This window comes from Streptomyces sp. NPDC053542 (genome assembly GCF_044544685.1).
Classification (GTDB): Bacteria; Actinomycetota; Actinomycetes; order Streptomycetales; family Streptomycetaceae; genus Streptomyces.
This window is the reverse complement of the sequence record NZ_JBITXL010000003.1, coordinates 545226-602259: the sequence shown is the minus strand read 5'-3', so window position 1 is coordinate 602259 and position 57034 is coordinate 545226. Positions and strand designations below refer to the sequence as shown.

Genomic DNA, 57034 nt, shown 5'->3' with positions numbered 1-57034 from the left:
CGCGCCGCACGGGACGGCCCGACTGGGGCGCGGCCGCCGGCTTCCTCGCCGAGTACCTCGACGTCCTGGACGCCCAGGGGGTGCTGGACTACGCCGAGCTGGTGCACCGCGCGGTGCTGCTCGCCGAGCGCCCCGAGGTGGCGGCCGAGCTGGCGCGCCGCTACGACGCGGTGTTCGTCGACGAGTACCAGGACACCGACGCCGCGCAGGTCAGGCTGTTGCACGCGCTGGCCGGGAACCGGGGGCTCGCGCGCCCCGAAGAAGGCCGCGGCGGCCGCACCCTGATCGCCTTCGGTGACCCGGACCAGTCGATCTACGCCTTCCGCGGCGCCGACGTCAACGGCATCCTCGACTTCCCGGAGACCTTCCGGCGCGCGGACGGCGCGCCGGCGCCCGTACAGGTGCTGCGCACCGCCCGGCGCTCCGGTGCCGCGCTGGTCGCGGCCACCCGGCTGCTCACCCGCCGGATGCCGCTCAACCGGCTGCCCGCCCGTCAGGTCCGGGAGCACCGCGAGCCGACACCCGTACGGGACGGCGGGCGGGTCGAGGTGTACACGTACCCGACGGCGGGCGCCGAGCTGGACAACATCGCCGACATCCTGCGCCGGGCCCACCTGGAGGACGGCGTCCCGTGGCAGGACATGGCCGTCCTCGTGCGCGCCGGCGGCCGTTCGATCCCGTCCGTACGCCGTGCGCTCACCTCCGCCGGCGTCCCCCTCGACATCGACGGCGACGACCTCCCGCTGCGCCACGAGCCCGCGGTCGCGCCGCTGCTGCTGGCCCTGCGGGTGGCGGCGACGGACGCGCCGGGGGCGGACGGGGAAGCGGTACTGGACGGGGAGCCGGGCGAGGATCTGGACGGAGAGCCGGCCGACGGGCCGGAGGGGGACGAGGAGCCGCTGGAAGCGCCGGAGAGCGCCGGGGAGCCCTGGACGGAGCCGGCGGACGGCGAGGAGGCCGCCGGGCGGCCCGACGGTCCCGTGGAGGCGCTGGAGGAGGAGCCGGACGGCTCCGCGGCGGCACCCGCGGAGCCCACGCGCATCGCGCCCGAGGTGGCCATGGAGCTGCTGACGTCGCCGCTCGGCGGGATGGACGCCGCCGACCTGCGGCGGCTCGGGCGCGCGCTCCGGGAGGAGGAGCGGGCCGCCGGGCGGACCGTGCCGCGCCCCTCGGACGTGCTCATCGCCGAGGCGCTGGACGAGCCGGAGCGCCTCGTGGCGCACGACCCGGCATACGCGCGCGGCGCCCAGCGGCTCGGCCTGCTGCTGCGCAAGGCGCGTGAGCTGCTCGCCGGCGGCGGCACCGCCGAGCAGGCGCTGTGGGAGCTGTGGGACGGCACACCGTGGCCGGGCCGGCTGGAGCGGACCGCCCGGCGCGGCGGCGCGGCGGGCCGCAACGCCGACCGCGACCTGGACGCCGTCGTCGCGCTGTTCGAGACCGCGGCCCGCGCCGAGGAGCGCACCGGCGGCCGCGGCGCCCTGAACTTCCTGGAGGAGCTGGACAACCAGGACATCGCCGCCGACACACTGACCCGCCGCACGGTGCGGCCCGACGCGGTCCGCCTGATGACCGCGCACCGCGCGAAGGGCCTGGAGTGGCGCCTCGTGGTGGTCGCCGGCGTACAGGAAGGGCTCTGGCCCGATCTGCGCCGCCGCGGCTCGCTCCTGGAGGCGGACCGGATCGGCCGGGACGGCCTCGCCGAACCGCTCACCCCGGGCGCGCTGCTCGCCGAGGAGCGCCGGCTGTTCTACGTGGCGGCGACCCGCGCCCGCGAGCGGCTGGTCGTCACCGCCGTGAAGGCCGCGGCCGACGACGGCGACCAGCCCTCCCGCTTCCTCACCGAGCTCGGCGTCGACCCGGTGGACGTCACCGGACGCCCGCGCCGCCCGCTCTCGGTGGCCGCGCTCGTCGCCGAGCTGCGTGCCACGACCGTCGACCCCGACGCCTCCGAAGCGCTGCGCGCGGCCGCCACCGAGCGGCTCGCCCGGCTGGCCGCGCTCCGGGACGACGAGGGCCGCCCCCTGGTGCCCGCCGCGCACCCGTACCGCTGGTGGGGCCTGTACGAGCCGACGCACAGTTCCGTACCGCTGCGCGACCGCGACACCCCCGTGGCGCTCTCGGGCAGCGCGCTCGACCAGCTCGCGAACGCCTGCGTGCTCCAGTGGTTCCTGGGCCGGGAGGTCAGGGCGGACGCGCCCGCGACCGCCGCGCAGGGCTTCGGCAACGTGGTCCACGTCCTGGCCGACGAGGTCGCCTCCGGACGCACGCCCGCCGACCTCGCCGTCCTGATGGAGCGGCTGGACTCCGTATGGGACGCGCTCGCCTTCGATGCGCCGTGGAAGTCGCGCCAGGAGAAGGACAGCGCGCGCGCCGCCCTGGAGCGCTTCCTGCGCTGGCACGTGATGGAGCGCGAGACGCTCGGCCGCACCACGGTCGCCACCGAGCACGGCTTCGACATCACGCTGCCGGCCGGCGAGGCCGGCGAGTACGCCGTCCGCATCCGCGGCAGCATGGACCGCGTCGAGGCCGACGCGGACGGCCGTGCGTACGTCGTGGACTTCAAGACGGGCAAGAGCAAGCCGACCGGGCCCGAGGTGGCCCGGCACCCGCAGCTCGCCGTGTACCAGCTCGCGGTGCGCGCGGGCGCGGTCGACGAGGTCTTCGAGGGGCGCACCCCGGAAGCCGGCGGCGCCGAGCTCGTCCACCTGCGCCAGGGCGCGCCCAAGAAGGACGGCGGTGACGCCCTCCCCGTGGTGCAGGCCCAGCAGCCGCTGGACGGCGACTGGGTGGGCGACCTGCTGGCCACCGCGGCCGGGCGGGTCCTGGAGGAGCGCTTCGTCCCCTCGACCGGCAAGCACTGCGCCCACTGCGCCTTCAAGAGCTCCTGCTCCGCCCGTCCCGAGGGACAGCACGTCGTCGAGTGACGGTCCGCGCCACCTGAGCTCTCTGCATGCTCTGACCGGCCGCTTTCCTCCGTTGTCAGTGCCGCCCGTTACCGTCTCGGACGTGTCCGCACGCATCACCGACCCCGAGCAGCTCAAAGAGCTGCTGGGCATCCCGTTCACCCCGGAGCAGACGGCCTGCATCACGGCGCCGCCCGCCCCGCAGGTCATCGTGGCCGGCGCCGGCTCCGGCAAGACGACGGTCATGGCCGCCCGGGTGGTCTGGCTGGTGGGCACGGGACAGGTCGCCCCCGAGCAGGTCCTCGGCCTGACGTTCACGAACAAGGCGGCGGGCGAGCTGGCCGAGCGCGTCCGCACGGCCCTGCTCGCGGCCGGCGTGACCGACCCCGATCCGGTGCCGGCCGACCGGGGCGGCGCCGACGACGCCCCCGGAGAGCCGCGCATCTCCACGTACCACGCCTTCGCCGGGCAGCTCCTGAAGGACCACGGACTGCGCATCGGTGTCGAGCCCAGCGCCCGGCTGCTCGCCGACGCCACCCGCTTCCAGCTCGCCGCCCGGGTGCTGCGCACGGCGCCGGGCCCGTATCCCGCGCTCACCACCTCGCTGCCCACCCTCGTCGAGGACCTCCTCGCCCTCGACGGCGAGCTTGCCGAGCACCTCGTCACCCCCGAGGAGCTGCGCGCGCACGACACCCGGCTGCTCGCCGAGCTGGACGCCGCCAAGCTCAGCAACGCCGAGCTGCGCCAGGTCCCCGAGGCGGTGCGCGGCCGCCTGGAGCTGCTCGAGCTGGTCGGCGCGTACCGCAGCGAGAAGCGCCGCCGCGACCTCCTCGACTTCGGCGACCAGATCGCCCTCTCCGCCACGCTCGCCACCACCCGCCCCGAAGTGGGCCGCCTGCTGCGCGAGGAGTTCGCCGTCGTCCTCCTGGACGAGTACCAGGACACCTCGGTGGCCCAGCGCCTGCTGCTCTCCGGGCTCTTCGGCGGGGGCACCGGCCACGCCGTCACCGCCGTCGGCGACCCCTGCCAGGCCATCTACGGCTGGCGCGGCGCCTCCGTGGCCAACCTCGACGACTTTCCCCGGCACTTCCCGTTCGCCGACGGCAGTCCGGCCCGCCGCTTCGCGCTCAGCGAGAACCGCCGCAGCGGCGGCCGCCTCCTGGACCTCGCCAACGGCCTGGCGGCCCCGCTGCGCGAGCGCCACGAAGGCGTCGAGGCGCTGCGCCCGGCGCCCGGCGCGGAGCGCGACGGCATCGTGCGCTGCGCCCTGCTGCCCACCCACGCCGACGAGATGCGCTGGCTCGCCGACTCCCTCGCGCACCTCGTCCGTACGGGCACGCCGCCCGGCGAGATCGCCGTCCTGTGCCGCACGGCCGGCGATTTCGCCCGCATCCAGGGCGAGCTGGTCGCCCGCGACATCCCGGTGGAGGTCGTCGGCCTCTCCGGGCTGCTGCACCTCCCGGAGGTCGCCGATCTGGTCGCCGTCTGCGAGGTGCTGCAGGACCCCACCGCCAACGCCGCGCTGGTCCGCCTCCTGATCGGGCCGCGCTGGCGGATCGGCCCCCGGGACCTCGCCCTGCTCGGCCGCCTCGCCCGTACGCTCGTGCACCGCGACGGCCCCTCCGACGACCCCGAGCGGCGCCTCGCCGAGGCCGTGGAGGGCACCGACCCGGCCGAGGTGATCTCCCTCGCCGACGCGCTGGACACGTTCCTCGGGACGGACGGGGCCGCTCCCGAGGGCGACGCGCCGGGCGCCGGGCTGCCCTTCTCGGCCGACGCCAGGGTCCGCTTCGCCCACCTCGCCGCCGAACTCCGCGACCTGCGCCGCTCCCTGGGCGACCCCCTGATGGACGTCCTGCACCGCGTCCTGGCCACCACGGGGCTCGACGTCGAGCTGTCCGCCTCCCCGCACGCCCTGGCCGCCCGCCGCCGGGAGACCCTGGGCTCCTTCCTCGACATCGCCGCCGGCTTCGCCGCCCTGGACGGCGAGGCCACGCTGCTCGCCTTCCTCGGCTTCCTCCGCACGGCCGTGCAGCACGAAAAGGGCCTGGACAGCTCCCTCCCGGGCGGCGAGAACACGGTCAAGGTCCTGACCGCCCACAAGTCCAAGGGCCTGGAGTGGGACGTGGTCGCGGTCCCCGGGCTGGTCGACAAGCAGTTCCCCAGCAGCCGGGCCCGCGAGTCCTGGACCAGCCAGGCCAAGGTGCTGCCGCACGGCCTGCGGGGCGACGCCGACACCCTGCCCGACGTGCAGCAGTGGGACAGCCGCGGCATGAAGGCGTTCAAGGAGGCGATGAAGGACCACCAGTCCACCGAGGAGCTGCGCCTCGGGTACGTCACGTTCACCCGCCCGCGCTCCCTGCTGCTCGGCTCCGGCCACTGGTGGGGCCCCGACCAGAAGAAGCCGCGCGGCCCTTCGGCCTTCCTGGACGCGCTGCGCGCACACTGCGAGGCGGGCCACGGCGAGATCGAGGAATGGGCCGAGCCTCCCGAGGAGGACGCGGAGAACCCGGCCCTCCTGGCGGCGGCCGATGACGGCACGGGGGAGTGGCCGCTCCCGCTGGACCCGGAGGCGATGACCCGGCGCCGAGCGGCGGCGGAAGCGGTACTGGAGCGCCTGCGGCACCTCGAAGCGGCCGCGGACGCCCCCGCCGACGGCGCCCCGGCAGGGATCGACGCCGCCGAGTCCGAGGCCGAGGTCCCCGCGCCCGCACCCGACCCCGCACACCCGGGCTCTCCCGAGTACTCCGGTGACACCGCCCCCACCGTCCCCGCGGCCCGGGACGGCGCCGCGGCCGACGCCGCGGCCGCGCTCGCCCCCGAGGAGCGGCGGGCGATCGCCTCCTGGGACCGGGACCTCGACGCGCTGGCGGGCGAGCTGCGCAGGTCCAGGGCGCGCGTCCAGGACGTGCCGCTGCCGGCCTCGCTCAGCGCCTCGCAGATGATGCGGCTGGCCGCCGACCCGGACGGCTTCGCGCGGGAGCTGGCCCGCCCGATGCCGCGTCCTCCGCAGCCCGCCGCCCGCCGCGGCACGCGTTTCCACGCCTGGGTCGAGTCCCGCTTCGAGGAGCTGACGCTGCCGATGCTCGGCCCCGAGGAGCTGCCCGGCGCGGCCGACGACGAGCCTGACGGGGACGGCATCGCCGACGAGCGGGACCTCGCCCTACTGAAGGAGGCGTTCGCGCGCACCCCGTATGCGCAGCGCACGCCCTACAGAGTGGAGGCACCGGTCCAGCTCACCCTCGCGGGCCGGCTCATCCGCGGCCGCATCGACGCGGTGTACCGCCAGGACCCCGACCCGGGGGCGGCGGACGGCTACACGGGCCCCACCTACGAGATCGTCGACTGGAAGACCGGCCGCGGGCAGGACGCCGACCCGCTCCAGCTGGCCCTGTACCGCCTGGGGTGGGCCGAGCAGCGCGGCGTCCCGCTGTCCGCTGTGCGCGCCGCCTTCGTGTACGTACGCAGCGGCGAGGTCGTCCGCCCCGCCCGGCTCCCCGGCCGCCGCGAGCTGGAGCGCATCCTGCTCGGCGAGGCCCCGGACGGCGCGGCGGAGGCGTACGGCGGCGACCGGGCGTACCCGGCCGGTCACGGGGGTGAGACCGGCGACCGTACGACCCACGGGGGCCGATAGGCTCAGGGGTATGAGCAGCACCCCGGACAGCGCTGTCCGCACGTACATCAGCAGCCGACGTGACGCCTTTCTCGACGACCTCGGCGCCTGGCTGCGCATCCCCTCCGTGTCGGCCGACCCCGGCCACGCCCCCGATGTACGCCGCAGCGCCGAATGGCTCGCCGCGAAGCTCACCGAGACCGGCTTCCCGACCGCCGAGGTCTGGGAGACCGAGGGCCTGCCCGCGGTGTTCGCCGAGTGGCCGTCCGGCGACCCGGAGGCCCCGACCGTGCTGGTCTACGGCCACCACGATGTGCAGCCCGCCGCCCGGGAGGACGGCTGGCACACGGAGCCCTTCGAGCCGCACACGGCCGACGGCAAGCTGTACGCACGCGGCGCCGCCGACGACAAGGGCCAGGTGTTCTTCCACACCCTCGGGGTGCGGGCGCACCTCGAAGCGACCGGCCGCACCGCCCCCGCCGTCAACCTCAAGCTGCTCATCGAGGGCGAGGAGGAGTCCGGCTCGCCGAACTTCCCCGCGCTGATCACGAAGCACGCGCACCGCCTCGCGTGCGACGCGGTGATCGTCTCCGACACCGGTATGTGGGCGAAGGACACCCCGACGGTGTGCACGGGCATGCGCGGCCTCACCGACTGCCAGATCGACCTGTACGGCCCCGACCAGGACATCCACTCCGGCTCCTTCGGCGGCGCCGTGCCGAACCCGGCCACCGAGGCGGCCCGGCTGGCCGCCGCGCTGCACGACGCGGACCGCAGGGTCGCCATCCCCGGCTTCTACGACGGCGTGATCGAGCTCACGGAGCGCGAGCGGGAGCTCTTCGCCGAGCTGCCCTTCGACGAGGACCAGTGGCTGCGTACGGCCCATTCGCACGCCGCCCTGGGCGAGGCGGGCTACTCGGTACTGGAGCGCGTCTGGGCCCGCCCCACGGCCGAGGTCAACGGCATCGGCGGCGGCTACCAGGGCCCCGGCGGCAAGACCATCGTGCCGTCCAGCGCGCAGCTGAAGCTGTCGTTCCGGCTGGTCGCGGGCCAGGACGCGGACGCCGTCCAGAAGGCCGTGCGCACCTGGGTCGCCGAGCGGCTGCCGGCCGGTATCCGGCACGACATCACCTTCTGGGGCGCCACCCGGCCCTGTCTGACCCCGCTGGACCACCCCGCTTTGCAGGCGGTCGCCCGCGCGATGGGCCGCGCCTTCGGGCAGCAGGTCCGCTTCACCCGGGAGGGCGGCTCCGGACCCGCCGCCGACCTCCAGGACGCGCTCGGCGCCCCCGTGCTCTTCCTCGGCATCTCCGTCCCCTCCGACGGCTGGCACGCGCCCAACGAGAAGGTCGAGCTGGACCTGCTCATGAAGGGCGTCGAGACCACGGCGTACCTGTGGGGCGACCTGGCGGAGAACTGGCGGCCGGCGTGACCAGCCCTTCGCGGCCGCGGCCCCTCGTAGTGCCGCCGCCGCACATCCGTACGCAGCCCGCACCTCTCGCATAGGGGGAGTTGGAAACACCCGTGACCACCCGGATCGATCACCACGCAGACCGGCCCATCACCTTCAGCGCCGACAGCGGCATCGACCGCAGCGCGCATCACCGACTCGACGAGGCATGGCTCGCCGCGGCGTGGAGCCACCCGACGACGCGCGTCTTCGTGGTCTCCGGCGGTCAGGCGCTGGTGGACGACACCCCGGACGGCCGCACGGAACTGGTCATGACGCCCTCCTTCGAGGCGCCGATGACCGAGACCCACCGTTACTACCTCGGCCAGGACGAGGACGGCGTCCGGTACTTCGCGCTGCAGAAGGACTCGCTGCCGGGGCGCATGGACCAGTCCGCGCGCCCCGCGGGGCTGCGGGAGGCGGGCCTGCTGCTGTCCGAGCGCGACGCCGGCCTTCTTGTGCACGCCGTGGCCCTGGAGAACTGGCAGCGGCTGCACCGCTTCTGCTCGCGCTGCGGCGAGCGCACGGTCATCGCGGCCGCCGGCCACATCCGCCGCTGCCCGGCCTGCGGGGCCGAGCACTACCCGCGTACCGACCCGGCCGTGATCATGCTCGTCACCGACGAGGAGGACCGCGCGCTGCTCGGCCGCCAGGTGCACTGGCCCGAAGGCCGGTTCTCCACGCTCGCCGGCTTCGTCGAGCCCGGCGAGTCCATCGAGCAGTCGGTGCGGCGCGAGGTCTTCGAAGAGGCCGGCGTGGTCGTCGGGGACGTCGAGTACGTCGCCAGCCAGCCCTGGCCCTTCCCCTCCAGCCTGATGCTCGGCTTCATGGCGCGCGCCACCTCGCCGGAGATCCAGGTGGACGGCGAGGAGATCGAGGAGGCCCGCTGGTTCTCCCGCGAGGACCTGCGCGAGGCGTTCGAATCGGGCGAGGTGCTGCCGCCGTACGGCATTTCCATCGCGGCCCGCCTGATCGAGCTCTGGTACGGCAAGCCGCTGCCGAAGCCGTAGCGGCCGCGGACATGCGTGAGGGCCGGAACCCATGGGGTTCCGGCCCTCAGCGTCGGGCCGCGGGCCTCAGGCGCCGAGCTTCTCCTTGATCCACGCCAGCGGCGGGTTGCCCATCGCGTGCTGCTCGCCGCCGCTCTCGGGGACCACGACGACCGTCGGTACGAGCTGGTTGCCGCCGTTCACCTTCTCGACGATCTTCGCCGACTCCGGGTCCTGCTCGATGTTGACCTCGGTGTACGCGATGCCCTCGCGGTCCATCTGGCTCTTGAGCCGACGGCAGTAACCACACCAGGTGGTGCTGTACATCGTGACAGTGCCCGCCATGAGTCCCGTACTCCTTCGTGCTGGTCAGCTGTGTGCTGTGATCAGCTGTGCTGCTGGGGACCGCGGCGACTGCCGCGGCCGGAAGGTTTAACGCGCCACCACCCCCGGCCATTCCCGGCCGTCCACGGGACGCGCGCATTCATATGACCGCACGGCCCGGCTGTGGACAACATTCCCGGCCGCCGCCGTGGACCTGGCAGCATGGCGGGGTGACAGCAGCAACGGACCCCACCCTCTTCCCGCAGGCACCGCAGGCGACGAACTTCCCCGCCGCCCCGGCGGACGCCGACGCGGTGCTGGAAGGGCTCGACCCCGAGCAGCGCGAGGTCGCCACCGCGCTGCACGGCCCCGTCTGCGTGCTGGCCGGTGCGGGCACGGGCAAGACCCGCGCGATCACCCACCGCATCGCCTACGGCGTCCGCGCGGGCATCCTCCAGCCGAACACCGTCCTGGCCGTCACGTTCACCAACCGCGCGGCGGGCGAGATGCGCGGCCGGCTGCGCCAGCTCGGCGCCGGCGGTGTCCAGGCCCGGACGTTCCACTCCGCCGCGCTGCGCCAGCTCCAGTACTTCTGGCCCAAGGCCGTCGGCGGCGAGGTCCCCCGGCTGCTGGACCGCAAGGTCCAGCTGGTCGCCGAGGCCGGGACCCGCTCCGGCATCCGGCTGGACCGCTCGGAGCTGCGCGATGTCACGAGCGAGATCGAGTGGTCCAAGGTCACCCAGACCGTGCCCGCCGACTATCCCGCCGCCGTGGCCAAGGCGACCCGCGAGGCCCCCCGCGACCCCGCCGAGATCGCCCAGATCTACCGCACGTACGAGGACCTCAAGCGGGACCGCGGCGTCATCGACTTCGAGGACGTGCTGCTGCTCACGGTCGGCGTGCTCCAGGAGCGCCCGGACATCGCCGAGCAGGTCCGCGCCCAGTACCAGCACTTCGTCGTCGACGAGTACCAGGACGTCAGCCCCCTCCAGCAGCGCCTCCTGGAGCTGTGGCTCGGCGACCGCGACAGCCTCTGCGTGGTCGGCGACGCCAGCCAGACGATCTACAGCTTCACCGGCGCCACCCCCGATCACCTGCTGAACTTCCGCACCCGCCACCCCGGCGCGACCGTCGTGAAGCTGGTCCGTGACTACCGCTCCAGCCCCCAGATCGTCCGTCTCGCCAACGGCCTCCTCGCCCAGGCCCGCGGCCGCGCCGCCGAGCACCGCCTGGAGCTGATCTCCCAGCGCGAGGCGGGCCCGGAGCCGGTGCACACCGAGTACGGCGACGAGCCCGCCGAGGCGGAGGGCACGGCCCGCCGGATCCGGGACCTCATCGCCTCGGGCGTGCCCGCGGGCGAGATAGCCGTCCTGTTCCGCATCAACGCCCAGTCCGAGGTGTACGAACAGGCGCTGGCCGACGCGGGCGTGCCGTACCAGCTCCGCGGGGCCGAGCGGTTCTTCGAGCGTCCGGAGGTCCGCGAGGCCGGGCACAAGCTGCGCGCGGCGGCCCGCTTCGGCGGGAACGACGCCCTGCTGGACGACGCCATGGACCTCCCCTCCGAGGTCCGGGCCGTGCTCAGCGAGATGGGCTGGGGCGACCGGCCGCCGGCCGGCTCCGGCGCAGTGCGAGACCGCTGGGAGTCGCTGGCGGCGCTGGTCCGGCTCGCCGAGGACTTCGCGCGGGCCCGCTCCGGGGCCACCCTCGCCGACCTGGTCGCCGAGCTCGACGAGCGGGCGAACGCGCAGCACGCCCCGACCGTCGACGGTGTGACGCTCGCCTCGCTGCACGCGGCCAAGGGCCTGGAGTGGGACGCGGTCTTCCTGGTCGGCCTCACCGACGGCATGCTGCCGATCACGTACGCCAAGACGGACGAGCAGCTGGAGGAGGAGCGCCGCCTGCTGTACGTCGGCATCACGCGCGCCCGGCGGCACCTGAGCCTCTCCTGGTCCCTCTCGCGGTCTCCTGGCGGCCGGGCCCACCGGAGTCCCAGCCGGTTCCTGAAGGGGCTGCGGCCGGGCTCAGGAGGGACGGGACACCGCTCGCCCGGCGGGGGCGGCGGTATCGAGCGCGGCGTCGGCGGCGGAGCGGCCGGTCCGGGTACGGAGCGGGAAGCGGTCCGCCGCAAGCGCCGCGGGCCGATCCGCTGCCGGGTGTGCGGCCGGGTGCTCACCGACGGCGGCGAGATGAAGCTGATGCGCTGCGAGGACTGCCCCTCCGACCTCGACGAGGGGCTGTACGAGCGGCTGCGGGAGTGGCGCGAGGCGCAGGCCGCCGCGCTGGGCCAGCCGGCATTCTGCGTCTTCACCGACAAGACACTCATGGCGATAGCCGAAGCCGTTCCGGGAACCGAACAGGAGCTGGCGAGCATCCCTGGAGTGGTAAGGCGCAAGCTCGGCAGATTCGGCGCCGACGTCCTGGCCCTGTGCGCGGGGGAGGAACTCCCCGGTGGAGAACTCGCGGCGGACCAGGCCGGAGGTGACGAGGACGCTACGGAATGAGGGCTTCCGGGGAACGGTTTCTGCGACGCGCAAAAGTCGTCGGAAAAATAGTTTGCGCGCGCGGAGCGCATCCCCATAGCCTTCGGAAGCACGGAGACAACGGGCCTTCCGAGAACCGTTGGATTCGTGCTGTACTGAACGACCCGGACCGGTCCGCATCGGTCCCCGAAGACGCCGAAAGGAGGCGAGACCAGTGATCAGCTTCATCGAGACCCAGAAAATGACCGATCTCTCGGTCGCCGCCACCTGCCCGCTCGGCTCTTCGCTCCATGGCACCGGTCTGTCCGGAGCCGGCCTGTCCGGTTCCGTCCGTCCGTCCGGCGTCGCGGCAGTGCGTCCCGTGTCCCTCGCGATTCTTCCGATTCGCGAGCGCAGCGAGCGACCGACCAAGGCACCTGAGGTAGCAGCAGCGGCAAACGCGCACGCCTTTGCCTTCGCGGCGGCCAATGGTGCCGAATCCCGGACTCAGTACGCCACGACTCAGTACTTCACGCAGCAGAACAGCATGTGGGCCTTCCGCGGGCTCGAACCCTGGAGTGATCCAGCCTGATCGGCGAGATCAGGTCGGCACCTTCCAGGGCCGCGGAACCCACACCGGGATCCGCGGCCCTTTTGTTTGCCCCTCCGCAGCCGGCAGAGGGGACCACACGACAGCCCAGCCACCAGCCGGGCCGAAAAGACGAGGAACACACCACCGTGCAACTCCAGACGCACACCCCGTCCGTCGCCACCGACCTGAATCCCCCGCCCGACCTCCAGGAGAACCCCTTGCTGCCCCTCACCGAGCTCGACGACGAGATCGACCGCCTCGGCGCCGCCGTCCCGTGCCGCACCTATGACCCGGAGGTCTTCTTCGCCGAGTCGCCGGCCGACGTCGAGTACGCCAAGTCGCTGTGTCAGACCTGCCCCGTGCGCGAAGCGTGCCTGGCCGGCGCCAAGGACCGCCGCGAGCCCTGGGGTGTCTGGGGCGGTGAGCTCTTCGTCCAGGGGGTCGTCGTCCCCCGGAAGCGCCCGCGTGGCCGTCCGCGCAAGAACCCGGTCGCGGCATGAACACCACCGGCACAGGAACGATCGACCGTCCCGCCACCCGGGACCCCCAGAAGCAGGACCCGACGATGAACCCCTCCTTCACCGACACCCCCGCCCCCGCGAACTCCGGCGCGAACGAGCGTCGCCAGAACAGGACCCGTGAAATGCAACTCATCCCAGAAGCCCTGGCGAGGGCCCATATCCATCAGCGCCTGCGCGAGGCCGAGACCGAACGCAGAGCCCTCCGGCTCGCCACGGCCCGGCGCATGCAGCGCCGCGCCGAACGCGTCTCCCTCCGCGCCCGCCGCGCCCTGGCCATGGCCGTCATGCAGTGACACCGGTGACGCGGTGACGCCGGTGACGCCCGCGCGTCGCCTGTCCAACCCGTAGCGCGCCCCACGCCCTTCCCGGGCAGTGCGGCGCGCTACGCGCTTTGGGGCGCCTGATGTTCAGTTCTTGGCGTTCGGTGCTCGGTGGTTGGTGTTCGGTGGTTGGTGGGGAAGTGGCTCGGAGAGGGAATCTGAGCGATGACGTCCGGGCGTGGATCGTGCCGGACCGTGCCGGATCGCGCGGTGTCATATCCCGATCAGATCGTGCGCCGTTGTGATGGAACGTGCACCCCGTGAGTGAACCGTGCGCCGGGGCGGCGGGCCCGTGCGCCGGATGCCGGAGTCGTGCTCCGACACGCACCGCCTTACTGGTGCGTTGTGCACGTATTGTCGGCCTTGGCGGAGATATCGTCGGGCAGTGGACCATGAGACGCATGAACGGGCGGAGTTGACCGACGAAACCGACCGGACCGAGTGGTCCGCCCCGACCGGCGGGCCCGGCGGGTCCAGCGGGTCCGGCGAGGGCACGGTGTGCGCCCGGTGCGGCGCGGTGGCCGACGGCACGCCCACGACCTGGACCTGTTCCGTCGAGAACGGCACTCGCCGCTACTTCTGCGAGTCCTGCGCCCGCACCCACCTCCGCGCCATCGAATCCCGCCTGGACTCCGCCTGGTGGTGATCACCGGTTCGTAGGGTGCTCGCCGGCCCCCTCCACGCCGAGATCGGCGAGCGCCGGCCCCCGCGCTTCAGGCGGAGGTTTCTTCCGCGTCCTCCTCGTCTGCGGTCACGTCGGAACAGGGCTCACGGACGGCTTGGGTGGGGATGGGAGCGGACTCGACGAAGCCCGGTAGCCACGTGGTGAGTTCGTCGCGGAGCCGGACCGTCGCGCCCAGCTGGCACAGGACGCCGATCGTGCTCAGCGTCACGCGGTGTATCAGGAGGTACGCCGGCGGCAGGTTCAGCTGCTTGCCCAGCTGGTGGGCCGGGGAGCGGGGATCCGCGACCCGGGCGGCCTGGTTGCGCATCCAGCCCCGGGTGAAGGTGAACTCCTCCGCCTGTGCCGGCTCGATGATCGGCAGGAGATAGTCCAGTACCGCGTCCGGCTCCAGGTCGACGGAGTCCTTGATGAAGCCCTCCTCGCACAGCAGCTCGTAGACCGCGTCCGCCCGGCCGTCCAGTGTCATCCGCAGCGAGGTGCCGATCGTGGGCGGCAGCCCGTCCGGCAGCCGGTCGACCGTACCGAAGTCCAGTACTCCCAGCCGCCATTCCTCCGGCGGCCCGTCCGGCGCGTGCCCGGTCAGCAGCCGGAAGTTGCCCGGGTGCGGGTCGGCGTGCAGCAGGCCCGTGCGCGAGGTCCCGGAGAAGAGGAAGCGGGCCAGCAGCTGTCCGGCGCGGTCCCGCTCCTCCGGGCTGCCGCCCGAGATCACCTCGGAGAGCGGCACGCCCTCCATCCACTCCGTGACCAGCACCTCGTCGCCCTGATGGACGACGGCCGGCACCACGACGTCCGGATCGTCGGCGAACTCCGCGGCATACGTACGCTGAGCCGCCGCCTCCAGGCCGTAGTCCAGCTCCTCCGAGACCCGGTCCCGCAGCTCGGTGATCAGCGGTTTGACGTCCATCCCGGGGATGAGCGGGCCCAGCAGGCGCGCGAACCGGCCCAGTTGGGCGAGGTCCGAGAGCAGCGCCTCGCCCGCGCCCGGGTACTGCACCTTCACCGCGACCTCGCGGCCGTCGTGCCACACCGCCCGGTGCACCTGCCCGATCGAGGCCGCGGCCGACGGCTTGTCGTCGAACTCCGCGAACAGCTCCCGCCAGTCCTCGCCCAGCCGCTGGGCGAGCACCGCGTGGACGGTGGCGGAGGGCAGCGGCGGCGCCGCCTCCTGCAGCTTGGTCAGCGCGGCGCGGTACGGCCCGGCGATCTCCTCCGGCAGCGCCGACTCGAAGACGGACAGCGCCTGCCCGAACTTCATCGCCCCGCCCTTGAGCTGGCCCAGCGTCGCGAACAGCTGCTCGGCGGTGCGCTGCTGGAGCTCCGTGGCGATCATCTCCGCCGGCCGCCCGCCGATGCGCTTGCCGAGTCCGAGCGCGGTGCGTCCGGCGAAGCCCAGAGGGAGGGCGGCGAGCTTGGCGGTCCGGACGACGGCCTTGCGCGGCAGATCAGACATGTGCGCGTCCTCCCAAGGTCCCGACTCGGCCGGGAGCGTTGTTCCCACAGGTCAGGTGAGTCAGAGCGGTCGGATCGATCAAAGCGGATGGAGCAGTTCGAGCGGTCAGTTCGGTGCGAACGCAGGGGTCGGTTGGCGCGGCCGGGACGCTGAGGGCGGTAGGGACGGCGCGGTCGGTGTTCGTGGGATCGGTGACCGCTGGGTGAGGTTGTGCCGGCATGCGCCCCTCCAACTCGCGCTGGCCCCGGGTGGGGTTACTCCGTCATTGTTGCGCGTCGGGGACGAGGATCCGAGGCGGCTGCGGTGGCGGAGGAGCGCGCCGCGCCACAAGGGCACTCGGGATGAGCCTCGATCTGATCGGTGTCCCAGCTCATACAGGGGAGCGCAAGCTCTGTCCGTGCGCCCGTACAGGGTGGCAGATGCCCGTCGAGGAACGTCAGGACCTGTGTCGCGGCGAGTCCCGCCACCGTCGTGGCCAGCGCCGCGTCGCACGCGGGCACGACCGGCGCGGCGCGGCCCGAACGCCACTGGGCCAGCAGCAGGGGCCAGGCCGGCTCGGCGTCCGTACGGCGCAGCTCCCAGCAGCGGGCGCAGGCCGAGTCGCCGGGGAGGACCAGCGGGCCCACCACTCCCGTGGCCTCGATCACGCCCACGTACAGATGGGGTATGCCGGAGGCGAGGTACGACTCGGCGAGCCCGGGGTCGGGGGCATAGGCGGCCAGGCCGTCCCGCGGGGCGAGCACCGTGAGGGAGTGCGGGAGCCCATCGGACGGGGCGGACGCGCCGCCGGTGGTCCGGGCGGGGCGGCCGGTTCGTCGTCTCCATGGAGAGGAGGCGCTGACCAGGCGCCGGGCGGTCACGTCCCGCCGCTCGCCGACGTGATCGGGGCGGAAGCCGGCGGGCAGCACGTCCCAGGGCTCGACCAGGCCCCTGTCCAGCACGTCCACCTGCCCGACGCCCGCCGCGGAGAGCAGCGCCGCGATCGACGCGCCCACCCGTCCCGTGCCGCGCACCAGTACTCGCGCGGAGCGGCGCGCCCACATCCGTTCGTCCGCGCCCGCCGAGTCCCGATGGCGTGCCGACAGGGCGGCGAGGTCGGGGCGTAACCGGTCGAAGACGGAGAGATCGGCCTGGAGGGCTTCGGCCGCCGGGGTGCCGCGGGCCGGAGCTTCCAGCAGCCCGGCGGCGTCCAGGCGGCCGACGATTTCGCGGGCGTGGCCCGGCGGCAGCTGCATCGCCTTGGCCTCGCGCTCCAGCTGCTCCACGCTGCGGGTGCCGTCGATCAGGCTCAGCAAGCTGCCGGTCGCGCTGTCCATGGGACCGATCACCACGGCGTGGGCCGGGGCGACGCCGAAGCGCACGGTGTCCCTGTCCGGCCAGCCACGCCGCAGAGCCGGCTTGAGCATCGGATGCGGGGAAGGGAGGGGAGCCGACGGGGGAGAGGGGAGAGGAGAGGGGCGGGGGAGGGAGGTGGATTTCGGCGATTCGGGTGGTGAGGGAGGCGCGGGTGGTGAGATGGTCGGGTGTGGGTGCGGCATGTCATCCCCCGTTGATGCGGTGCCGGTCGGTGGTGCCGTGGAGCGGGACGGGTGGTCACGGACTTCTGGTCGGTGATCATGGACTTCGCGGTGGTCTTCCGGCCGTTCGCGGAGGTCCGGATCTGTCGTACGGCTCGAGCATGCGGCAAAGGCCGGATCGGTGCCGGAAGTTATCCACAGAAGGCGCGATTAGTCGTACAAGCGTCGAGCGTCTCTGTACCCGTCGTGGAGGGTTTCGCCCGCAACCCGGCTCGGAGACGGGACTTCGCCCGGCGCCAGAAGGTAACGTCGGGGCGTGCCCGCCGACCCACCGCACCGTGCCGCCGACCCGCAGCGCAGGACCGTAGCGAGCCCACAGAGCCGCGCGTCCGCGACCAGCGCGGTCGAGGTGCGCAGAAGCTCGCGGCGGCGGCGCACGGTCTCCGCGTACCGGGAGGGCGACCGGACCGTCGTCCTGATCCCGGCCCGGATGTCCGAGGCCGAGGAGCGCCGCTGGGTGACGGTCATGCTGGACAAGCTGGCCGCCCAGGAGAGCAAGCGGATGCTGGGCGACGACGAGCTGGCCGAGCGCGCCGAGCGGCTGTCGGCGCAGTACCTGGGCGGCCGGGCCCGCCCCGCGTCCGTGCGCTGGGTCACCAACCAGAACACCCGATGGGGATCGTGCACGCCGGCCGAGGGCAGCATCCGGCTCTCGCACCGGCTGCAGGGCATGCCGGAGTACGTCATCGACTACGTACTCGTGCACGAGCTGGCCCATCTGCTCGTGCCCGGACACGGTCCCAGCTTCTGGGAGCTGTTGACGGCGTATCCCCGGACGGAGCGGGCGCGCGGCTACCTCGAAGGAGTGGTCGCCGCCGACCGGCTGCCGCACCTGCCCGCAGCGCGCAGCGAGTGACGGCGGTACCGCCACGGCCGCCGCTTTCGTGACAGAACCGTCGAGCCCCGGCATCGTGCCGCATACGTACCAGCCGTTAGCCTGACGCGCGACGCAATCAAGTTCGGATGGGGGACGGTCGTTACGTATGGCCAGGGAATTCCAACGGGGCCACAAGGCCAGGATCAGTGACCTGACCGCGGGGACGGATCTGTACGTGGGCGTGCGGATCGCCGGTCCCGGTCTGACCTTCGACATCAGCTGTTTCGGCCTCGACGCCGACGAAAAGCTGTCCGACGACCGGTACTTCATCTTCTTCAACCAGCCGAAGTCGCCCGAGGAGTCCCTCCAGCAGCTCGGTGCGCAGGCCGGTGACACCGAGTCCTTCCGGGTCACGCTCGACCGGATCCCGCAGCACGTACAGAAGCTGTCCTTCACGGCGGCGATCGACGGTGCGGGCCAGATGTCGCAGATCGGTCCGGGGTACATCCGGATCGTCGCAGGGGGCGAAGAAGTCGCGCGGTATTCCTTCACGGGGTCCGAGTTCAGTACCGAGCGTGCTGTCATGCTCGGCGACTTCTACATGAAGGACGTGTGGCGCTTCGCGGCTGTCGGGCAGGGGTTCGACGGTGGACTGGAGGCGCTGCTGAAGAACTTCGGTGGCGAGGTCGCCGAGGAGGCGGAGGCCGCGCCGCAGCCGGACGCCGTACCCGGCTTCGCACCGCCTGCCGCAGCGGAGCCCGCGCCCGGTTTCGCGCCGCCCGCCGCCGAGCCGGCCCCGGCGCCTGCCCCGACCCCGGAACCTGCCCCGGCGCCCGGCTTCGGTGCCCCGCAGCAGCCCACGGTCCCGGAGCCCGCGCAGCCGTACGCCCCGCAGCCCGGGCCCGCCCCCGCCCAGCAGCCGACGGCTCCGCAGCAGAACCAGCAGAACCAGCCTGACCAGCAGGCCCGGATGCACGCGGCGCCGACCATCGCCGCCCCCATGGCGCCGCCGGCGCCCGCGCCCCACCCGGGCCAGCCCGCGCCCCACCCGGGCCAGCCCGCGCCGCCGCCCGCCCAGCCCGGCCCGTACGGCCAACCCGGCCCGTACGCCCAGCCCGGTCCCTACGGTCAGCAGCCGCCCGCCTACGGGCAGCCCGCGCCGCAGGGCAGCGGGCAGTACGCCGTACCGCAGCAGGGCGGTCCCGGCGCGGGGCTGGAAGCCTCGCTGCAGAAGTACCGCGAGGCCCCCACAGGGCAGCGCTGGACGCCCCAGAGCGAGAAGCTGATCCGGGTCGACCTCGGCGTCGACGGACAGCCGGTGCTGGCCCGCCAGGGCAGCATGGTGCTCTACCAGGGCAAGGTCGACTTCAGCTACAAGGGCGCCGGCTTCCGCGGCCGCATCGTGGGCAACGCCACCGGCCAGGAGATGCAGCTGATGCGCTGCTCCGGCCAGGGGCAGGTCTTCTTCGCGGAGAACAGCGCCCATGTGCACCCCATCGAGCTGCAGGGCGACGCGATCTGCGTCAACGCCGAGAGCGTGCTGGCCTTCGACGAGTCGCTGCAGCACGAAGTGCGGCGCATCGAAGGGCACGGCATCCCCGGAGGCGCGCTGTTCACCATGCAGTTCCAGGGCACCGGCACGGTGGTCGTGAAGACCGCCGGAACTCCCGTCGTCCTGCCCGTCACGCCGACCACCTTCGCGGACGCCAACGCCATCGTCGCGTGGTCCGCCGCCTCCCAGGTGATCATCTCCAGCCAGGTGCGGCTGCGCCGCAGCGCGTACCCCGGCCACTCGGGGGAGACCGTGAACCTCCAGTTCCGGGGCGCTCCCGGCAATTTCATCGTCGTCCAGCCCTACGAGGTCTGAGGGAGCCCGTCATGACTCAGCAGCAGCTTTCGGGCTACGCCCCGACCGCACCCGCGGTCCGTATGGAGAACCACGGCAGTGCGATGGTGAAGATCGCCATGCAGAGCGGTCAGGACGTCCTCTGCCGCACCGGCTCGATGGTCGCCTACGAAGGCTTCGTCCAGTACGAGCCGAACCCGCCGGCCGTGCGCCAGATGGCCTCCCAGTGGCTGACCGGCGAGGGCGCGCCCCTCATGAAGGCCAGCGGCGACGGCCTGCTCTACCTCGCCGACTACGGCGCCGACGTCGTGTGCCTGAACCTCAACGACGACGCCATCTCCGTGAACGGCACCAACCTGCTCGCCTTCGACGCGCACCTCCAGTGGGGCGTGCAGCGCGTCAAGGGGATGGCGAAGTTCGCGGGCCAGGGATTGTTCAACGTGGGGATCGCGGGCACCGGATGGGTCGCGCTGACCTCGCGCGGCACTCCGATCGTCGTCGACTGCGGCCGTGGCGAGGACGAGACCTACGTGGACCCGGACGCGCTCGTGGCCTGGTCGACGAACCTGAACGTGAAGGGCAAGCGCAGCTTCAAGGCGTCCTCGATGATCGGGCGCGGCAGCGGCGAGGCGTACCAGCTCGGCTTCTCCGGCCAGGGCTTCGTGGTCGTACAGCCCAGCGAGGACAGCGCCGACCGGCTCCGGGCCCGGGGCTGAGGGGGAGGAATTACGTCACCATGCAGAGCCCGCTTTTCGCCTACACCGAGGCGCAGACCCAGGACCGGTACGCGCTGCAGAACCCGCAGTTGCTGCGGGTCGCGCTGACCGGCCACGAGGACCTGCTCGCCCGTAAGGGCACGATGGTCGCCTATCAGGGGCTGCTCGAATTCGACGGGGAGTACCAGACCCCGAACCAGCAGCGGCGGCGCGCCCGGGCCGGCGAGGGTCTGGACCTGATGCGCGTCTCCGGACAGGGCACGGTCTACCTGGCCAACCTCGCCCAGCACGTCCATCTCGTGGACGTCGACCACGACGGGCTGACCGTCGACAGCAACTACGTGCTCGCGCTGGACTCCACGCTCCACTGGGAGGTCATCTCCGTGGACAGCCAGTACGGCATCTCGGGCACCGGCAAGTACCAGCTCAACATCTCGGGCCGGGGCAAGGTCGCGCTGATGACCTCGGGCCAGCCCCTGATGATGCAGGTGACGCCCGACAAGTACGTCAACGCCGACGCGGACGCGGTGGTCGCCTGGTCGACCTCGCTGCGCGTCCAGATGCAGGCGCAGACGCATTCCTCGGGCGTGTGGCGGCGCCGCGGCAGCACGGGCGAGGGCTGGGAGCTCAGCTTCCTCGGACAGGGCTACGCGCTCGTCCAGCCCAGCGAGCTGCTGCCGCCGCAGAACGCCGTCATCGGGCAGGGCCTCGCCGCCCAGTACGGGATGGGGCAGCGCGGCGCCCACGGGCAGAACCAGGGCAACATCTTCACGAACTGAGCAGGGCGCCCTCAGGCGCCCCTCAGAGACGCGCGAGCGGGCCCGGCACTCCTGTGCCGGGCCCGCTCGCCGCGCGTCCTACAGCAGCGCCCTGGTCCGCTCCACGAGCCGTACCACCGACTCGTCGGCCACGTCCGGCACCTCGTCGTACGGGAACCAGCGCAGGTCCAGTGACTCGTCGCTGATCGCCTCCGTGGCGCCCTCCGGGGCCAGCGCGGCGTACTGCACGTCCAAGTGCCACGCGCAGGGCGTGTGATGGCGGTCCAGGCGCACCGGGCCGCCCGGCAGCAGCGTGAGCCCCCGGTCGATGCCGGACTCCTCGCGCGCCTCGCGCAGCGCCGCGTCCGCCAGCGTGGCGTCCCCGGGCTCGCAGTGGCCGCCCATCTGCAGCCACATCCGCAGCTTCTTGTGCAGCGTGAGCAGCACGCGGCCGCGCGACGGGTCGATCACCAGGGCGCTCGCCGTGAGGTGCCCGTCGCCGCAGGGCTTCCACATGCCGTCCGGGTGGGCGGCCAGGTGGTCCAGGTACGCCAGCCGAAGCTGCTCCTGGTCGGGAGCGGGCGCGGGCCACTCCTTGAGGACCCGCGCCGCGTTCTCATGAAGGCTCACGGTCACTTGGCGCCGTCGCCCTCGCCGCCGTCCTTGCCCTCGGAACCGTCGCCCTCGGGGCGCTCGCCCTCGGCACCCTCCCGCTTGGTCAGGTCCGGCTTGCCGCCCTCGGCAGTGCCCTTGCCCTTCGCGGCCTCGCCGAGCATCGCGTCCAGCTCGGAGAAGTCCAGCTGCTCGCGGTGCACGAAGCCGTCCGGGTCGTCCAGGTCCTGCGCCGTGGGGAGCATGTCCGGGTGCGACCACAGCGCGTCCCGGCCGTCCAGGCCGCGCGCGTCCGTGAGCGAGGCCCACAGCCGCGAGGCGTCCCGCAGGCGCCGCGGGCGCAGCTCCAGGCCGATCAGGGTGGCGAAGGTCTGCTCCGCCGGGCCGCCGGTCGCCCGGCGCCGCCGCAACGTTTCGCGCAGCGCGTCGGCCGACGGGAGGTGCGGGGCGGCGGCCGCGTGCACGACCGCGTCCACCCAGCCCTCTACGAGGGCCAGCGCCGTCTCCAGACGGGCCAGCGCGGCCTTCTGCTCCGGGGTGTCCTCGGGCTGGAACATGCCCTGCTGCAGCGCGTCCTGCAGCTGCTCGGGGTGGGCCGGGTCGAGCTGGCCGACCGCGTCCTCCAGCTTGCTGGTGTCGACCTTGATGCCGCGTGCGTAGCCCTCGACCGCACCGAAGAGGTGCGAGCGCAGCCACGGTACGTGGGCGAAGAGACGCTGGTGGGCGGCCTCGCGCAGGGCCAGGTACAGCCGCACCTCCTCGGGCGGCACCCCCAGGCCGGAGCCGAGCGCCTCGACGTTGCCCGGCAGCAGGGCGGCCTTGCCGGCCGGGCCCAGCGGCAGCCCGACGTCCGTGGAGCCGACGACCTCGCCGGCCAGCGTGCCGAGCGCCTGCCCGATCTGGGTACCGAACATCGCGCCGCCCATGGAGCGCATCATCCCGAGCAGCGGGCCCGCCATGGCCTGCATCTCCTCGGGGAGCACGTCGCCCATCGCGGCGCCGACGCGCTCGGCGACCGGGTCCACGAGCTCCTTCCACACCGGCAGGGTCTCCTCGACCCACTCGGCGCGGCTCCAGGCCACGACGGTGTTCGCGCCCGAGGGCAGCGACGTCACGCCGTCCAGCCACAGGTCCGCGAGGCGCACGGCCTCCTCGGCCGCGGCCCGCTCACCGGGCGCCACGCTGGCGTCCTTGCTGCCGTCCTGGGCGCCCTGCGCCACCGTCTGGCGCGCGATGTCCTTGGCCATCTCCCAGTTCACCGGGCCGCCCTCGTACGAGAGCATCTGGCCGAGCTTCTGGAAGGCGGCTCCGAGGTCGCCAGGGTTCATCTCGCCCCCTGGCCCGCCCATGCCGCCGAAGAGCGCCGCGAACGGATTGTCCGCGCCACCGCTCCCGCCGCCGAACCCGAACGGATTCGCGGGGCCCTGGTTACCTCCCTGGCCGCCCTTCTGCTTGCCGTTGTCGCCGTCCTCCGGCTCCTCCGGCGGAAGGCCGAATCCGAATGGGTTGTCACTCACGGGTTTCCTCGGCTCGTAGGGCCGCCGGCCCCGGGCCGACGGCGGCTGCCCGACATTCCCTTCCAGCCTAGAGGGTGTCCGGCCGTTCTCCGCGGCCGCGGAGAAGACGGTCCGGTACCCCCTGTGACACCCCGCGCCGCTCCGGGGCTCGGTGCTTGGCTGTCGGGGCGCCTGCGGCAGGATGGACGCACGCTGGTCCGTACGCGCCGGTGCGCATACGTACTGAAGACAACCGCTGGAGACGCCCGGTGAGTTCCCCAGATCCGACCGTTCGCGCAGCGCGAAACAGTGCTGCCAGGCCCGAGAAGACGTCCGAAACGACGCTCCCAGGGGCAGCCGCGCCACAGCACCGCCCCGTCGTGGCGGTCACCGGCGCCGCCTCCGGTGTCGGTGCGCTGCTGACCCGTGCCCTGCTGGAGTCCGACGAGGTCAAGCGGGTCGTGGCCATCGATGAGCGGCGCGGGGACGAGGAGGACGCCGACTGGCACGTACTGGATGTCCGCGACCCCGCCATCGCCGAGAAGCTCCGGGGCGCCGACGTCGTCGTCCACCTGGCGCTCGACCTCGACCTGGAGACCGACCCGGCCGCCCGCACCGCGTACAACGTGCGCGGCACCCAGACCGTCCTGACCGCGGCCGCCGCGGCCGGCGTGCACCGGGTCGTGCTGTGCACCTCCGCGATGGTCTACGGGGCGCTGCCCGACAACGACGTGCCGCTCTCCGAGGACGCCGAGCTGCGCGCGACCGCGGACGCCACCGGGGTCGGCGACCTCATGGAGATCGAACGGCTGGCCCACCGGGCGCCGCGCGCCCACCCCGGACTCAACGTCACCGTGCTGCGCCCCACCGTCCTCGTGGGCGGCACCGACACCGCGCTCACCCGGTACTTCGAGTCGCCGCGCCTCCTGGTCGTCGCGGGCTCCCGCCCCGCGTGGCAGTTCTGCCACGTGGAGGACCTGGTCAGCGCACTGGAGTACGCCGCCCTGGAGAAGGTCGAGGGCGAGCTCGCGGTGGGCTGCGACGGCTGGCTGGAGCAGGAGGAGGTCGAGGAGCTCACCGGTATCCGCAGGATGGAGCTGCCCTCCTCCGTGGCCCTCGGCGCCGCGGCCCGGCTGCACCGCATCGGACTCACGCCCTCGCCCGCCGGCGACCTGGCGTACACGATGCACCCGTGGGTGGTCAGCGGCAGCCGGCTGCACGACGCGGGCTGGCGGCCCCGCTGGACCAACGAGGAGGTGCTCGCCGAGCTCCTGGAGGAGGTCGCGGGGCGGCACACGGTGGCCGGGCGCCGGCTGGGCCGCAAGGACGCCACCGCCGCCGGTGCGGCGGGCGCGACCGTCGCGCTGCTGGGTACCGCCGCGCTCGTACGCCGCGCCCGTAAGGCCCGGCGGCGTATCTGAGGCAGCGCGGGTGGCGCCCCTCGGGGCACGCGCGCCACAGGAGTGCGGGGGACCGTACGGAAGCGGTGGCTCCCTCCGGACGGCGGGAATGCGTCGTCCGTACGCGGCGGCAGTCCCCCTACGGTCTGGTAGGACCCTCCATAAGGCGGTCGGTACACCAGGTGAAACAGCCATTCCCCCGCGCCGCGTCCGTGGGGCACGATAGGCGCATGTCTGGTACGAACCACCACCCGTCGCCGCGTCCCGATCACCCCGGTGAGCAGGGGACAGCGGATCCGATCCGGCTGCTGGGCATCCGGGACACGCCGCTGTCCGTGGACGAGGTGTTCGCGGCCGTCGGGGACGCCGCGTCCGGCGGGACCGCCCTGTTCGTCGGCACGGTCCGCTCGCACGACGGCGGCTCGGACGTCGACGGGCTCGGCTACTCCGCACACCCGACGGCCGAGGCGGAGCTCCGCCGGGTCGCGGAGAAGGTGGCCGCGGACTTCCCCGTCCGGGCGCTGGCCGCGGTCCACCGGGTGGGGGATCTGCGCATCGGTGACCTCGCGGTCGTCGTGGCGGTGTCCTGCGCGCACCGGGGCGAAGCGTTCGAGGCGTGCAGACGGCTCATCGACGACCTCAAGCACGAGGTCCCGATCTGGAAGCACCAGACGTTTTCGGACGGGACCGAAGAATGGGTCGGAGCGTAGCGCCGTCTTCTGGGGACAGCACCGTCCCCCGGGGCGCGCGACGTGATCGGTTCGCTCCCATGGCGTAAAGAAAGCGTGTAGGACGCATTCATGGGGCGTACGGGAGCGGTGAGCTGCCCGTAACTGGGTACGCGCCCTCTACGGGCGCCCCGCCGCAGACGCCCGGTGATCAGCCGGACAGCCGACATCATCCTCCGGTTGCGTAACCCGCCCCCGGGCCTGAGCGTTGAGCTGTCGGATGGTTAATCTGCTTATTCGTCGTTGCGGTTGTGTACAAGGGGTCGGGAGGCCGCTATGGGTGCGCTTCTCTGGTTGCTGATTCCGGTTCTCGCCGCACTGGCTGCCGTCGTGTGGAGTACGTGGACCACGAGGTACCGCAAGGCCGGGGATGTTGCCGAGCTCGCCGGGTACGCCCGTTTCCGGGAGGCCATGGAGCGCGAGGAACGGGAAGAGGTGCGCGCGGAGGTCCGCTCCGACGCCGCCTGAGCGTCACCGGGGGGCCGGGACCCGTACGGACGGCCCCGCGGGCCGCTTGTCATACCCGTCCCGTACTGTCGTTCCATGCCACGCCGGACCGCGACGCTCCTCGCCTCGACTCTCATGCTGATCGCGCTGTTGTGCGCCGGGGTGCTGATTCCCGTGCCGTACGCGCAGATGACGCCGGGGCCCACGGTCAACACCCTCGGCGACCACGCGGGCGAGCCGGTGCTGCAGATCGACGGCCGCAAGACGTATCCGACGACCGGTCATCTCAACATGACGACGGTCCGCGTCACCGGCCCCGACTACCGCATGAACCTCTTCGAGGCGGCGTACGGCTGGCTGGCGCACGACAGTGCCGTGGTGCCGCACAAGACGCTGTACCCGGACAACCAGACGGCCGAGCAGGCCGACCAGGAGAACGCCGAGGAGTTCAGCCAGTCGCAGGAGAGCGCCAAGGTGGCGGCCCTGGACGAGCTGCACATCCCGGTGAGCTCCCAGGTCGTGGTCGCCTCGGTCATGAAGGACACCCCGGCCGACGGCACGCTGCACGCCGGTGACGTCATCAAGGCGGTGGACGGTACGGCGGTGAAGCGGCCCGCGGACGTCGCCCGGCTGGTCACGAAGCACAAGGCGGGCGAGAAGGTCACCTTCACGCTGGTCCCGGCCAAGGAAGCGGCCGCGGCGGAGAAGAAGGGCGACAAGCCCTCCGGCGGCCGCCAGGTCTCGCTGACGACCAAGAAGGCCACGGACGGCCGGGCCATCGTCGGCATCCAGGCCGGCCTCGATCACACGTTCCCGTTCGAGATCGACATCAAGCTCGCCGATGTGGGCGGTCCGAGCGCGGGCCTGATGTTTGCTCTCGGGATCGTCGACAAGCTCACGCCCGAGGACCTGACCGGCGGCAACTTCGTCGCCGGTACGGGAACGATCGACGACAAGGGCAAGGTCGGGCCGATCGGCGGCATCTCCATGAAGATCGTCGCGGCCCGCGACAAGGGCGCCGAGTACTTCCTCACTCCGAAGGACAACTGCGCCACCGCGGCCAAGGACACCCCGGAAGGGCTCCGGCTCGTCAAGGTGAACACCATTCACGACGCGACGCAGGCCCTCACGAAGATCCGTAAGGGCGACACGGCGCACTTGCCGAGCTGCACGCCTGCCGCGCACTCCTGACGAAGGCTCGGGGCCGCACGGGCGCTCCTGCCGAGCGCCCGAGCCCCCCGGCGGGCGCGCGCGAACCCCCATGCGCGCGCCCGAGCTCCCAAGCCCCCACGGGCGTGCCCGAGACCCCCCACGGGCGCGCACGAGCACGAGCCCCCAAGCCAAGCCCCCCCACGAGCACGCCCTGAGCCGCCGAGCCCCCCGGGCGCCGGGCCCGTTACTCCTCGAAGGTCGCCGTCAGGGCCTCCGCCAGGCCCGGTACGAGGTCGGCGCCGGTGAGCACCTCGGCGGTGGAGTCCTTCTCGCGCAGCCGCAGCGCCGACTCGCGCCGGCCGTCGCGCAGTACCGCCACGGTCATCCGGACCTCCTGGCGGTCGGGGTGTTCGGCGACCCACTTGGCGAGCGCGTCCTCGTCCATGCCGGCCGGCACGGACTCCTCGGCGGACGGCGGCAGCATCAGCCGCTCCACGGTCATGGCGCAGCCGGCCACCGCGTCGGGCCAGGCGATGGTGCCGAGGAACTCGTCGAGCGGGACGCTCGGCGGGACCTCGTCCTGCTCCACGGGGGTCAGGGAGGCGTCGGCGCTCTCGTCGATGCCCAGCTGGGCGGCGAGCGCGGGCTCTTCGTCGCGCAGGCGCGCGGTGTCTACGAGGGCGAACAGGCGGGCGGGCTGGTCCCAGCCGATCCCGGCGGCGTACTCGTCGATTTCGAGTACGGCGCGGGTCAGTGGGTCGGCGGCGAGAGGGGTGCCGTCAACGGGGAGGTTGGTCATGTGGAATATCGTGCCCTGAACTTCCCGGAAAACGGGAACCGGGTAAAGCCTTAGTAAGTTGCAAGAGTGGGTCCTACTATCACCGGGCCCGCTTCATACGACAGCGAACTTCGAGGTGCGCACCTTGGCTTTCCAGATGCCGGACCGCGGCTCAGGCCCCGCCGGGCCACGGACGAGAGTGGGCCGCCCGTCCCGGCGGATGCGGACCGGGCTCCTGACCCTGGGCGTGCTGGCTGTGCTGGCCATGCTCTTCGTGATGTTCTCCGGGTTCTGGACCGACTGGCTGTGGTTCCGCTCGGTGAAGTACTCCTCGGTCTTCACCACGACGCTGTGGACCAAGGTCGGCCTGTTCTTCTTCTTCGGCGCGCTGATGGCCGCCGCCATCGGGGTCAACGTCTGGCTGGCCCACCGGCTCCGCCCGCCTCTCAGCGCCATGTCGCTGGAGCAGCAGAGCCTGGACCGCTACCGGATGAGCATCGCGCCGTACAAGAAGTGGGTGCTGGTCGCGGTCACCGCGCTGGTCGGCCTGATCGCCGGCGCGTCCGCCTCCAGCCAGTGGCGCACCTGGCTGCAGTGGGTCAACGGCGTGCCGTTCGGCCAGAAGGACCCGCAGTTCCACGAGGACATCTCCTTCTACGCCTTCGACCTGCCGTGGTTCCGCTTCCTGCTGAGCTTCGGCTTCGCCTGTGTGGTGCTGTGCCTGATCGCCGCGGCGCTCACGCACTACCTGTACGGCGGCCTGCGCGTCACGAGCCCCGGTTCCCGTGCCACCGCGGCGGCCACCGGCCACCTGTCGGTGCTGCTGGGCATCTTCGTGTCGCTCAAGGCGATGGCGTACTGGCTCGACCGGTACGGCCTCGCGGTGAAGTCCAGCGGCCTGAAGTCCGCGGAGGGCTGGACGGGCCTGCGGTACGTCGACGCGCATGCCTACCTGCCGGCGAAGACGATCCTGTTCTTCATCGCGGCCATCTGTGCCGTGCTCTTCTTCGCCACCCTGTGGCGGCGGACCTGGCAGCTGCCGGTCATCGGCTTCGGCCTGATGGTCCTCTCGGCCGTCCTCATCGGCGGGCTGTACCCGGCGATCGTGCAGAAGTTCCAGGTCCAGCCCAACGAGCAGGCCAAGGAAGCGCCGTTCATCAAGGAGAACATCAAGGCCACGCGGGACGCGTACGGCATCGACGGCTCCAAGGTCACCGGCTACAAGGGCGACTACAAGCCCAAGGACAAGGCGGACAACGAGCGGCTGCGGGACGCGGCGGACACCACGGCGAGCATGCGCCTGCTGGACCCGAACGTCGTCTCGCCCACCTTCCAGCAGCAGCAACAGGTCCGCGGGTACTACCAGTTCCCCGCCACGCTCGACGTCGACCGCTACAAGGGCAACGACGGCAAGGAGCAGGACACCGTCATCGGCCTGCGCGAGCTGAACATCGCCGGCATCCCCGAGCGCAACTGGATCAACGACCACTTCAAGTACACCCACGGCTTCGGCGCGGTCACCGCCAAGGGGACCAGCACGGTCAATGAGGGCGAGCCGGAGTACACCGAGAAGAACCTCCCCGCCAAGGGCCATCTCCCGAAGCACGAGCAGCGCATCTACTACGGCGAGAAGACCACGCAGTACTCCATCGTCGGCGGCCCGCAGCAGGAGCTGGACTACTCCGACGACAGCGGCGAGAAGAGCTACAGCTACAAGGGCAAGAGCGGGGTGAACCTCGCCAATCCGGTCAACCGCGCGGCGTATGCCGTGGCCTTCGGCGAGCCGCAGATCCTGTACTCGGGCGCCATCGGCGACGGCTCGCGCATCCTGTACAACCGCACTCCCAAGGAGCGCGTGGAGTCGGTCGCGCCGTGGCTCACCATCGACGGCGACGCCTATCCGGCGGTGGTCGACGGCCGCATCAAGTGGATCGTCGACGCGTACACCACGAGCAACGGTTACCCGTACTCCTCGCGGACCACGCTCGGGGACACCACGGCGGACTCGCTGACCGACGGCCAGCGCGCGGTGGTGGCCCAGCAGAACCAGGTCAACTACATCCGCAACTCCGTCAAGGCGACGGTCGACGCGTACGACGGCTCGGTCAAGCTCTACCAGTGGGACAAGCACGACCCGGTCCTGAAGACCTGGATGAAGGCGTTCCCCGGCACGGTCGAGCCCACGTCGAAGATCAGCAACGATCTGATGGAGCACCTGCGCTACCCGCAGGACCTCTTCAAGGTGCAGCGCCAGCTGCTCACCACGTACCACGTCACCGACGCGAACACCTTCTACACCGGCAGCGAGCGCTGGCAGATCCCGAACGACCCGACGACCAAGTCGGCGACCGCGGTTCCGCCGTACTACCTCAGCATGAAGATGCCGGACCAGAAGAACCAGACGTTCTCGCTGACGACGACGTTCACGCCGAACAAGCGGGACAACCTCGGGGCGTTCATGGCGGTCGACGCCAACGCCAAGAGTCCGGACTACGGGAAGATCAGAATCCTCAAACTCCCGTCCGAGACCACGGTCCCCGGACCGCAGCAGGTGCAGTCGAAGTTCAACTCCGACGACACGGTCGCCAAGACGCTGAACATCCTCAAGAAGGGTGACTCGGAGATCGAGTACGGCAACCTGCTCACCGTCCCCCTGGACGGCGGCCTGCTGTACGTCGAGCCGGTCTATCTGCGCGGCGCGGGCACCAACTACCCGCTGCTGAAGAAGGTGCTCGTCAGCTACGGCAACAAGGCGGCCTTCGAGGACAGCCTCGGCGAGGCGCTGGACGTGGTGTTCGGGAAGAAGGCACCGAACGTCGGTGACGGCGACGAGGACACCACCACGCCGCCGGACACGGGCAGTACGACACCGCCCTCGGACCAGAGCGTCCAGGAGGCCCTGGACGACGCCCAGCAGGCGTACGAGGAGGGCGAGAAGGCCCGCGAGTCCGGTGACTGGGCCGGCTACGGCGAGGCGCAGAAGAAGCTGAAGGCCGCGCTGGACCGGGCCGCCGCCGCGGAGAAGAAGGCGGGGGAGAAGGCCGGTTCGTCGGACAAGGGCGGCAGCGCCGAGGAGCACAAGCAGGGCGGCTGACCGCGGATTATGGCTCCGCCTCCGCGCCGTGGTACCTTAAATACACAACGGCGCGGGGTGGAGCAGCTCGGTAGCTCGCTGGGCTCATAACCCAGAGGTCGCAGGTTCAAATCCTGTCCCCGCTACTGCAAGGCGAAGGCCCGGATCCTCTTGGATCCGGGCCTTCGTCATGCGTGCCGTCACATATGTGCGCGTTAAACCACCCGCATTGGGGAGACTCGTGTCCTGAGCGTTTGGCATGTCGTTGTGTCGGGAAGTCGACAAAACGCTGTAGTGACCTCACTGGCTGCGGTATACCAGGTGTACCCGGGCTTCGGGTGGTGCGACGATGGCCCTTATGGGGGACAAGGCAAGGTTGTTGGAGACAGGTCCATTTGTGCATGCGCCCGACGACGGGCGCGAATCCGAGCTGCCGCCGCCCGCGAGGGACGCGGCCGACGCGACCGACGGCACGGAGTCGCCCGAGGCGACCGAGGCCATGGACGAGGTGGGCCACCGGCAGGCCGCCGCCGCGGGCGACCCGGCGGCGGCGAGCATGCTCGGCGCGATGCTGCTGCGCCGCGGTGATCTGGACGGTGCTGAACCGTGCCTGCGCGCCGCCACCGTCGCGGGTGACCGGGCCGCCGCCAACAACCTCGGAGTCCTGCTGCACCAGCGCGGATACGCCGACGAGGCGGCCGGCTGGTGGCGCATCGCCGCCGTCGCCGGATCCGCCGCCGCGGCGCACGCGCTGGGCCGGCACTACCGCGAGCGCGGCGACGAGCCCGCCGCCGAGTACTGGCTGCGCCAGGCCGCCGAGTCCGGCCACTGCCTGGGCGCCTACGCACTCGCCGACCTGCTCGACCACCGGGGCGAGGAGGGCGCCGAGCGGTGGTTCGTGGCCGCCGCCGAGCGCGGCCACCGCGAAGCTGCGTACCGCCTCGCGCGCATTCTGGACGAGCGGGAGTCCGACGGCACGGCGTACGGCGAGGGCGCGGAGCCGCGCGCCGCGGCCGAGCAGTGGTACCGCCAGGCCGCGGCCCGCGGGCACCGCAGGGCCGCGCTGCACCTCGGCACGCTCCTGGAGGAGCGCGGCGAGCTCAAGGAGGCCGGGCGCTGGTACCTCATCGCGGCCAAGGACGGCGAGCCGCGCGCCGCGTGCGCGCTCGGCTTCCTCCTGAAGGACGCGGGCGACGAGGAGAGCGCGGCGGAGTGGTGGCGCCGGGCGGCCCAGGACGGTGACGGCAACGCCGCCAACGCCCTCGGGGCGCTGCACGCCGACCGCGGCGAGCTGCAGACCGCCGAGCGCTGGTACCGGGCCGCGCTGGAGGCCGGCGACGTCAACGGCGCGTACAACATCGGCCTGCTCTGCGCCCAGCAGGGCCGCGACGGCCGCAGCGAGCAGTGGTACCGCCGGGCCGCCTACGCGGGGCACAGGGAGGCGTCCAACGCGCTCGCCGTGCTGCTGCTGCAGCGCGGCGACGCGTCCGGTGCCGAGCCGTGGTTCTCCAAGGCGGCCGAAGCGGGCAGCGTGGACGCCGCGTTCAACCTCGGCATCCTGCACGCGGGCCGGGGCGCCGAGCGCACTTCCCGCAAGTGGTACGAGCGGGCCGCCGAGGCCGGGCACACCGAGGCGGCGCTGCAGGCGGCCCTCTCCTTCCTGCGGGAGGGCGAGTGGCAGGACGCCGAGCGGCACCTGCGCACGGCGGCGGAAGCGGGCAGCGCCGAGGCGGCCTACCGGCTCGCCGCGCTGCTGGACCGCGAGGCCAGCGGCCCGGAGGAGTCCGGGGGCGAGAGCGAGGAGTGGTACGAGCGCGCCGCCGCGCAGGGGCACCGCGGTGCCCAGGTGCGGATGGGCATGCTCGCCGCGTCCAAGGGCGACGCCACGGCGGCCGCCGACTGGTACCGCGCGGCGGCCGAGGCCGGCAGCCGCAACGCGGCCTTCAACCTCGGGCTGCTGCTGGCCCGGGAGGGCAGCCTCCCGGAGGCCGCCCTGTGGTGGACGCGCGCCGCCGAGGCCGGGCACGGGCGCGCGGCGCTGCGCCTCGCGCTGCTGGCGGCTCGCCGGGGCGCGCTCGCGGAGAGTGAGCGGTGGTGCACGCGGGCGGTGGAGCTGGGTCCGCCGGAGGTCACCCAGCGTGCCGCCCGGCTGCGGGACGCCCTCAAGGAGGAGCTGAGCGCATGAGGTCCGGCCGGTCCCGAGGGGCCGGCCGGACACCGGTGCGCGAGGGTCGCGGGCACGGATTTGCGCTGGTCGTCGGCTTGGGGTTAGAGTTGTGAACACAACGGCGCGGGGTGGAGCAGCTCGGTAGCTCGCTGGGCTCATAACCCAGAGGTCGCAGGTTCAAATCCTGTCCCCGCTACTGAAGGCGAAGGCCCGGATCCGCAAGGATCCGGGCCTTTGTCATGCGTGCGTGCCGCCTTCGTCGTGCGTGCGCGCCCTTCACGGCCGGTGGCCGACCGCCTCCGCGTAGAACGAGCGGTCCACGAGCCCGCTCTCCGGGACCTGCGGGCCCTTGGTGACCCCCGCGTCCCGGTAGGCGCGCTGCAGGCGGCCGGCGGTGCCCTTCCGGATCTCCCAGTCCATCCGCAGCGACGGCACGGCCGTGAGCACGTCGGCGTCCACCTTCAGCAGCCCCGCCAGCTCCGCCGCGAACGCCCGGTCGGCCTTGTAGTCGCCGCGGAAGTACGTGTTGACCGTACGGATGTACGCGCGCAGGAAGGCGACGCCGGCGTCCGGGTCCCGCTGCAGGAGGTGGGGGCCGTACAGGGCGCCGCCGAGCGGTTCGCCCTGTGGCTGGCCGCCGAGGAACGCGTACTTCTTGTTGCCGTCGACCGTGCGCCATACCGGGTCCAGCAGCCAGGCGGCGTCCACGCCGCCGCCGGTCAGCGCGGTCAGCACGTCCGAGGAGCCGAGCTGCTGGAAGGTGACGGAGTCCATCCCGGCGCCGTGCCGGGCGAAGGAACGGTCCATCGGGTACATGATCACCGAGCCCTTGCCGATCATGGTTCCGAGGCTCGCGCCCTTCAGGGACGCCGACCGCGCCGTCTCTCCCTTGCCGAGCCGGACCCACAGGCCGCTCTTCGACCGCGGGTCGGGCGAGAAGTTCCCGGCCACCCAGCGGATGTCGAAGCCGCCGGCGATGCCGTTGAGGACGGCGGCCTCCGGCGCCGCCCACAGGACGTCCAGGTCGCCCTTGGCCAGCAGCGGCAGCGCCTCGGGCGTGGGCAGCACCTTCAGGCGGACGTCCAGGCCCTCCTTCGCGAACTCGCCCTTGGCGAGCGCCATTCGGACGGGTGCGACGTACTCGGCGTTCAGGGTGCCGGTGGCGAGCGTGAGCGAACGCTTCTTCTTCAGGGGCCGGGCGGCCGGGGCTCCCTTGTCGCAGCGGGCGGGCCGGCGGTCCGCCGCCAGGTCGGCGGGGTCGGTCCAGGCGCGGGCGCCACAGCCGGCGACAGGCGTGATCGTACGGGGCTCCGCGGGCCTGCCGCCGGCCTCCTGGGCGGCGCATCCGGTGAGCAGCGCCAGGGCGGCGGCGAGCACGGTGAGAGGACGGCGCATGGGGCCTCCGGGTACCGAGTAGGGGAGGGGCGGGCTCTCAGCTCCGGGAGCGGCCGCGGTCGCGCGGGGCCCAGGGGGTGAGGAACCGGCCGGCCAGGCGCACCAGTTCGGAGAAGAGCACGCCCAGGACGGCGACGCAGACGATCCCGACGAACATCACGTCGTTCTGGAACAGCGCCCGCGAGTCGAAGATCAGGTGGCCCAGCCCGTCGGCGGCGGCGATCTGTTCCGACGCGACGATCACCAGGACCGCGACACCGGCCGCTATCCGGGCCCCGACCAGCACCGCGGGCAGGGAGGCGGGCAGCAGCACGTGCCGGAACATCTGCCAGGGACTCGCCCCGAAGACCCGGCCCGCGTCGCGGTGCCCGGCCGGTACGGCCAGTACCGCCGCCATGGTGGAGATCCACACGAAGAAGAAGACGGTGGCCGCGACCAGCGCGATCTGCGGCCCCTCGCCGAGCCCGAACATGTTCAGGAAGACCGGCAGCAGGGCCAGCTTCGGCACGACGTACAGCGCGTCCAGCAGCGGCTCCAGGGCGGCGCGCACCAGCGCCAGGGAGCCCATGAGGAGGCCCAGCGCGTAGCCCGCCACGGCGCCGACGGCATAGCCCGCGAGGACCCGCCGCAGGGTGGCCCACACGTCCGGCCACAGCTCGCCGGCCAGCGCCCGGTCCCGGCCGTCGGCCAGGATCGTGGTGGGTGCCGGATAGATACGGGCGTCGATCCAGCCCTGTACGGCGGCGAGCTGCCACAGGAGGACCAGGGCCGCCGGCACGGTGAGGGCGAGCGCCGCTTCAAGGGCGCGGCGCCGCCTGTACGTGCGCTGCGGACGCAGCTCCTGAGGGCCGGGGCGGCGTACGAGGACGGTCTCGCGCGGTGCCGTGCGGTCGGTGAGCGTCATACGGGCGCCGCCTTCGTACCGGGGCGCGGGCCCGTGCCCGTACCGGAGCGGGCGTCGACCTCGCCGCGCAGCAGGTCCCACAGCTCGGCCTTGAGCGCGGTGAACTCCGGGGCGCTGCGCACCGCGCCACTACGGGGGCGGCCGAACGGCGGGCGGCGCTCGGCGATGACGCGGCCGGGCCGGGCGGACATCACCAGGACCCGGTCGCCGAGGACGAGCGCCTCTTCGAGGCTGTGCGTGATGAAGAGGGTGGTCGTACGGGTGTGCTGGGTGAGGTCCAGCAGCTCGTCCTGGAGGATCGTGCGGAGCTGGGCGTCCAGGGCGGCGAACGGCTCGTCCATGAGGAGCAGCTCGGGCTCCACGGCGAGCGCGCGGGCGATGGCCACGCGCTGGCGCATGCCGCCGGAGAGCGCCGCCGGGTAGGCGTCCGCGAACTCCGCGAGGCCCATGCGGGCCAGCCAGGAACGGGCGCGCGCATCGGCCTCCTTACGGGGCACGCGCTGCACGTCGAGGCCGAAGCGGACGTTGGCGAGTACGGACTTCCAGTCGTAGATGCCGTAGTCCTGGAAGATCATCGCGGCCGGCCGGGCGCTTTGGGCGCGGATCTCCAGCTCGCCCGTGCCGGGCCGGAGCAGGCCCGCGGCGATCCGCAGCAGCGTGGACTTGCCGCACCCCGAGGGGCCCACGAGGCAGACGAACTCGCCCGCGGCGATCTCGAGGTCGAGCGGGCCGAGCGCGGTCAGCGCCTTGCGGCCGCGGCCGAAGGAGCGGCCGAGCGCCCGGGCGCGCAGGGCCGGAGCGGCGGACAGGTCCGGAGCGGCGGGCGAGGGCTGCGCCTCGGGCGCGGCCGGGCGCGGGACGGCGGACGGGGACGGCGGGTGCGGGGACGGCGGGTGCGGCTCTCCCACGGTGTGCTCCTCGCGGAGTGCGGGCCGGCTGCCGCGGCGGTCCCGGGCAGCCGTGGGGCGTGGCGCGGGGCACGATATGACGGGCCGTCAGAAACTGGAAGAGGTGTGCGCGGCGCACGGAGAACCGCGCCGCGTACCGGAGAAGCGCGCCGTGCACCGAAGAGGCGTGCGCGACATGCCGAAGTAGCGCACGCGAATGCGCCAGGCTGCCGAAAAGCCCGCCGCGGAACGCGGCGGGCTGCGATGATCAGCAAGAGCGGGGTGGGGCGGAGGGGAGGGGCCTTGGTCGCGTACGGATCAGGCGCGTGCGCAGTTCGGACACGTGCCGCGGTAGGTCACCGAAACCTCCGAGACCTCGAAGCCGAATCGTTCCGGCTCGGGCAGGGCGCTCAGCGGGTCGCTCTCGATGTGCACGTCACGGATCGTGCCGCACTGCGAGCAGACGAGGTGGTGATGGTCGTGGTGGGCGTTGGGGTCGTACCGCTTCGCCCGGCCGTCCGTGCTGACCTCCAGCACCTCGCCGAGCAGGACAAGCTCGCCGAGCGTGTTGTAGACCGTGGCGCGGGAGATCTCCGGCAGGCGCTCGGACGCCCGCGCGTGCACCTCGTCGGCGGTGTAGTGGACGTGGTCCCCGTCCAGGACCTCGGCGACGACGCGGCGCTGCGCGGTCAGCCGCCAGCCGCGTCCCCGGAGTCGTTCGAGCAGGTCACTCATGCCAATCACCCATCAGTCAGATATGAGCCAGGGTACCAGTGGTGGTCCATGACCGGATCGGGTACGGATTTCTCATCCTTCTTGACTTAGACATTGTCCAATGTAGGATCGGGCTCGGCGCAAGCCAAGGGCAGGTATTTACACAGGAGGCGCACGTGTCGGTAGAGAGCACCACCGGACCGCTGACCACGGAGACCGGTGCTCCGGTCGCGGACAACCAGAACAGCGAGACGGCCGGCATCGGCGGCCCCGGCCTGATCCAGGACCAGCTCCTGATCGAGAAGCTCGCGCACTTCAACCGTGAGCGCATTCCGGAGCGCATCGTGCACGCCCGCGGCGCCGGCGCGTACGGCACGTTCACTGTTACCGCGGACGTGACGAAGTACACCCGCGCGAAGTTCCTTTCCGAGATCGGCAAGCAGACGGAGACCTTCCTCCGCTTCTCGACCGTCGCGGGCAACCTCGGTGCGGCCGACGCGGTGCGTGACCCCCGCGGCTTCGCGCTGAAGTTCTACACCGAAGAGGGCAACTACGACCTCGTCGGCAACAACACCCCGGTGTTCTTCATCAAGGACGCCATCAAGTTCCCCGACTTCATCCACACCCAGAAGCGCGACCCGTACACCGGCTCGCAGGAGGCGGACAACGTCTGGGACTTCTGGGGTCTGAGCCCGGAGTCCACCCACCAGGTGACCTGGCTGTTCGGTGACCGCGGCATCCCCGCGTCCTACCGCCACATGGACGGCTTCGGCTCGCACACGTTCCAGTGGAACAACGAGGCCGGCGAGGTCTTCTGGGTCAAGTACCACTTCAAGACCGACCAGGGCATCAAGAACCTCACCACCGAGGAAGCGGAGATCCTGGCGGGCAAGGACCCCGACAGCCACCAGCGGGACCTGCGCGAGGCCATCGAGCGCGGCGACTTCCCGAGCTGGACCGTCGGCGTGCAGATCATGCCCGCCGCCGAGGCCGCGAACTACCGCTTCAACCCGTTCGACCTGACCAAGGTCTGGCCGCACGCGGACTACCCGGTCATCGAGATCGGCAAGCTGGAGCTGAACCGCAACCCGCAGAACATCTTCGCCGAGGTCGAGCAGTCGATCTTCTCCCCGCACCACTTCGTGCCGGGCATCGGCCCCTCGCCCGACAAGATGCTGCAGGGCCGCCTCTTCGCGTACGGCGACGCCCACCGCTACCGCGTCGGCATCAACGCCGACCACCTGCCGGTGAACCGCCCGCACGCCACCGAGGCGCGCAGCCACGGCCGGGACGGCGCGCTGTACGACGGCCGCCACGGCGGCCAGAAGAACTACGAGCCGAACAGCTTCGGCGGCCCGGCCGAGACCGGCCGCGCGCTGTGGCAGCCGCTGCCCGTCTCCGGTGCCACCGGTGAGCTCGCGGCGGCCTCGCACGCCGAGGACGACGACTTCGTGCAGGCGGGCAACCTCTACCGCCTGATGTCGGACGACGAGAAGGACCGCCTGATCAACAACCTCGCGGGCTTCATCTCGAAGGTCTCGCGCGACGACATCGCGCAGCGCGCCATCGAGAACTTCCGCAAGGCGGACGCGGACTACGGCAAGCGACTGGAGGCCGCGGTCCAGGCCCTGCGCGGCTGACCGGTCACCACTGTACGGACCGCGTCGTCCGGGGCCCCTTCACCCCGGACAGAGGAGGCCGGCTGCCCTCGGGCGGCCGGCCTCCTCGGCGTTTCCGGCCCGGCCCGTCCGACCGGTGGCCGGACGGGCCGGACCGGACCTGATCAGGCCAGTACGGCCGTCGCCCGCTCCCGGGCCGCCGAGCGGCAGCGCATGATGTCGCGTACGGACACCACGCCCACCGGCTCCCGGTCGTCCAGGACGATCAAGTGACGGAAGCCGCCGTGCACCATCGCGGCGGCGGCCTCGTCCAGGGTCCACTCCGGAGCGGCGAAGACCACGTCCGTCGTGGTGTGGCTCTGTGCGGTCTCGCGGTCGGGGTTCTCCCCGGCGCCGAGGGAATTGAGGATGTCGCGCTCGGTGAGGATGCCGAGACCACCGGCATCGGCGTCCAGGACGACGGCCGCGCCGACGCGCCGTGCCGCCATCAGATGTGCTGCCTGCCGGAGAGTGTGTGCGGGCCCGATGGTGAGGACCACCGTGCTCATGGCGTCGCGGACGTACATGGGCATGGAGTGGAGCCACCTCCTTGGTGAGACCCCGCGGAGGACATCCCGGCGCCGGTAGCGCCTGGAGAAAAATTTCACAAGTGCACAAGCGGGGGGATTCTCATGTTCACATGCTCCATGGCAAGCGACAAGGGGCGCGTGAGGGTCCGTCACCCGGTCACGCGCCCCAAGGCGCCGTTTGAAAACCCGCGGGAGTGATCGCGGGGCGGGGCTCAGTCCCGCAGGTAGCTCAGCAGCTCTTCGTGCAGCAGGCCGTTGGAGGCCGCCGCGTTGCCGCTGTGCGGGCCCGGGGCCCCGTCCAGGCCGGTGAAGCGCCCGCCGGCCTCCTGTACGACGACGGCGCAGGCCGCCATGTCCCACAGGGAGAGCTCCGGCTCGGCGCAGATGTCCACGGAGCCCTCGGCGACCATCATGTAGGGCCAGAAGTCGCCGTACGCGCGGGTCCGCCACACCTCCCGCGACAGGTCCAGGAAGCCGCCCAGCGTGCCGCGCTCCTCCCAGCCAGTGAGCGAGGAGTAGGCGAACGACGCGTCCTGGATGCGCCCGACGCTCGACACCTGGAGACGCTGGGCTGAGGTCAGGCTGCGGCCGGTGTAGGCGCCCAGCCCCTCGGCGGCCCACCAGCGGCGGTGCAGCGCGGGCGCGGAGACCACGCCGACGACCGGACGGTCCCCGCCCTCGCCGCGCTCCATCAGGGCGATCAGGGTGGCCCACACGGGCACCCCGCGCACGTAGTTCTTCGTGCCGTCGATCGGGTCGATGATCCAGCGGCGCGGTCCCGCGCCGTCCGAGCCGAACTCCTCGCCGAGCACGGCGTCCCGCGGCCGGGCCCGCGCGAGCTGGCCCCTGATCAGCTCTTCGGCCGCCTTGTCGGCCTCGCTCACCGGGGTCATGTCCGGTTTGGTCTCGACCTTCAGGTCGAGTGCCTTGAACCGTTCCATGGTCGCGGCGTCCGCGGCGTCCGCGAGGACGTGGGCGAGACGAAGATCATCGTGGTAGTCGGCCATGTGCGAACACTATCTTTCCCCGCACCTGAGCATGGAAAATCCCGCGGTCGCCGCGGAACGTGGCGGCTTCCGCGAACCCCTTCCGCACCCGTCGGCAGACCTTTGGTCCGGACCCTTGACACCACCTGGTGGGGCGTCAATTCTGTGCGCACACCGGCCATATGGGCACTACGGCCTGGGAGGCGACGATGCCCGCAGCGCGTGATTCCTTACTGGACGCCGCCTACGCGGCGCTCGAAGTACGGCCCTGGGCAGGCGTCCGGATGGTCGATGTCGCGGCCGCGGCAGGGGTCTCCCGGCAGACCCTCTACAACGAGTTCGGCAGCAAACAGGGGCTCGCGCGCGCCCTGGTGCGCCGCGAGACCGAGGGCTACCTGGCGGGCGTGGAACGCATCCTGGCCCGGCCCGCCGCCGCTCCGCCCGCCGCCGGTGCCCCCGCGGAGGGCGTCGCGCGCCCCTCGTCCCTGCTCGAAGAAGCCCAGACCAGGCTGGCCGCGGCGGCCGACTGGACGCTGCGTACCGCCCGCGCCAACCCCCTCGTACGGGCCGTGCTGACCGGCTGCTGGAACGAGCGGCTGCCCTCGCCCGCCGACCAGTCGCTCCCGCTGCCGGTGCCCGGACCCCGCACGGGCTTCCCCGTGGTGCCGCCGCCCGTCGAGGCGCCGCTGCCCGGGCCGAGCGAGCTGGTCGGCCGGTTCAGCGACCGGGCGGTGGCCGCGCTGGAGGCGGACTGGCCCAAGGAGGAGCTGACCGAGCTGGGCACGGCGTGCACGACCGCGGCCCGGCTCACGCTCTCCTGCGTGGTCGCGCCCGCCGATCCCGAGGAGGTCGGGCGGCTCGTCCGCAGCGCGTTCGCGGGCCTGCCGCGCCACCAGGCCGCGCACTGACCGCCGGGAACGGCGCCGAGTGCCGGCCGGGGGCAGGGCTCAGTGCGCCGAGCCCGAGAACTGGAGGCCGATCGCACCGGCGATGACCAGCGTGATCGAGACGATCTTCAAGGTCGACACCACGTCGCCGAGGAAGACCATGCCGTACACCGCCGTGCCGGCCGCGCCGAGCCCGGTCCACACCGCGTACGCGGGACCCACGTCCAGCTTCTTCAGCGAGAGGGTCAGCAGGCCGAAGCTGCCGAGCGCGAAGACGCAGAAGGCGATCGTGGGCCACAGGCGCGTGAAGCCGTGCGAGAGCTTCAGACACACCGCGAAGCCCGTCTCCAGAAGTCCCGCCACCACGACGAGCAGCCACGCCATCAGTTTGCCTCCGTCGGTTCGGTGACCGCTTCGCCCTGTCCTGATGTGATTATGCAGTTACTCAGGGCGTGCGGCAGCCACCTTTTCGCATTGGCCGCCCCGACGCGATCCGTCAGTCGCCCTCGCGCCGCTCCCGGGTGGCCAGCAGCCGGCGCAGCGAGTAGAGCCGGGCCGGGTCGGCGTGTCCGGCGGCCACCCATTGGTCCAGCGCACAGTCCGGCTCGTCGTGGCTGCAGGCGCGCGGGCACTCCGCGGTGCCCGGCTCCAGGTCCGGGAAGGCGTGGATCACCCGCGAGGGGTCGATGTGGTGCAGCCCGAAGGACCGCACGCCGGGCGTGTCGATCACCCAGCCCCGGTCGTCCGGCAGCGGCAGGGCCAGCGCCGAGGTCGTGGTGTGCCGGCCGCGCCCGGTGACCGCGTTGACGTGCCCGGTGGCCCGTTTCCGCGCCGGTACCAGGGAGTTGACCAGCGTGGTCTTGCCCACCCCCGAGTGGCCGACGAACGCCGTGATCCGGTCGGCCAGCCGCTCGCGCACCCGGTCGGCCGCGGCGCCGTCGGTCAGCTCCTCACGGTTGGTGACGACGTACGGGACGCCCAGCGCGCCGTAGGACTCCAGCAGCGTGTCCGGCGACGCCAGGTCGGACTTGGTGAGGACGAGCAGCGGTTCGAGCCCCGCGTCGTACGCCGCGACCAGACAGCGGTCGATCAGCCGGGGCCGCGGCTCGGGGTCGGCGAGCGCGGTGACGATCGCCAGCTGGTCGGCGTTGGCGACCACCACCCGCTCGAACGGATCGTCGTCGTCGGCCGTGCGCCGCAGCACGGAGGTGCGCGGCTGGACCCGCACGATGCGGGCGAGCGTGTCCTTGGCGCCGGTGAGGTCGCCGACGACCATGACGCGGTCGCCGACCACCACGCTCTTGCGGCCCAGCTCACGTGCCTTCATCGCGGTGACCGTGCGGTCCTCGATCAGGCACGTGATGCGGCCGCGGTCGACCGTGAGGACCAGGCCCTCGCTGGCGTCCTCGTGCTTCGGGCGGATGTTCGTACGGGGACGGTTGCCCTTGCGGTTCGGGCGGACCCGGATGTCGTCCTCGTCGGTGTGCTTGCCGTAGCGGCGCATCGGAGCGGACTCTCAGGCTCTCCGGGCGGGGGCCGCCGCCGGGCTGAGCATGTCCGTCCACATCTCGGGGAAGTCGGGCAGGGTCTTGGCCGTGGTCGCGACGTTCTCCACCTCGACGCCCTTGACGACCAGGCCGAGCAGCGCGCCGGCGGTGGCCATGCGGTGGTCGTCGTACGTGTGGAAGACGCCGCCGTGCAGCGGGCGCGGCCGGATGTGCAGGCCGTCGGCGGTCTCGGTGACGTCGCCGCCGAGGCCGTTGATCTCCTTGGTGAGCGCCGCGAGCCGGTCGGTCTCGTGCAGCCGCAGGTGGGCGACGCCGCGCAGTACGGACTCGGAGTCCGCGAGGGCCGCGACCGCCGCGATGCCCGGGGTCAGCTCGCCGACCTCGCTCAGGTCGATGTCGATGCCGTGGATGCGGCCGCTGCCCTTGAAGGTCAGGCCCTGCTCGGTCAGCTCGCAGGAACCGCCCATTTCGGTGAAGATCTCGCGCAGCGCGTCGCCCGGCTGAGTGGTGTGCTCGGGCCAGTCCGGGATGGTGACCCGGCCGCCGGTGACCAGCGCGGCGGCCAGGAACGGCTGCGCGTTGGACAGGTCCGGCTCGACGACCAGGTCGCGGCCGAGCAGCGCGCCCGGGGTGACCCGCCAGACGTTCGGCTCGCCGCCGGACTCCGGGGTGTCCACCTGTGCGCCGGCGATCCGCAGCATGTCCACGGTCATCCGGATGTGCGGCATGGACGGCAGCGTGTCGCCCACGTGCCGTACCTCCACGCCCTGGTTGAAGCGCGGCGCGGACAGCAGCAGGGCGCTGACGAACTGGGAGGAGGAGGACGCGTCGATCTCGACCCGGCCGCCGTCCAGGCCGCCGGTGCCGTGCACCGTCATCGGGAGGGCGCCGCGCTTGTCGTCGTCGATGCGGGCGCCGAGGGCGCGCAGCCCGTCGATGACGCCGCCCAGCGGACGCTCGTACGACCGCGGGTCGCCGTCGAACCGGATCGGGCCGTCGGCCAGCGCCGCGACCGGCGGCAGGAAGCGCATCACCGTACCGGCGTTGCCGACGTCGACGGTGGTGGGGCCGTGCAGCCCGGCGGGGATCACGCGCCACGCCTCGCCGGTGCCGTCGGGCTCGCCGGCGGGGGAGGAGTTGGAGGAGATGGTCTCCTCGATGCCCACGCCCATCGTGCGCAGCGCCTGGGCCATCAGGAGGGTGTCGCGGGAGCGCAGCGGGCGGCGCAGCCAGCCGGGCTCGGAGGAGAGGGCGGCCAGGACCAGGCCGCGGTTGGTGACCGACTTGGAGCCGGGCACGGTGACGGTCGCGTCGACCGCCCCGGGTGCGGTGGGGGCCGGCCAGAGGGCGGAGTGTGCGGGGCTCTCGGTCATGTAGCTCACTTTAATGGCTCACCAGGGGTGCGGATCTTGATCAAATGGGGTGCAACCTGTACGAAACATGGCACTGGTAAAGCGGCGCCGCGGATGTCTCACACCCGTACGCGCGGTTCTCACAGCTGCAGCAGCCACCGGCCGCCGCCGAACAGCGAGCAGAGCGCCACCAGGTGGAAGAAGCCGAGCCAGACCGCCGCCGGCACGTTCGTCAGACGGGCGAGCTGGTCCGGGTCGGAGTCCACCCGGCCTCCGGAGCGCCTGCGCTTCCCCTGGATCTCGAACGGCGGCCGGACCCCGCCCAGCAGCAGGAACCACACCACCGCGTACGCGAAAGCCGCCTGCACCTGCGCGGTGGTCAGCCAGGAGACCAGGAAGAACGCTCCACCGGCGAGTACCACCGTGAGGACGCCGTATGCGTTCCGCGTCATGACCAGCATCGCCAGCAGCAGGGCCGTCGCGCCCCACAGCAGGGCCGTGATGTGGCCGGCGGCGAGCAGCGCGGCACCGGCCAGGCCGAGCAGCGAGGGCGCGGTGTAGCCCGCTGCGGCGGTCAGGACCATGCCGAGGCCGTGCGGCTTGCCGCGGCTGACGGTCAGCCCGGAGGTGTCCGAGTGCAGACGGATGCCGTCCAGCTTCCGGCCGGTCAGCAGGGCCACGAGGCCGTGCCCGCCCTCGTGCGCGATCGTGATGGCATTACGGGATATCCGCCACGCGCTGTACGGGAGCACCACCGCGAGTGCGACCGCGGCCGTGGCCACGACCAGCCAGAACGACGGATCGGGCTGTGTGGCGAAAACCCGGTCCCATACGTCGGTGATGTGCTCGGTGTCCATCTCTCCCCTTGCTGTGCCATGGCACTGTGGCATACATGTGCGGACGGTATGCGGCGAGCAGGCGGCCCGAGGATCTGGTGGGGATCTTCGAGGTCGAGAAGTGGGAGCCCGAGGAGACCCTCGCTCCCGACTACAACATCGCCCCCACCAAGAACGTCTACGCGGTCCTTGAACGCCCCGTCAAAGACGCGCAGGACCGGCGGCCGGTTCGCCAGCTGCGGCCTTTGAAGTGGGGCCTGGTCCCGTCGTGGGCCAAATCACCCGACGTCGGCGTGAAGATGATCAACGCGAGGGCGGAGACGGTCCACGAGAAGCCGTCCTTCAAGAAGCCCTTCGCCGCCCGCCGCTGCCTGCTCCCCGGCGACGGCTATTTCGAGTGGGTGACCGGCGCGGGGGAGCGGCAGCTGGAGGAGCAGGGGCGGAAGAAGCGCCCCCGCAAGCAGCCGTACTTCGTCACGCCGGCCGACGGCGCGGTGATGGCGATGGCCGGGCTGTACGAGTTCTGGCGCGACCCGACGCTGCCGCCGGACCACCCGCAGGCGTGGTGGGCGACCTGCTCGGTGGTCACCACGGCCGCCGAGACCACGCCGCTGGCCGGCGCGTCCGGCGACGCGGGCCCGCAGTCCCTCGCCGACATCCACCCCCGGATGCCGCTGGTCCTGCCGCCGGACCGCTGGGACGCCTGGCTGAACCCGGCCACCACGGACATCGACGAGCTGCGCGAGCTGCTCGCGCCGCCGCCCGCCGGGATGATGCGCGCCTACCCCGTCTCCACGGAGGTCAGCAACGTCCGCAACAACAGCCCCGAGCTCCTGAAGGAGCTGGCGGCGCCGGAGGAGGAAACGCTCTTCTGACCGTGCCCCGTCCCGGTGGGCGCGGCCGCCCGGGGCAGGATGGCCCCATGAGTGAGAGCGAGACGGTCGGCACACCGGCGGGCGAGGCCCGGATCACCTGGCACCACGCCCAGGGCACGGCGCGCACGGTGCTCGCCGTGAGCCACGGCGCGGGCGGCGGCATCGAGGCGCGGGACCTGGCGGCGCTGGCCGCGGCGCTCCCGGAGCGCGGCGTCACGGTCGCGCTCGTCGAGCAGCCCTGGCGGGTGGCGGGCAAGAAGCTGGCGCCCGCGCCGAAGACCCTGGACGCGGCCTGGACGGCGCTGTGGCCCGCGCTGCGGAAGCCCGGGCTGCCGGTCGTCGCGGGCGGGCGCAGTGCGGGGGCGCGGGTGGCCTGCCGTACGGCGCGGGAGCTCGGCGCGCACGCCGTGCTCGCCCTCAGCTTCCCGCTGCACCCGCCGGGCAAGCCGGAAAAGTCCCGCGCCGACGAGCTCACCGGCGCCGGGGTGCCCACGCTGGTGATCCAGGGCGGCCGCGACCCCTTCGGGCGCCCCGACGAATTCCCCGAGGGCACCCAGATCGTCGAGGTGCCGCACGCCGATCACGGTTTCGCCGTACCGAAGAAGGCCCCCATCGACCAGGACGCGGCGCTCATGCTGATCGTGGAGGCGGCTGCCGAGTGGCTCGTCGGGCTGCCCGACTGACCGGCGCGGCGCCTTTGAAGAGGGCCGGTGCGGCGCCCCCCGAGGGCCGGTGCGGCGCCCCCGAGGGCCGGTGCGGCGCCCCCGAAGGCCGGTGAGGCGCCTCCGAAGAGGCGTGGGAATGCACGGCGCCCCCGCTCTGTTGTCCGAGGCGTAGGCAGGTACGCACTGGTACGCACGAGGAATGGGAGTCCACCGCATGGGGATCGCATGCCCGGCCCGACCGCAGGGCACCGGCTGGACGGTGCCGGATCCGGCACAGCTCCACGCGGGACACCACGTCACGGCTGGAGCGGCGCTGGTACGGGATCGTCGTCTATTCTCCGATTCGAGCGGATCCGCATCCGGATCCGGCACGGTGTTGGAGGAGGTGGGTCCGGTCAGCGGTACCGACGCAGGGACCGACGGCACGGCACAAGCACGTAACGAGGGCGAGCCGGAGGCTGCCCGCACGGAGGCGAAGGGCGAGTCGGAGGCCGAGCGCAATGCGCGCTTCGAGCGCGACGCGCTCACTTTCCTGGACCAGATGTACTCCGCCGCGCTGCGCATGACGCGTAATCCGGCGGACGCGGAGGACCTGGTGCAGGAGACGTATGCCAAGGCGTACGCGTCCTTCCACCAGTTCCGCGAGGGCACCAACCTCAAGGCGTGGCTGTACCGCATCCTGACCAACACCTTCATCAACTCCTACCGCAAGAAGCAGCGGGAGCCGCAGCGCAGCGCGGCCGAGGAGATCGAGGACTGGCAGCTCGCGCGCGCCGAGTCGCACATGTCCACGGGCCTGCGCTCCGCCGAGTCGCAGGCGCTGGACCACCTGCCCGATTCGGACGTGAAGGAAGCCCTCCAGGCGATCCCCGAGGAATTCCGCATAGCGGTCTACCTCGCGGACGTGGAGGGGTTTGCGTACAAGGAGATCGCCGACATCATGGGAACCCCCATCGGCACGGTGATGTCCCGCCTGCACCGTGGCCGCCGGCAGCTGCGCGGCATGCTCGAGGACTACGCCCGTGACCGCGGGCTGGTCCCGGCCGGGGCGGGCGCTGCGACTGCTTCGGGGAAGCAGCCGCACGATCGGAAAGGCTCCACATCATGAGCTGCGGAGACCCGCACGAGACGGACTGCTCCGAGGTCCTTGACCACCTGTACGAGTATCTCGACCGCGAGATGCCGGACGGGGAGTGCACGAAGTTCGAGGAGCACTTCGACGAGTGCTCGCCCTGCCTGGAGAAGTACGGCCTCGAACAGGCCGTCAAGAAGCTCGTCAAGCGCTGCTGCGGCCACGACGACGTGCCCACCGACCTGCGCTCGAAGGTCATGGGGCGGATCGAACTGATCCGGTCCGGCGAGGCCGTGCCCGAGAAGAGCGTGCTCGAACAGGCACAGGAATCGGCCGCTGCCGAGGGCCCCGGGCACCAGGCCGGACCGACCGAAACCGATGCACGCACCGGGGCGGCGCGCGCCGAATAACGCGCCGGGTCACTCCATCGGGTGAGGGCTGGCTGAGGAGCCCCACCCAATCCCCGGATGCGCCCGCACGCGCCGCTCACGCCTTCTAAGCTCACCGGACCTGAAGCGACATCGCTCGGTACGGGGAGGAGGGCGCCATGCGGCAGCTGCCCATGGGCGCGTACGCGTACATCGGATGTGCTGTCCTGGCGGCGGCCGGCTGTGCCGCCCCCGCCGTCCTGCCCGCCGCGGGCACCCCCTGGCTCACCGTGGCCCTGCTCGCCGTGCTCTACGCAGGCTGCGAGCGCGTCCGGGACTGCCCGCTGTCCCGGGCCCTGGCCCGCGGCTCCCGCCCCGGCGGCGCTCCCGGGCACGGCGACGGCATGCCGTCCCGATGGGGCTGCCCCGTGCTGCTCGCCGGGGTCTTCCTGCTGCCGCCCGCCGCTGCCGCCCTGGTGGCTCTGCCGGGCGCGCTCCTCGCCGGTACCGCGGAGCGCTCGCCCGCCGCCCGCCGCGTCTGGCACGCCGCCGAGCTGGCCCTGGCCGCCTGGGCCGCCGCCCAGGTCTTCGGCGCGGGCGGCAGCCGCGCCGTCCTCACCCCCGAATTCCCCTACGCGCTGCTGCCCGCCGCGGCCGCCACCACCGCGTTCTGCGCCGTCCTCGCCGTCCTGGACGGCGGCGTCCTGGTCGCCGCCGAGCGGCACCCGCCGCGCACCGCCTGGCGCGGCCTGCTGCTCCGCTCGCTCGCCCCGCACCTGGTGCACGGCCTGGCCGGGCTGATGATGGCCGTCCTCTGGCGCAGCTCCTACGGGCCGGCCGCCGCCCTCCTCGTCCTGCTGCCCATGTACATCTCCTGCTGGGTCTTCGCGCAGTACCACCGCGAGCGCGCGGCGCACCAGGCCACCATCCGCGCCCTCGTCCAGGCCGTCGACCTCAAGGACCGCTACACCCGCGGCCACAGCGAACGTGTCGGCCGCGCCTCGGTGATGATCGCCCGCGAGCTGGGCATGGCGGAGGACCGCCTCGAGGTACTGCGCTTCGCCGGCATCCTGCACGACGTCGGCAAGCTCGGCGTGCCCACCCGGCTGCTCCAGAAGGACGGCCCGCTCACCTCCGAGGAGCGCCGCGTCATCGAGCTGCACCCGGAGTACGGCCACGAGATCGTCCGCGGCATCGGCTTCCTCGGCGAGGCCAGGGCCGCGATCCTGCACCACCACGAACGCATGGACGGCAAGGGCTACCCCTACGGCCTCCGGGGCCGCGAGATCCCGGAATTCGCCCGGGTGGTCGCGGTCGCCGACGCCTTCGACGCGATGACCTCCACCCGCTCCTACCGCCGCGCCCGCCCGGTCGCCGCCGCCGTCGCCGAGCTGCGCCGCAGCGCGGGCGCCCAGCTCGACCCCCGTATGGTCCGCGCCCTGGTCGCCGCGCTCGCCCGGCACGGCTGGCAGCCCGAGGTCGTCACCGCGGGCGCCGACGGGCCCGCCCTGCCGCCGCCCCGGCGCACGGGCGCCCCCCTGCGCAGGCGCCACACCCCGGGGGCCGTACCCCCAGCCGGTACTTCCGCGGTGCCCGGTAACGCAGCGCTGCCCGGTGCCGGCGCGACGCCCCACCCCGGTGCCGCCAAGGGCGAGCGGTGAACGGCGCCGCGCCGCGGACCGCTGCGGCCGGCCGCAGCGACCCGCCCGCCGTCCCGTACCGCACCGGCACCCCCCACGCCGTCGCCCTCGTCCACGCCGCGGCCGGCGCCCTCGCCTGCCTCGCGCTCGGCCACACCCTCTGGCACGGCCTCACCGACCCCGGCATCGCGCTCGCCTTCGGCGCCCTCATAGCGGTCGGCGAGCTGGCCCGCTGGGGCGCGGGACCGCCCGCGCGCGGCGGCGCCGGCGCGCTGCCCGGAGACCGCGAGAGCGCCCCGCTCGGCGTCGCCGGAGCACTGGCCTACGCCCTGCTCGGCGAGGTCGCCGGGCGGCCCACCTCGCACGGCGTCCTGCAGACCGTCGCCGTCGTCGTCGCGGCCGGGCTCATCGGCCTCGTCCCCCATGTGGCGCTCGGCCGGGGCCCCGCCCTGGACCACATCGCCCGCCGCGTCCTGACCGTCGGCTTCGCCGCGACCTGCTTCCAGCCCCTGTACAACACCGGCCGGCTGGCCGCCTGGATCGGCGACGGCACGTACTACACCTGCTACCTCCTCGGCATCCTCGTGCTCACCGCCCTGTGCGACGCCGTGCTCGCCGCGGCCCTGGCCAGGGCCCGTACCGGCTGGCCGTACGGCCCCCTCCTCCGCGACGAACTGCGCGCACTGCTCGGCATCGGCTCGGCCATCTGCGCGACCGGCCTGGTCATCGCGCTGGCCACGGCCGTCGCCGGGCTGTGGGCACTGCCCGTCTTCTGCCTGCCGCTCCTCCTCACCCAGTTCTCCTTCCGCCGCTACGCCGCCGTGCGCGCCACGTACCGGCAGACCATCGCCTCCCTCGCCCGCGCCACCGAGATCGCCGGCTACACCCCGCCCGGCCACGCCCGCCGGGTCGCCGTCCTCAGCCGCGCCGTCGGCCGGGAACTGGGCCTCGGAGAGGCCGACTTGAACGTCCTGGAATACGCGGCCCTGATGCACGACATCGGACAGCTCTCCCTCGTGGACCCGGTGACCGGCGGCGCCACCGCCGGGCTGCCCGCCGCCGAACAGCGCAGGATCGCCCTGCTCGGCGGGGCCGTCGTCCGCCAGACCGGGGTGCCCGCCGAGGTCGCGGTGATCGTCGAGCGGCAGGCCGATCCGTTCCGGGAGCAGCCGCTGCCCGCCCGCATCGTGCGCACCGTGAACGCCTACGACGACCTCGCGGGCGGCGACGGTGGCCCCGGGGCCACGCTGCGCGCACTGGAACGGCTGCGCCTGTCGACCGCACAGGACTTCGAAGCCCGTGTGGTGGAGGCCCTCGCCCGGGTGCTCTCCCGGCCCCTCGGACCGGCCTGACCGGCGCTTCCCGCCGTGTGCGCGGTGCCCACAGGGGTAGCCGTCAGGTATCGGGGTACCGGTTCAAGGTCACAGAACCGATGGGTAATGAGCGGCCTCGGATATGGGCATGGTTGGATGCGAAGGAGGCCCCGGGGAGCGGGGCCGAGGGGGCTGCGCGAGGCAAGGAGCGGCAGGGGGCGCCGGTCATCGGGCTGAGCCCGGCGGCAAACTGTGGCAGGTTGTCGAGTGAGCCCTCGGCCGTCCGCCGGACGGCACCAAGGAAGCAATCGGCAGGCGGGAATCGTGAAGATCTTCGGCAAGGTACGGCACCGGCCCTCCGCCTCGTGGCGGCAGGCGACCGACCGCGCTTTCACGCTGATCGGCGACGGCCGTTACGAGGACGCGGGCGCGCTGCTCACCCGCGCCGCCGACATGGAGCCGTGGCTGTCGGAGTCCTGGTTCAACCTCGCCCTGCTGCACAAGTTCCGGCACGACTGGGAGCAGGCGCGCACCGCCGGCCTGCGCGCCGTCGCCCTGCTGGAGCGCGAGGCCGGGGCCCCCGACTGGTGGAACGTGGGCATCGCGGCCACCGCCCTGCAGGACTGGCCGCTGGCCCGCCGCGCCTGGCAGGCGTACGGCCTGCACGTGCCCGGCGAGGGCGCGCCCTCCGGGGAGCCGCGCGGCATGCAGCTGGGCAGCGCCGCCGTCCGCCTCTCGCCCGAGGGGGAGGCCGAGGTCGTCTGGGGCCGCCGGCTGGACCCCGCCCGCATCGAGGTGCTCTCCATCCCGCTGCCGTCCTCCGGGCGCCGCTGGGGCGAGGTCGTCCTGCACGACGGCGTCCCGCACGGCGAGCGCACGACCACGGCCGGGCCCTCCTACCCCGTCTTCGACGAGATCGAGCTGTGGGCCCCCTCCCCGGTGCCGACCTGGGTCGTCCTCCTGGAGGCCGCCGGCGAGGCCGACCGGGACGCCCTGGAGCGGCTGGCCGCGGACGCCGGGTACGCCGCCGAGGACTGGTCCTCCTCCGTCCGCCTGCTCTGTCGCACCTGCTCCGAGAGCCGGATGCCCAGCGACGAGGGCGAGGGCGAGCACCTGGACCCGCACGACCACAGCGAGCCCGGCCACCCGGGCCCGCTCGGGCACCGCACGGCCGGCTCCGGCTCCCTGTGGGTGCCCGAGCGCGAGTGCGGCATCGCCGCGCCCGCCGGGCTGGTACGCGGCCTGCTGGACGGCTGGGTCGCCGACAGCCCGGACACCCGCGAGTGGCGGGACCTCGAAGAGGTCTGCTGAGTTCCCTGCGGCCACGGGCGCACGGCGGGCCCCCGTACCCTGTACGGGTTGCTGTACTGGCAGCTAAGAAGAATCTTTGCGGAACATCGCGGAAGGCGTGCGGCGGACATGGCGCAGCAAACTGGGTTTGATCAGGACGGCGACCAGAAGGTGGACACCGAGTTCATCGATGACGTGACCGACGCGGACGCGCGCGAGAAGGCGCACCGCGAGCGCGGCACCTCCCGCCCGATCACCGTGGTCGGCAACCCGGTGCTCCACAAGGAGTGCAAGAACGTCACCGAGTTCGACGACGAGCTCGCGAAGCTCGTCGACGACATGTTCGCCTCCCAGCGCACCGCCGAGGGCGTGGGCCTGGCCGCCAACCAGATCGGCGTCGACCTGAAGGTCTTCGTCTACGACTGCATGGACGACCAGGGCGTACGCCACGTCGGCGTGGTCTGCAACCCGGTCCTGGACGAGCTGCCCGCCGAGCGCCGCGTACTGGACGACTCCAACGAGGGCTGCCTGTCGGTCCCCGGCGCCTACGCCGAGCTCGCCCGCCCCGACTACGCGGTCGTCCGCGGCCAGGACATCAAGGGCAACGACATCGCCGTAGAGGGCACCGGCTACTTCGCCCGCTGCCTCCAGCACGAGACCGACCACCTGTACGGCTACCTCTACATCGACCGCCTCTCCAAGCGCGACCGCAAGGACGTCCTGAAGCAAATGGCAGAGGGCACGCCGCGGTACCCGGTCGTGGCCAACGACTGACGCGCCCAACAACCCCGTGACGCCCCTCCCGTGACGTCGCACCCTGCTGTTCGTTTGTACGAACACAGGACGAAAGTGTCATGCGGAGGGGGCGAACGGTGGCCGCATCGTATTGGGGACCTCACCCCGGGGTGGCGGAAGCACCGTCGATCGGCCGAGGACCGGATCAGTGGTCGACAAGGCGGAGACCCGTCGTCTCGTACGCGCGCATCAGCCGCGGTGGTGGGGAGGCGGCTCTGGCGGCCGGGCGTCAGCACGCCAACAATGAAGCCGCAGCTGTCGAGCTCGGGCTGGACGTCGTCTACAGGTACACGGACATCGGCATCACGGCCGCCGATCCGAACGTGGAGCGGCCTGCCTTTCTGCGCCTGCTGCGGGACATTCGTGCGGGACGTACGGCCGAGGGGATCCGCGTCCGCGGGATCGTCGCGGTCGAGCAGGAGCGCCTGGTGCGGCTGCCCGCCGACCACCTGCAGATATGCCGTGCGCTGGCGGCGCACGGAGACACCTGCCTCTACTGGGTGGACAGCGAGCAGTTCGTGGACGTCCGGGCCGAATTGGCGCGGCTCGAAGGCGAAGCGGGACACCTGTGCGGTGAGACGGAGACTGCCCGGATCAGCACACGAAGAAGGCGCTCCGTACGGGACCGTGCGCGCGAAGGGCGGGGAACGGGAGGTGCGCGGCGATTCGGCTGGCTGGGGCCGGATGCCCGGGCACAGCGGCCGACGAACACGCTCCTGGATTCGCGCGAAGCCCCGTACCTGCGCGAAGCCGTCGATCGGGCGCTGGCCGGTGAGGCGTGGACCGCCATCGGTGACTGGCTGACCGCCGAGGCGGTGCCGACCGTGCGTGGCGGACCATGGACGGTTCCCACGGTGCAGGCGATGGTGACGAACCCGGCGATCTGCGGCTACCGCATCGTCGACGGCCTCCTGGTACGCAGCCGGGAGACGGGAGAGCCCGTGATCGGCCATTGGGAAGTCATCGCCACGCCTGCGGAGTGGTCCGCGCTCATTCAGCGCTGCGACCGCTGGTACTCCCCCGACGCTTCACGTCCCGACTACAAGACCGCGTACCGTTCCCGCTCCCGGGGCAACGGCCCCGGCGGTGAGCGGAGAGCACGCGCGGCCCGGGCGGACCAGAAGCGGAAGTACCTGCTGGCCGGGTTCTTGCGATGCGGTCACGTCGGTGACCGTGGTGAGGCGTGCGGGTTCAAGATGGGCGGCCATCCCCCGCACGGCACCAACCGGTATGCGTCGTACAGATGCTCGGCCGCCGGCTGCCGCAAGGTCGGGCGGCGAGTGGATCTCGTGGACGCCCACGTCGAGTCCGCCGTACTCGATCTCCTGGAAGCGCGCTCTGCGGACAGGCTGGTCGACAGCTCCCCCTGTGCGGCGCAGCTTTCCTGCGAGCGGGAGACACCGCTGCTTGCCGGATTCACGCGGGAGCGATGGGCCGGTTTCGATGTCTGCCGGAAGAGGCAGGCGATCGCGGCAGTGATCGAGAAGGTCGTCGTGCATCCGCTTCCCAAGAGCCGCCCACGGAACGCTCCGTTCGACCCGGACCTCGTCGAGGTGGTTCCGCGGCGCAACGGCTGACCCGCGCGGGCCGCCCCTTCCGAAGGCGGCCCGCGCCGACCGGACCGAAGACGCTGCGGCTCAGAAGTCGTCGTCGAAGGAGACCGAGCCCTCGACCGCCACCTGATACGCCGAGGCGCGGCGCTCGAAGAAGTTCGTCAGCTCCTGGACGTTCTGCAGCTCCATGAAGGAGAACGGGTTCTCCGAGCCGTACACCGGTGCGTAGCCGAGCCGCTGCAGGCGCTGGTCGGCGACGCACTGCAGGTACTCCCGCATCGACGCGGTGTTCATGCCGGGCAGGCCGTCGCCGCAGAGGTCTTCGGCGAACTGCAGCTCAGCCTCGACGGCTTCGCGCATCATGTCGGTGACCTGTCGGCCGAGGTCGTCGTCGAAGAGGTCGGGCTCCTCCTCCCGCACGGTGTCGACAACGGCGAACGCCGCGTTCATGTGACAGGTCTCGTCGCGGAACACCCAGTTCGTCCCCGTCGCCAGGCCGTGCAGCAGGCCACGCGAGCGGAACCAGTAGACGTACGCGAACGCACCGTAGAAGAACAGTCCCTCGATGCAGGCCGCGAAGCAGATCAGGTTGAGCAGGAAACGGCGGCGGTCGGCCTTGGTCTCCAGGCGGTCGATCTTCTCGACGGAGTCCATCCAGCGGAAGCAGAACTGCGCCTTCTCGCGGATGGAGGGGATGTTCTCGACGGCGGCGAAGGCGTCGGCGCGGTCGTCCGGGTCGGGCAGGTACGTGTCCAGGAGGGTCAAGTAGAACTGGACGTGCACGGCTTCCTCGAAGAGCTGCCGCGAGAGGTAGAGGCGCGCCTCGGGGGAGTTGATGTGCTTGTAGAGCGTGAGGACCAGGTTGTTCGCGACGATCGAGTCGCCGGTCGCGAAGAAGGCGACCAGGCGGCCGATCAGGTGCTGTTCGCCCGGCGAGAGCTTGGCGAGGTCGGCCACGTCGGAGTGGAGGTCGACCTCCTCCACGGTCCAGGTGTTCTTGATCGCGTCGCGGTAACGGTCGTAGAAGTCCGGGTACCGCATGGGGCGCAGGGTGAGTTCGAAGCCCGGGTCGAGCAGGTTCTTCTTCACGGGGGCGGTGGTCATTACTGGCATGCCTCGCAGGACTCGGGGTTTTCCAGGGAGCAGGCGATCGCTTCGGGGTCGGTCGCCTGCTGTACGGGGAGGGTGGCGGCGGCCGTGCCGCGGGCCGACTGCGCGATCCGGGTCGCCGGGCGCGACCGCAGGTAGTACGTGGTCTTGATGCCGCGCTTCCAGGCGTACGCGTACATCGAGCTGAGCTTGCCGATGGTCGGCGCCGCCATGAAGAGGTTCAGGGACTGGCTCTGGTCCAGGTACGGCGTGCGGTCGGCGGCCATGTCGATCAGCGCGCGCTGCGGGATCTCCCAGGCGGTGCGGTAGAGCGCGCGGATCTCCGCGGGGATCCAGGGGACGTCCTGGACCGAGCCGTTGGCCTCGCGCAGCGCGTCACGGGTGCGCGCGTCCCACAGCCCCAGCGCCTTGAGTTCCTCGATCAGGTACGCGTTGACCTGCATGAACTCCCCGCTCAGCGTCTCGCGCTTGAAGAGGTTGGAGACCTGCGGCTCGATGCACTCGTACACGCCCGCGATGGAGGCGATGGTCGCGGTGGGCGCGATCGCCAGAAGGAGTGAGTTTCGCATCCCGGTCGCCGCGATACGGGTGCGCAGCGCGGCCCAGCGGTCGGCCCAGCGGGGCTCGGCGTTCGGGTAGTGGTCGGGGTGCAGCACGCCGCGGGCGGTGCGGGTCGCGGACCAGTTCGGGTGCGGGCCGTGCCGCTCGGCGAGGTCGGCGGACGCCTCGTACGCGGCGAGCATGATCCGCTCGGAGATACGGGTGGACAGCTCGCGCGCCTCGGGGGAGTCGAACGGCAGGCGGAGGCGGAAGAAGACGTCCTGCAGGCCCATCAGGCCCAGACCGACCGGGCGCCAACGGGAGTTGGAGGCCCCCGCCTGCTCGGTCGGGTAGAAGTTGATGTCCACCACGCGGTCGAGGAAGGTCACGGCGGTACGGACGGTGGCGTCCAGCCGCTCCCAGTCCATGTCGCCGTCGGCGCCCAGGTGCGCGGCGAGGTTGACGGAGCCGAGGTTGCAGACGGCCGTCTCGCTGTCGTCGGTGACCTCCAGGATCTCCGTGCAGAGGTTGGAGGAGTGGACGACGCGGCCGGGCTCGGCGGTCTGGTTCGCGGTGCGGTTGGCGGCGTCCTTGAAGGTCATCCAGCCGTTGCCGGTCTGCGCGAGGGTCCGCATCATCCGCGCGTACAGCGTCCGGGCCGGGACCGCCTTGATGGCCTTCCCCTCGGCCTCGGCCTTGCGGTACGCGGCGTCGAACTCCGCGCCCCACAGGTCCACCAGCTCCGGCGCGTCCGCCGGCGAGAACAGCGACCAGTCCGCGTCGGCCTCGACGCGGCGCATGAACTCGTCCGGGATCCAGTGCGCGATGTTGAGGTTGTGCGTACGCCGCGCCTCCTCGCCGGTGTTGTCGCGCAGCTCCAGGAACTCCTCGATGTCCGCGTGCCAGGTCTCCAGGTACACGCAGGCCGCGCCCTTGCGGCGGCCGCCCTGGTTCACCGCGGCGACACTCGCGTCAAGGGTCCGCAGGAACGGGACGATGCCGTTGGAGTGCCCGTTGGTGCCACGGATCAGCGAACCGCGGGCGCGCACGCGGGAGTACGAGAGGCCGATGCCGCCCGCGTGCTTCGAGAGGCGCGCGACCTGGTGGTACCGGTCGTAGATCGAGTCCAGCTCGTCCAGCGGCGAGTCCAGCAGGTAGCAGGAGGACATCTGCGGGTGGCGGGTGCCGGAGTTGAAGAGCGTGGGGGAGGAGGGCAGGTAGGAGAGCGTGCTGGTCAGCGCGTAGAGCGCGGCGACGTCCTGGACGGCGCGGTCCGAGTGGTC

General features: G+C 72.3%; 48 protein-coding genes and 2 tRNA genes (2 of these 50 only partly in view). 32 read left to right on the top strand and 18 right to left on the bottom strand.

The window, feature by feature from the left end; translation table 11 throughout:
• The 4 genes from ACIGXO_RS10565 to nudC all read left to right on the top strand — a co-directional run.
• Positions 1–2924, top strand: partial view of an ATP-dependent helicase gene (locus ACIGXO_RS10565; protein WP_399783221.1) — the 3' portion only. 718 nt of this gene lie to the left of the window's left edge; only the last 2924 of its 3642 coding nucleotides appear in the window; its start codon lies off the left edge, out of view; the stop codon is at positions 2922–2924.
• Between the two features lie 82 nt (positions 2925–3006).
• Positions 3007–6537, top strand: coding sequence for a UvrD-helicase domain-containing protein (locus ACIGXO_RS10560; protein ID WP_399783218.1), 3531 nt, complete (start codon positions 3007–3009; stop codon positions 6535–6537).
• Positions 6538–6547: 10 nt separating this feature from the next.
• Entirely contained in the window at positions 6548–7948 is a 1401-nt protein-coding gene (locus tag ACIGXO_RS10555) for a dipeptidase (RefSeq protein WP_399783215.1), read from the top strand.
• Between the two features lie 92 nt (positions 7949–8040).
• Entirely contained in the window at positions 8041–8976 is a 936-nt protein-coding gene (gene nudC, locus ACIGXO_RS10550) for an NAD(+) diphosphatase (protein ID WP_030264181.1), read from the top strand.
• A 66-nt stretch (positions 8977–9042) separates the two neighbouring features.
• On the opposite strand, the gene ACIGXO_RS10545 is transcribed toward nudC, so the two are convergent.
• On the bottom strand, positions 9043–9300 hold the full coding sequence (locus ACIGXO_RS10545) for a glutaredoxin domain-containing protein (RefSeq protein WP_399783212.1): 258 nt from the start codon (positions 9298–9300) through the stop codon (positions 9043–9045).
• Positions 9301–9443: 143 nt separating this feature from the next.
• Here ACIGXO_RS10545 and ACIGXO_RS10540 point away from each other — a divergent pair, with 143 nt between their 5' ends.
• From ACIGXO_RS10540 to ACIGXO_RS10520, 5 genes are all read left to right on the top strand, one after another.
• Complete coding sequence (locus ACIGXO_RS10540; RefSeq protein ID WP_399783209.1) at positions 9444–11780, top strand: ATP-dependent DNA helicase UvrD2; 2337 nt, start codon at positions 9444–9446, stop codon at positions 11778–11780.
• A gap of 193 nt (positions 11781–11973) precedes the next feature.
• Positions 11974–12330 carry a hypothetical protein gene (locus ACIGXO_RS10535; RefSeq protein WP_399783207.1) on the top strand — a complete coding sequence of 119 codons (357 nt, stop codon included), beginning with the start codon at positions 11974–11976 and terminating at the stop codon, positions 12328–12330.
• 146 nt (positions 12331–12476) lie between these two features.
• Positions 12477–12830, top strand: a complete 354-nt coding sequence (locus ACIGXO_RS10530) for a WhiB family transcriptional regulator (protein ID WP_399783204.1) — start codon at positions 12477–12479, stop codon at positions 12828–12830.
• The gene (locus ACIGXO_RS10525) at positions 12827–13144 is read left to right on the top strand and encodes a hypothetical protein (protein ID WP_399783202.1); all 318 of its coding nucleotides are present in this window, start codon (positions 12827–12829) and stop codon (positions 13142–13144) included. Before ACIGXO_RS10530 ends, ACIGXO_RS10525 begins: the two co-directional genes overlap by 4 nt.
• Before the next feature lie 442 nt (positions 13145–13586).
• Positions 13587–13817 carry a hypothetical protein gene (locus tag ACIGXO_RS10520; RefSeq protein ID WP_399783865.1) on the top strand — a complete coding sequence of 77 codons (231 nt, stop codon included), beginning with the start codon at positions 13587–13589 and terminating at the stop codon, positions 13815–13817.
• A 67-nt stretch (positions 13818–13884) separates the two neighbouring features.
• On the opposite strand, the gene ACIGXO_RS10515 is transcribed toward ACIGXO_RS10520, so the two are convergent.
• Together ACIGXO_RS10515 and ACIGXO_RS10510 are read right to left on the bottom strand one after the other, a co-directional pair.
• Positions 13885–15306: an ABC1 kinase family protein gene (locus ACIGXO_RS10515; RefSeq protein WP_399783200.1), complete on the bottom strand. Its 1422-nt coding sequence runs from the start codon at positions 15304–15306 to the stop codon at positions 13885–13887.
• Between the two features lie 254 nt (positions 15307–15560).
• Positions 15561–16712, bottom strand: coding sequence for a TOMM precursor leader peptide-binding protein (locus ACIGXO_RS10510; protein WP_399783198.1), 1152 nt, complete (start codon positions 16710–16712; stop codon positions 15561–15563).
• 427 nt (positions 16713–17139) lie between these two features.
• On the opposite strand from ACIGXO_RS10510, the gene ACIGXO_RS10505 reads away from it, so the two are divergent.
• From ACIGXO_RS10505 to ACIGXO_RS10490, 4 genes are all read left to right on the top strand, one after another.
• Entirely contained in the window at positions 17140–17739 is a 600-nt protein-coding gene (locus ACIGXO_RS10505) for a M48 family metallopeptidase (RefSeq protein WP_031067354.1), read from the top strand.
• A 127-nt stretch (positions 17740–17866) separates the two neighbouring features.
• Positions 17867–19567: a TerD family protein gene (locus ACIGXO_RS10500; RefSeq protein WP_399783194.1), complete on the top strand. Its 1701-nt coding sequence runs from the start codon at positions 17867–17869 to the stop codon at positions 19565–19567.
• A gap of 11 nt (positions 19568–19578) precedes the next feature.
• Positions 19579–20262: an AIM24 family protein gene (locus tag ACIGXO_RS10495; protein WP_399783191.1), complete on the top strand. Its 684-nt coding sequence runs from the start codon at positions 19579–19581 to the stop codon at positions 20260–20262.
• 20 nt (positions 20263–20282) lie between these two features.
• On the top strand, positions 20283–21041 hold the full coding sequence (locus ACIGXO_RS10490; protein ID WP_031067362.1) for an AIM24 family protein: 759 nt from the start codon (positions 20283–20285) through the stop codon (positions 21039–21041).
• Between the two features lie 78 nt (positions 21042–21119).
• Here ACIGXO_RS10490 and ACIGXO_RS10485 read toward each other — a convergent pair whose 3' ends face one another.
• Complete coding sequence (locus ACIGXO_RS10485; protein WP_399783188.1) at positions 21120–21650, bottom strand: NUDIX hydrolase; 531 nt, start codon at positions 21648–21650, stop codon at positions 21120–21122.
• 2 nt (positions 21651–21652) lie between these two features.
• On the bottom strand, positions 21653–23149 hold the full coding sequence (locus tag ACIGXO_RS10480) for a zinc-dependent metalloprotease (RefSeq protein WP_399783185.1): 1497 nt from the start codon (positions 23147–23149) through the stop codon (positions 21653–21655).
• Between the two features lie 248 nt (positions 23150–23397).
• On the opposite strand from ACIGXO_RS10480, the gene ACIGXO_RS10475 reads away from it, so the two are divergent.
• The 4 genes from ACIGXO_RS10475 to ACIGXO_RS10460 all read left to right on the top strand — a co-directional run bounded on the left by ACIGXO_RS10475 (position 23398) and on the right by ACIGXO_RS10460 (position 26894).
• Positions 23398–24549 carry an SDR family oxidoreductase gene (locus ACIGXO_RS10475; protein ID WP_399783183.1) on the top strand — a complete coding sequence of 384 codons (1152 nt, stop codon included), beginning with the start codon at positions 23398–23400 and terminating at the stop codon, positions 24547–24549.
• Positions 24550–24758: 209 nt separating this feature from the next.
• Positions 24759–25238 carry a molybdenum cofactor biosynthesis protein MoaE gene (locus ACIGXO_RS10470; RefSeq protein WP_399783180.1) on the top strand — a complete coding sequence of 160 codons (480 nt, stop codon included), beginning with the start codon at positions 24759–24761 and terminating at the stop codon, positions 25236–25238.
• A gap of 294 nt (positions 25239–25532) precedes the next feature.
• Positions 25533–25724 carry a hypothetical protein gene (locus tag ACIGXO_RS10465; RefSeq protein WP_399783177.1) on the top strand — a complete coding sequence of 64 codons (192 nt, stop codon included), beginning with the start codon at positions 25533–25535 and terminating at the stop codon, positions 25722–25724.
• A gap of 75 nt (positions 25725–25799) precedes the next feature.
• Positions 25800–26894 carry a PDZ domain-containing protein gene (locus tag ACIGXO_RS10460; RefSeq protein ID WP_399783174.1) on the top strand — a complete coding sequence of 365 codons (1095 nt, stop codon included), beginning with the start codon at positions 25800–25802 and terminating at the stop codon, positions 26892–26894.
• A gap of 205 nt (positions 26895–27099) precedes the next feature.
• Here ACIGXO_RS10460 and ACIGXO_RS10455 read toward each other — a convergent pair whose 3' ends face one another.
• The gene (locus ACIGXO_RS10455; RefSeq protein ID WP_399783171.1) at positions 27100–27654 is read right to left on the bottom strand and encodes a PPA1309 family protein; all 555 of its coding nucleotides are present in this window, start codon (positions 27652–27654) and stop codon (positions 27100–27102) included.
• 136 nt (positions 27655–27790) lie between these two features.
• On the opposite strand from ACIGXO_RS10455, the gene ACIGXO_RS10450 reads away from it, so the two are divergent.
• From ACIGXO_RS10450 to ACIGXO_RS10435, 4 genes are all read left to right on the top strand, one after another.
• Positions 27791–30727, top strand: coding sequence for a UPF0182 family protein (locus ACIGXO_RS10450; protein ID WP_399783863.1), 2937 nt, complete (start codon positions 27791–27793; stop codon positions 30725–30727).
• A 51-nt stretch (positions 30728–30778) separates the two neighbouring features.
• A tRNA-Met gene (locus tag ACIGXO_RS10445) sits at positions 30779–30852 on the top strand.
• Positions 30853–31055: 203 nt separating this feature from the next.
• Positions 31056–32891 carry a tetratricopeptide repeat protein gene (locus tag ACIGXO_RS10440; RefSeq protein WP_399783168.1) on the top strand — a complete coding sequence of 612 codons (1836 nt, stop codon included), beginning with the start codon at positions 31056–31058 and terminating at the stop codon, positions 32889–32891.
• 104 nt (positions 32892–32995) lie between these two features.
• A tRNA-Met gene (locus tag ACIGXO_RS10435) sits at positions 32996–33069 on the top strand.
• Between the two features lie 80 nt (positions 33070–33149).
• Here ACIGXO_RS10435 and ACIGXO_RS10430 read toward each other — a convergent pair.
• The 4 genes from ACIGXO_RS10430 to ACIGXO_RS10415 all read right to left on the bottom strand — a co-directional run bounded on the left by ACIGXO_RS10430 (position 33150) and on the right by ACIGXO_RS10415 (position 36794).
• A complete protein-coding gene (locus tag ACIGXO_RS10430; RefSeq protein ID WP_399783165.1) occupies positions 33150–34268 on the bottom strand; it encodes an ABC transporter substrate-binding protein in 1119 nt (372 codons plus the stop codon).
• 37 nt (positions 34269–34305) lie between these two features.
• Positions 34306–35172, bottom strand: coding sequence for an ABC transporter permease (locus tag ACIGXO_RS10425; protein ID WP_399783162.1), 867 nt, complete (start codon positions 35170–35172; stop codon positions 34306–34308).
• A complete protein-coding gene (locus ACIGXO_RS10420; protein WP_399783860.1) occupies positions 35169–35981 on the bottom strand; it encodes an ABC transporter ATP-binding protein in 813 nt (270 codons plus the stop codon). Before ACIGXO_RS10420 ends, ACIGXO_RS10425 begins: the two co-directional genes overlap by 4 nt.
• 396 nt (positions 35982–36377) lie before the next feature.
• Positions 36378–36794: a Fur family transcriptional regulator gene (locus ACIGXO_RS10415; RefSeq protein ID WP_399783159.1), complete on the bottom strand. Its 417-nt coding sequence runs from the start codon at positions 36792–36794 to the stop codon at positions 36378–36380.
• Between the two features lie 155 nt (positions 36795–36949).
• Here ACIGXO_RS10415 and ACIGXO_RS10410 point away from each other — a divergent pair, with 155 nt between their 5' ends.
• A complete protein-coding gene (locus ACIGXO_RS10410) occupies positions 36950–38413 on the top strand; it encodes a catalase (RefSeq protein WP_399783156.1) in 1464 nt (487 codons plus the stop codon).
• A gap of 143 nt (positions 38414–38556) precedes the next feature.
• On the opposite strand, the gene ACIGXO_RS10405 is transcribed toward ACIGXO_RS10410, so the two are convergent.
• Together ACIGXO_RS10405 and hisN are read right to left on the bottom strand one after the other, a co-directional pair.
• Complete coding sequence (locus tag ACIGXO_RS10405) at positions 38557–38958, bottom strand: cyclic nucleotide-binding/CBS domain-containing protein (RefSeq protein WP_399783857.1); 402 nt, start codon at positions 38956–38958, stop codon at positions 38557–38559.
• A gap of 215 nt (positions 38959–39173) precedes the next feature.
• Positions 39174–39968 (bottom strand): histidinol-phosphatase, encoded by a 795-nt coding sequence (gene hisN, locus ACIGXO_RS10400; protein ID WP_399783153.1) that lies wholly within the window; start codon positions 39966–39968, stop codon positions 39174–39176.
• 188 nt (positions 39969–40156) lie between these two features.
• Between hisN and ACIGXO_RS10395 the strand changes: the two genes are divergently transcribed.
• Positions 40157–40855: a TetR/AcrR family transcriptional regulator gene (locus ACIGXO_RS10395; RefSeq protein ID WP_399783150.1), complete on the top strand. Its 699-nt coding sequence runs from the start codon at positions 40157–40159 to the stop codon at positions 40853–40855.
• 39 nt (positions 40856–40894) lie between these two features.
• Here the strand turns inward: ACIGXO_RS10395 and ACIGXO_RS10390 are convergent, their stop codons facing one another.
• The 4 genes from ACIGXO_RS10390 to ACIGXO_RS10375 all read right to left on the bottom strand — a co-directional run bounded on the left by ACIGXO_RS10390 (position 40895) and on the right by ACIGXO_RS10375 (position 44551).
• Entirely contained in the window at positions 40895–41218 is a 324-nt protein-coding gene (locus ACIGXO_RS10390; protein ID WP_399783147.1) for a DMT family transporter, read from the bottom strand.
• 112 nt (positions 41219–41330) lie between these two features.
• Complete coding sequence (gene rsgA, locus ACIGXO_RS10385; protein ID WP_399783144.1) at positions 41331–42338, bottom strand: ribosome small subunit-dependent GTPase A; 1008 nt, start codon at positions 42336–42338, stop codon at positions 41331–41333.
• Between the two features lie 12 nt (positions 42339–42350).
• A complete protein-coding gene (gene aroA, locus ACIGXO_RS10380) occupies positions 42351–43715 on the bottom strand; it encodes a 3-phosphoshikimate 1-carboxyvinyltransferase (RefSeq protein ID WP_399783141.1) in 1365 nt (454 codons plus the stop codon).
• A 119-nt stretch (positions 43716–43834) separates the two neighbouring features.
• On the bottom strand, positions 43835–44551 hold the full coding sequence (locus tag ACIGXO_RS10375) for a M50 family metallopeptidase (RefSeq protein ID WP_399783138.1): 717 nt from the start codon (positions 44549–44551) through the stop codon (positions 43835–43837).
• A gap of 35 nt (positions 44552–44586) precedes the next feature.
• On the opposite strand from ACIGXO_RS10375, the gene ACIGXO_RS10370 reads away from it, so the two are divergent.
• From ACIGXO_RS10370 to ACIGXO_RS10330, 9 genes are all read left to right on the top strand, one after another.
• Positions 44587–45405 carry an SOS response-associated peptidase gene (locus tag ACIGXO_RS10370; RefSeq protein ID WP_399783135.1) on the top strand — a complete coding sequence of 273 codons (819 nt, stop codon included), beginning with the start codon at positions 44587–44589 and terminating at the stop codon, positions 45403–45405.
• 47 nt (positions 45406–45452) lie between these two features.
• Positions 45453–46088 carry an alpha/beta family hydrolase gene (locus ACIGXO_RS10365; RefSeq protein WP_223731977.1) on the top strand — a complete coding sequence of 212 codons (636 nt, stop codon included), beginning with the start codon at positions 45453–45455 and terminating at the stop codon, positions 46086–46088.
• 367 nt (positions 46089–46455) lie between these two features.
• Entirely contained in the window at positions 46456–47178 is a 723-nt protein-coding gene (locus ACIGXO_RS10360) for a sigma-70 family RNA polymerase sigma factor (protein WP_399783854.1), read from the top strand.
• Positions 47175–47552, top strand: a complete 378-nt coding sequence (gene rsrA / locus ACIGXO_RS10355) for a mycothiol system anti-sigma-R factor (RefSeq protein WP_399783131.1) — start codon at positions 47175–47177, stop codon at positions 47550–47552. Before ACIGXO_RS10360 ends, rsrA begins: the two co-directional genes overlap by 4 nt.
• A 137-nt stretch (positions 47553–47689) precedes the next feature.
• Positions 47690–49171: an HD-GYP domain-containing protein gene (locus tag ACIGXO_RS10350; RefSeq protein ID WP_399783128.1), complete on the top strand. Its 1482-nt coding sequence runs from the start codon at positions 47690–47692 to the stop codon at positions 49169–49171.
• Positions 49168–50502, top strand: a complete 1335-nt coding sequence (locus ACIGXO_RS10345; RefSeq protein WP_399783125.1) for an HD-GYP domain-containing protein — start codon at positions 49168–49170, stop codon at positions 50500–50502. Before ACIGXO_RS10350 ends, ACIGXO_RS10345 begins: the two co-directional genes overlap by 4 nt.
• A 285-nt stretch (positions 50503–50787) precedes the next feature.
• Positions 50788–51774: a hypothetical protein gene (locus tag ACIGXO_RS10340; protein ID WP_031067431.1), complete on the top strand. Its 987-nt coding sequence runs from the start codon at positions 50788–50790 to the stop codon at positions 51772–51774.
• A gap of 108 nt (positions 51775–51882) precedes the next feature.
• Positions 51883–52527 (top strand): peptide deformylase, encoded by a 645-nt coding sequence (gene def, locus ACIGXO_RS10335; RefSeq protein WP_399783122.1) that lies wholly within the window; start codon positions 51883–51885, stop codon positions 52525–52527.
• Between the two features lie 80 nt (positions 52528–52607).
• Positions 52608–54125, top strand: coding sequence for a recombinase family protein (locus ACIGXO_RS10330; protein WP_399783119.1), 1518 nt, complete (start codon positions 52608–52610; stop codon positions 54123–54125).
• A gap of 60 nt (positions 54126–54185) precedes the next feature.
• Here the strand turns inward: ACIGXO_RS10330 and ACIGXO_RS10325 are convergent, their stop codons facing one another.
• Both ACIGXO_RS10325 and ACIGXO_RS10320 read right to left on the bottom strand, forming a co-directional pair.
• The gene (locus ACIGXO_RS10325) at positions 54186–55205 is read right to left on the bottom strand and encodes a ribonucleotide-diphosphate reductase subunit beta (RefSeq protein ID WP_399783852.1); all 1020 of its coding nucleotides are present in this window, start codon (positions 55203–55205) and stop codon (positions 54186–54188) included.
• Positions 55205–57034: the 3' portion of a ribonucleoside-diphosphate reductase subunit alpha gene (locus ACIGXO_RS10320; RefSeq protein WP_399783116.1), read on the bottom strand. The gene runs 603 nt beyond the window's last position; 1830 of the gene's 2433 nt are visible here — the last part of the coding sequence; its start codon lies beyond the right edge, outside the window; its stop codon occupies positions 55205–55207. Before ACIGXO_RS10320 ends, ACIGXO_RS10325 begins: the two co-directional genes overlap by 1 nt.

Bases quoted from the DNA above. Each gene is read 5' to 3' on its own strand.
- ACIGXO_RS10515 (WP_399783200.1), bottom strand. From the start codon at position 15,306: ATGTCTGATCTGCCGCGCAAGGCCGTCGTCCGGACCGCCAAGCTCGCC.
- aroA (WP_399783141.1), bottom strand. From the start codon at position 43,715: ATGACCGAGAGCCCCGCACACTCCGCCCTCTGGCCGGCCCCCACCGCA.
- ACIGXO_RS10500 (WP_399783194.1), top strand. From the start codon at position 17,867: ATGGCCAGGGAATTCCAACGGGGCCACAAGGCCAGGATCAGTGACCTG.
- ACIGXO_RS10470 (WP_399783180.1), top strand. From the start codon at position 24,759: ATGTCTGGTACGAACCACCACCCGTCGCCGCGTCCCGATCACCCCGGT.
- hisN (WP_399783153.1), bottom strand. From the start codon at position 39,968: ATGGCCGACTACCACGATGATCTTCGTCTCGCCCACGTCCTCGCGGAC.
- ACIGXO_RS10455 (WP_399783171.1), bottom strand. From the start codon at position 27,654: ATGACCAACCTCCCCGTTGACGGCACCCCTCTCGCCGCCGACCCACTG.
- ACIGXO_RS10430 (WP_399783165.1), bottom strand. From the start codon at position 34,268: ATGCGCCGTCCTCTCACCGTGCTCGCCGCCGCCCTGGCGCTGCTCACC.
- ACIGXO_RS10390 (WP_399783147.1), bottom strand. From the start codon at position 41,218: ATGGCGTGGCTGCTCGTCGTGGTGGCGGGACTTCTGGAGACGGGCTTC.
- ACIGXO_RS10495 (WP_399783191.1), top strand. From the start codon at position 19,579: ATGACTCAGCAGCAGCTTTCGGGCTACGCCCCGACCGCACCCGCGGTC.
- ACIGXO_RS10490 (WP_031067362.1), top strand. From the start codon at position 20,283: ATGCAGAGCCCGCTTTTCGCCTACACCGAGGCGCAGACCCAGGACCGG.
- ACIGXO_RS10395 (WP_399783150.1), top strand. From the start codon at position 40,157: ATGCCCGCAGCGCGTGATTCCTTACTGGACGCCGCCTACGCGGCGCTC.
- ACIGXO_RS10405 (WP_399783857.1), bottom strand. From the start codon at position 38,958: ATGTACGTCCGCGACGCCATGAGCACGGTGGTCCTCACCATCGGGCCC.
- rsrA (WP_399783131.1), top strand. From the start codon at position 47,175: ATGAGCTGCGGAGACCCGCACGAGACGGACTGCTCCGAGGTCCTTGAC.
- def (WP_399783122.1), top strand. From the start codon at position 51,883: ATGGCGCAGCAAACTGGGTTTGATCAGGACGGCGACCAGAAGGTGGAC.
- ACIGXO_RS10370 (WP_399783135.1), top strand. From the start codon at position 44,587: ATGTGCGGACGGTATGCGGCGAGCAGGCGGCCCGAGGATCTGGTGGGG.
- ACIGXO_RS10555 (WP_399783215.1), top strand. From the start codon at position 6,548: ATGAGCAGCACCCCGGACAGCGCTGTCCGCACGTACATCAGCAGCCGA.
- ACIGXO_RS10440 (WP_399783168.1), top strand. From the start codon at position 31,056: ATGGCCCTTATGGGGGACAAGGCAAGGTTGTTGGAGACAGGTCCATTT.
- ACIGXO_RS10545 (WP_399783212.1), bottom strand. From the start codon at position 9,300: ATGGCGGGCACTGTCACGATGTACAGCACCACCTGGTGTGGTTACTGC.
- ACIGXO_RS10540 (WP_399783209.1), top strand. From the start codon at position 9,444: ATGACCGCACGGCCCGGCTGTGGACAACATTCCCGGCCGCCGCCGTGG.
- ACIGXO_RS10510 (WP_399783198.1), bottom strand. From the start codon at position 16,712: ATGCTCAAGCCGGCTCTGCGGCGTGGCTGGCCGGACAGGGACACCGTG.
- rsgA (WP_399783144.1), bottom strand. From the start codon at position 42,338: ATGCGCCGCTACGGCAAGCACACCGACGAGGACGACATCCGGGTCCGC.
- ACIGXO_RS10525 (WP_399783202.1), top strand. From the start codon at position 12,827: ATGAACACCACCGGCACAGGAACGATCGACCGTCCCGCCACCCGGGAC.
- ACIGXO_RS10465 (WP_399783177.1), top strand. From the start codon at position 25,533: ATGGGTGCGCTTCTCTGGTTGCTGATTCCGGTTCTCGCCGCACTGGCT.
- ACIGXO_RS10365 (WP_223731977.1), top strand. From the start codon at position 45,453: ATGAGTGAGAGCGAGACGGTCGGCACACCGGCGGGCGAGGCCCGGATC.
- ACIGXO_RS10325 (WP_399783852.1), bottom strand. From the start codon at position 55,205: ATGACCACCGCCCCCGTGAAGAAGAACCTGCTCGACCCGGGCTTCGAA.
- ACIGXO_RS10375 (WP_399783138.1), bottom strand. From the start codon at position 44,551: ATGGACACCGAGCACATCACCGACGTATGGGACCGGGTTTTCGCCACA.
- ACIGXO_RS10415 (WP_399783159.1), bottom strand. From the start codon at position 36,794: ATGAGTGACCTGCTCGAACGACTCCGGGGACGCGGCTGGCGGCTGACC.
- ACIGXO_RS10450 (WP_399783863.1), top strand. From the start codon at position 27,791: ATGCCGGACCGCGGCTCAGGCCCCGCCGGGCCACGGACGAGAGTGGGC.
- ACIGXO_RS10330 (WP_399783119.1), top strand. From the start codon at position 52,608: ATGCGGAGGGGGCGAACGGTGGCCGCATCGTATTGGGGACCTCACCCC.
- ACIGXO_RS10460 (WP_399783174.1), top strand. From the start codon at position 25,800: ATGCCACGCCGGACCGCGACGCTCCTCGCCTCGACTCTCATGCTGATC.
- ACIGXO_RS10425 (WP_399783162.1), bottom strand. From the start codon at position 35,172: ATGACGCTCACCGACCGCACGGCACCGCGCGAGACCGTCCTCGTACGC.
- ACIGXO_RS10350 (WP_399783128.1), top strand. From the start codon at position 47,690: ATGCGGCAGCTGCCCATGGGCGCGTACGCGTACATCGGATGTGCTGTC.